Here is a 57143-nt window from a genome sequence, read left to right on the forward strand (position 1 = left end):
CCAAGTAAATCTGCAGCTGAGCGAGCCGTGACTTCTAGCACAAAAAATTCAAGTAATTTTCTCTGTATAGATTTCTTTAGTTTACAATGAGTTATCTTCATTTTTGTAGATTAGCATAGTACCTAATCTACGTCAGCCCCTAAATTATAATTTGCTAGTTGTTGATTAATATAAGGATAATTATTCTTAGCATTTGTTCCTTTAAAGGTGTCTAATTCCTTAACGGTAAAAGACTCTGCACTTTGATATTTATACCATCGGCGTAATCGAAATAATATGCTATTAATCACTTGTGCTAAGTTACCAATTTCTACATCGACTGCTTTTTCCCAATTTTCCACACATTCATAAATCGTTTTTTCATCTGCTTCTAATTCTCTTAAATGATAAGCCTTGAGCAGATCATAGGGTTCAAGTGATTTTCCTCTCGCATTTTGAGAATCAAAAAATTGGAAGGCTTCATCAATCGTTGTTAGTTGAATATAAACAAATTCACAAGTATCTAAAATATAGTCAGAAAATTCTTTTTTATCTTTTACTCTATCTTGAATAAATTGTTCTACCGCTCTTCTATTTTCTTTAAGATTATCTTCACTGATACTGTGATGAAGATTGCACTTTAATAATGAAAAAGAATCATCCCCAGTCAATAAATATACAATTAAACACAAGCTAATTAACCGCTGTTGTCCATCTACAATTTCCAATGTATTCTGACTATCATCATTATTATGATTGCTATTGTTACGATGGATAACGACAGTACCGATACGATAAACTTTTTTACCACCTTCAAAATTAGCATAAAGATCATTTAATAGTTGAGTAATATTTTTCATCGTCCATTTATAAGGTCTTTGATAGTCAGAAATAAATAAATTCTCTTTCAATAATACACATCGAATCTTTTTTTCTTTGGTAAGAACTTCTTTTTTATTTTCACTCATTTTATTTTCCTAATCTATTTAAAAACTCACAGTTTATGTATTTAAAAATTTCATTCTCAGTGGGTCTATAATCTGCTGTACTATTCAAAAAACTCATCAAATTCCGACCGCACTTTTAGCTAAAAATTAAGCGGTGTTCGCCGTGGTAAATGGTGGCGCGTCCTTCTCGGGCGAAGCCAATTAGGGTTAAATCGGTGTCTTGTGCCATTTTCACTGCTAGCTCAGTGCCAGCGGAAATGGCAGCCAGCATTTCTATTCCGCAGCTTGCAACTTTTTGCACCATTTCATAGCTGGCTCGGCTGGTGACTAGCACAAAACCTTGGGGATGATTTGCTTTGGCGTGCCAGCCAAGTAACTTGTCTAATGCCACGTGTCGCCCGACATCTTCGCGGATCGCCAATAATTCCCCGTTGAGATCAAAAAATGCGGCGGCGTGGGTGGAACCTGTTTCTTTACCCAATTTTTGGGCGTTATCAATTTTGCACAAACAATCATCTAATCGCTGTAAATCGAACTGCAAAGTGCGGTCAATTTTTGGTAATTTTTTGGTGACTTGTTCAAGTTGTTCTGAACCGCAAATTCCGCAGCCTGTTCTGCCTGTAAGCGTTCGGCGCAATGCTTTTAGGCGTACAAAACAGCGTGTGGCAAGCTCAATTTGCACTTCAATGCCCTGACAACTTTCCACTATATCTATGCCGTAAATATCATTAGGCTTGTCAATAATGCCTTCGGTTAAGGAAAAGCCCATAGCGAAATCTTCTAAGTCTGCGGGGGTGCACATCATCACCGTGTGCGAGATGCCGTTATAAACAAGGGCGACAGGGGTTTCGACAGCTAATGTTTCGGTTTTGCTTTGGTGTGTTGGCGTGGCTGATTTTTTAAAAAATACCACGGGGGAAGTAATATATTGGCTCAAAGTGCGGTCCTTTTGCTGTGAGTTTTGGCTGTAAATGCTGTGATGGTGGGTCATTGTAAAAATTATTATCTTGCCTTGCAATGTAAAATACTTTTCGTCAATTTAAGTAAAGAATATTAATTTCAATGTAGATAAGAATATTTCCTATTTGTTAAAAATTTGTAACAACAAACTGCAAAAAGTGTGACACAGATCAAACTTTTTCTTTAAATCCACAAGATTGGTTATGGATTTATCCGCCGAAAACAGCTATTCTATGTCCAACTAATCTAGGTGGGCTCTAATGTGGGCGCACTTTTGATTGAGTTCTACTCTATTTTTAATATAGAAGAAAATTGTTACTTACTTTTCCAGTTGGAATAAGGATTATCTATGCAGATCACAAGACGTAAGTTCTTTAAGGTCTGTGCAGGTGGGATGGCTGGCACATCAGTTGCTGCATTAGGCTTGATGCCTACTGAAGCATTGGCGGCGCCACGCGAATACAAATTATTACGTGCAAAAGAAACACGTCAATCCTGCACATATTGTGCCGTAGGTTGTGGAATGCTGATGTACAGCATGGGCGACGGCGCAATGAATTCAAAAAGAAAACTCATCCACGTTGAGGGCGACCCAGATCACCCAGTAAGTCGCGGTGCATTATGCCCGAAAGGCGCGGGGGTTTTAGATTTTGTTAACAGTCCTCACCGCTTACAATATCCAGAATATCGTGCGCCAGGTTCAGATAAATGGGAACGCATTAGTTGGCATGATGCAATTTCAAGAATTGCTAAATTATTAAAAGATGACCGCGATGCAAACTTCCAAACCGTTAATGATGCGGGCACACCAGTTAATCGCTGGATTACAACAGGTTTATTGACTGCTTCTGCGGCAAGTAACGAAACAGCATTGGTTACCCAAAAATGGGCGCGTGCTTTAGGTTTACTTGTCATGGACAACCAAGCGAGTACCTGACACGGACCAACGGTAGCAAGTCTTGCTCCATCATTTGGTCGCGGTGCCATGACAAATCACTGGGTTGACATTAAAAATGCGGATGTTGTGGTGGTAATGGGCGGTAATGCCGCTGAAGCTCACCCTGTTGGTTTCCGCTGGGCAATCGAAGCGAAAAAACAAAACGGTGCGAAGTTAATGGTGGTTGATCCACGTTTTAACCGTACTGCAGCTGTTGCTGATTTCTATTCTCCTATTCGTTCAGGTACAGATATCACTTTCCTATCAGGGGTGATTAAATATTTACTTGATAACGATAAAATTCAACACGAATACGTTAAACATTATACAAACGCAAGCTTCTTAATTCATGAAGGCTTTGGTTTTGAAGATGGTTTATTCACGGGTTATGATGCTGAAAAACGTCAATACGACAAATCAACATGGTCGTATCAATTAGACGAAAATGGTCAACCTAAACGTGATTTAACGCTTCAAGATCCGCGTTGTGTGATTAATCTTTTGAAAAAACACGTTGAACGTTATACACCAGAAATGGTTGAACGTATTTGTGGTACTAAACAAGCAGACTTCTTAGAATTTGCTGAAACTGTTGCATCTACTGCAACCCCTGAACGTACGACAACATTCTTGTATGCATTAGGTTGGACACAACATACTGTTGGTGCGCAAAATATCCGTACTATGGCGATGATTCAATTGCTTTTAGGTAATATCGGTATGTCTGGTGGCGGTGTAAACGCATTGCGTGGGCACTCGAATGTACAGGGTACAACAGATATGGGGCTATTCCCGTCTATGTTGCCAGGTTATATTTCGTTACCAACTGAAAATGACACAACCTTAGAAGCATTCTTAAATCGTATTACGCCAAAAACTCTCGTAGAAAACCAAGTAAACTACTGGCAAAACACACCAAAATTTATGGTGAGTATGCTTAAAACGTTCTATGGCGAGAATGCAACAAAAGACAATGAATGGGGATACCATTTCTTACCGAAACAGTTCCCGAAAAAACTGGATCATCTACAATACGTTGATTTAATGGATCAAGGCAAAGTCAATGGCTATATCTGTCAAGGTTATAACCCATTAGCGTCTTATCCAGATAAAAATAAAATTTCAAGCGCATTACGCAAATTGAAATTCTTAATCGTCTGCGATCCATTGGTGACAGATACTTCAGAATTCTGGCAAAAACACGGCGAATATAACGATGTAAATCCTGCTGATATTCAAACAGAGGTATTCCGTTTACCAACCGTCTGCTTTGCTGAAGAAGAAGGCTCAATTGCTAACTCAGGTCGTTGGTTACAATGGCACTGGAAAGCGGCTGAAGCACCAAAAGAAGCGAAACCAGATGTAGATATTTTATCTGAAATTCGTGCAGAAATGATCGAACTTTATCACAAAGAAGGTGGGGTTTCATTAGATACGCTTGAAGCGATGAATTGGAACTATGCAAATCCACTTGAACCAAAAGCTGATGAAGTTGCAAAAGAAGTCAATGGCTATGCACTTGACGATGTGAAAGATGCCAATGGCAATGTGATTGTGAAAAAAGGCGATTTGATTTCAAGCTTCGCACAATTGCGTGATGACGGTACAACTTCAGCAGGTTGCTGGATTTATACAGGTCAATGGACGCCGAAAGGTAACCAAATGGAAAACCGTGATAATTCAGATCCATCAGGTTTAGGTAATACATTAGGTTGGGCATTCGCATGGCCACTTAACCGCCGTATTATTTATAACCGTGCATCTGCTGATTTATCGGGCAAACCATGGAATCCAAAACGCCAACTTGTCAAATGGAATGGTAAAAACTGGAACTATGTTGATGTGGCAGACTTCGGTACTGCGCCACCAAATAGTGACGTCACTCCGTTCATTATGAACAACGAAGGTGTAAGCCGTTTATTCGCGTTAGATAAAATGGTAGAAGGTCCATTCCCAGAGCATTATGAACCGATTGAAACGCCAATTGGCACGAACCCACTTCATCCGAATGTGGTGTCAAACCCAGTAACGCGTATCCTTGAATCGGATAAAGCAAGTTTTGGTACTTCTGAGGAATTCCCTTATGTCGCATCGACTTATCGTTTAACTGAGCATTTCCACTGGTGGACTAAACAATCTGATCTTAATATGATTGCTCAGCCAGAGCCATTTATTGAAATTAGTGAAGAGTTAGCCGCTAAAAAAGGTATTGCGAAAGGCGATGTAGTCAAAATCACCTCTAAACGTGGTTATATTAGAGCGAAAGCCGTTGTTACTAAACGTATAAAATCTTTAGATGTTAACGGCAAACGTGTACATACAGTCGGCATTCCATTACACGGTGGTTTCACCACAGTAGGGCGTAAAAGCTTCCTTGTGAATACATTAACTAGCCGTGTCGGTGATGCCAACACCCAAACCCCTGAATACAAAACGTTCTTAGTGAACATTGAGAAAACAACGGAGGCGCTATAATGTCTGTACAAGAACAAAACATTATTAAACGTTCGGCGACCTCTGGCTTAACGCCGCCACCACAAGCCCGTGAGCATGTGGTGGAAGTGGCTAAGTTGATTGATGTCACCACTTGTATCGGTTGTAAAGCGTGTCAAGTAGGTTGTTCTGAATGGAATGACCTGCGTGCACCGCAAGGAGAATGCTTGGGTATTTACGACAACCCTATCGATCTTAATCCAAAACAATGGACTGTCATGAAGTTCAATGAAGTGGAAGAAAATGATCGTTTAGAATGGTTAATTCGTAAAGACGGTTGTATGCACTGTGCAGAGCCAGGCTGCTTGAAATCTTGCCCTGTACCAGGCGCGATTATTCAATATGCAAACGGCATTGTAGACTTCCAGTCTGATAAATGTATCGGCTGCGGTTATTGTATCGCAGGCTGTCCATTCAATGTTCCACGCATGAATGATGAAGACAACCGCGTATATAAATGCACCCTTTGTGTTGATCGCGTTAATGTAGGACAAGAACCAGCTTGTGTGAAAACCTGTCCAACAGGTGCAATTCGTTTCGGCTCGAAAGAAGAAATGCTACACTACGGCGAAACCCGTGTTGCAGAACTGAAAAAACGTGGCTATGAAAACGCAGGCATTTATAACCCTGAGGGTGTCGGCGGTACGCACGTTATGTATGTGTTACACCACGCGGATAAACCAGAGCTATATTCAGGTTTACCAAAAGATCCAAGCATCGATGTGACAGTCACATTATGGAAAGACGTCTTGAAACCAGTTGCTGCTGTTGCAATGGGCGGTTTGGCATTAGCTGAAATCGCACACTATGTTGCAGTAGGTGCAAACGAAGAAGAAGATGTTGAAGACCATAGCGCTGCATTTATAACTGAAGAAAAAGAACCTGAGGCTCGCAGTCAAAAAGGAGCGAATCATGAGTAAACAACCCAAACTCACTGAAATCACACAAGATACTCGCATCACTCGCCACAAATATGTTGCGCGTGTGAGCCATTGGTTTCTTGTTATCGCCTTCTTTATGACAATGTTCACAGGGGTGGCATTCTTCTTCCCTGATTTTGCATGGTTACATGAAATTTTAGGTACACCGCAATTAGCGCGTGCCATTCACCCATTCACGGGGATCATCATGTTCATCGCGTTCATTATTATGGCGTTTATCTACGCACATCATAATGTTCCCGAGAAAAATGATATCCGTTGGGCGAAAGGCATTGTCGAAGTATTAAAAGGCAACGAACACAGCGTTGCCTACAATGGCAAATATAACCTTGGTCAGAAAATGCTCTTCTGGACATTAATTCTTGCTATGGTCACCTTGCTTGTCACAGGTTTAATCATGTGGCGCAAATACTTCAGCGGCTATTTCAGCATCACCACATTGCGTATTGCCATTCTGTTGCACGCAACCAGTGCATTCGCTTTATTCACTGGTATCCTTGTGCATATTTATATGGCATTTTGGGTCAAAGGCTCAATCCGCGGAATGGTGGAAGGCTGGGTAACCGTTCGCTGGGCGAAAAAGCACCATCCGAAATGGTTCAATGAAGAAGTGCTGCCTAAATTGGAAAAAGAAATCGCTGAGAACAAAAAAGCAGCAGCGAAATCAGAAATCTAATTTTCTGATGTTATCAATGTTAAAGTGCGGTCAAAATTGGCCGCATTTTTTTCACGCGAAAACACTTCCCTGCTGAATTAAAATTGGTTAATGCGCTAGAGCGAAAATTAGCGTAAAATTGATCGCACTTTTTACTCTATATTGAGAGAATAATATGGCAATTCGTATCCTTCCTGAAAATGAAATTAAACAAATCGCAAATTCATTTCAAAGCCCCGCTTTGCTTTTCGCCAATCCGAAAAACTTATATGAACGCCGTGCTAAGCGTTTGCGTGAACTAGCGAAAAATCATCCCTTTGCGGATTATCTGAATTTTGCCGCCAATCTGGCTGATGCACAGTTAATCGCATTGGCTGAAAGCCCATTAACACAAAAAGAAACGCAGTTTAACGATATTCGCCCTCTTGATGTGAAAACTTGGCAACGTGATGGAAAATGGCGCGAATATTTGACCGCACTTTTAGCGGAAATAAAACCAAACGCCAATGAACAGATGCAAGCAACCATTGACTGGCTAGAAAAAGCCGCTAGCGATGAATTAGAACAGCTGGCAACGCAATTATTAGCGCAAAATTATGCCAATGTCGCCAGTGACAAAGCAGTCTTTATTTGGGCGGCACTTTCGCTTTATTGGATACAGCTTGCACACCAATTACCACGTGGCGCACAAATGGAAAGTGCAGAAGATTTGCATTTCTGCCCAGTTTGCGGCTCAGCACCAGTGGCAAGCGTTATTCAATTTGGCACAAGCCAAGGTTTGCGCTATTTACACTGCTCATTATGTGAAACCGAATGGAATATGGTTCGCGCCCAATGCTCAAATTGTGGACATGCCAAAGAATTGGATTATTGGTCAATTGATGACAACAATTCCTCGGTGAGAGCGGAAAGTTGTGGCGAATGCCATAGCTATTTGAAAGTGGTTTATCAAGAAAAAGATCCGCACGTAGAACCCGTTGCTGATGATCTCGCCAGCCTTTTCTTGGATATTGAAATGGAAGAAAAAGAATTCAGCCGCAGTGGTTTGAACCCATTTATGTTCCCTGCAGAATAAGGAAAAATTATGGCATATCAAGTAATCGCGTTTGATTTAGACGGAACTTTGCTCAATTCACAAGGAGCGATTTTAGCCGCCAATAAAAAAGCACTGAAACAGGCCCAAGAAAAGGGCGTTAAAGTGGTGCTGGTTTCTGGTCGTCATCACACCGCAATGAAACCTTATTACGCAGAGCTCGGGCTAGATACGCCAATCATTTGTTGTAATGGCACCTATATCTATCACCCCGCCACTAATGAAGTGCAATCTGCCAATCCGTTAAGCCGTGCGGCTTGTGAGCAAATGCTAAAGGTGGCAGAAAAATACGACATTGATTTATTGATGTATAGCCGTGATGCGATGAATTTCATCAAGCTCAATCCCCATATGCAAAAATTTACCCAATGGGCAAATAGCTGTGATGAATCTGTTCGCCCAGATGTGCGCCAAGTGGCTGATTTCTCAGATATTATTCACGATCCTAAAGAAACCATTTGGAAATTTGTCATCAGCTCACCTAATCGCCAAAATATGGAAAGTGCGGTCGCAGAATTGCCTGTTTCTGAATTTAGCTGTGAATGGTCTTGGGTGGATCGTGTTGACTGTGCCAAAAGTGGCAACAGCAAAGGCACGAAATTGCTAGAATTATTGCAAATGTGGCATATTGCCCCCGAAAATGTCATTGCCTTTGGCGATAATCATAACGACATTAGTATGCTCACTGCCGTGGGGTTAGGTGTGGCAATGGGCAATGCTGAAGAAGAAGTAAAAGCGCAAGCTAAACGCGTTATTGGCAACAATGATGAAGACAGCATTGCGCAACTGCTTTCACAATTACTTGCGGAGTAGCAAATGACAACAATAACAAAACTAGATCCCGATGCTGCCATTGATATCGCCTATGATATTTTCCTAGAAATGGCGCCTGAAAACCTAGATCCTGCGGATATTATGCTTTTCAATTTGCAATTTGAAGAGCGTGGCGCGGTAGAATTTGTGGAAACCGCCGACAATTGGGATGAAGAAATCGGCGTATTAATTGATCCAGAAGAATATGCAGAAGTTTGGATCGGTTTAGTGAATGATCAAGATGAAATGGACGATGTTTTTGCTAAATTCTTAATCTCTCATCGTGAAGAAGATCGTGAATATCATATCGTTTGGAAAGAATAAAGATGTCTAATTTAGTTTCACTGCACGTTGTAAGTGCATTTTTAAGTCTCGCCTTATTGCTTATTCGTGGGGGATTTCAACTTCTCGGAAAAGATTGGCGCGCGATAAAACTGTTAAAAATTTTACCGCACTTGTCTGATACCCTATTGCTTGTGAGCGGCGTGCTGATGATTTTCGTATTCGGTTTAGGGCTTGCGCCTTGGCTCATCGGCAAAATCGTCCTTTTAGTGATTTATACTATTTTCGCTGCCAAATATTTCAGCAAAAAAATCTCGCAACCCAATAGCTTGTTTTTAGTGCTAGCACTGCTCGCTTTCGTGGGCGCAATGCTGTTAGGTTATAACCACTAAAAACTTTGCAAAAATTGACCGCACTTTTAGTGCGGTTTTTCTTTTTCTAATTTATCACGATTGCTCACACGACTAAACTTGCTAGCTCTTTATATTCGCATTCACTATACTCGCATCCACGTCCCTGCAATTAGCCGCCAGCTAGTTTTACCGTATAGCCTTTTTGTTCTAATAATTGTTTTAACAAATCACGTTTTTCGCCTTGAATTTCAATATTACCCGCTTTAACCGAGCCGCCACAACCACAGCGTTTTTTCAGCTCCACCGCCAGTTTTTTTAGTTCCGCATCTTCTAAATCCAACCCCGTGATTAAACTCACGCCAGCGCCTTTACGCCCGCTAGTTTGTTTTTGAATGCGAATAATACCATCGCCTTTAGGGCGTTGCGGTTTCTGTTCCGTTGGCTTAATTCTGCCTAATTCCGTTGAATACACTAAATCATTCATTTTTTCCTCGTGATCTTTTTTGCGTGATCTTTATAGCGTGATTTTATACTGTAATAGCCATAAAAGTGCGGTCAATTTTGTTCAAATTTATACAAAAACCTGCTGCACTAAAAACATATATAAAAGTGTGCCCACCACCATAGACAGAAACATATTCTTTTTCCATAAATGCAAAAATAACGTTACCGCTCCTGCGATAAAATCAGGCAAACCGTGATAACCTTGCAGCAGATCCACATTTTTATACACATAAATCACCAACATCCCGAACATTGCTGCGGGCAGAACTTTGCCGAGATAGCGAATATATTCAGGAATTGGGCGGTTAGCGGGAAATAGCCAAAAGGGCACAATTCGACAAAAATGGACACCAATCACGCCCATGGCGATAGTAATAATTTGTTCACTTAATGTCATTTTGCCCACCCTCGGTCTGCGTTTTTGTGTTTATTGCGCTTTCAATGCGTTCTAGTTTGCTGGCTAATTTAGGGCGGCGTAAGGTTAATACTGCCCAAATGGCAAACAGGGTCGGCACAAGAAAGTTTTCTTTGCCTACGGTAATTAAGAAAAACAAGGCAATCATCAAGCCAATTAGTGAGCTTTCGTGGGATTTTTCTTTCATCCAGTTTTCTGCGAAGATAATGATGAACAACGCTGTCATCGCAAATTCCACGCCTTGCAAGCTAAATGGCAAAATATTACCAAATAAATTGCCAATCACCGCGCCAATAACCCAGTAAATTTGTAGAAATAAACTCACCCAAAAGTAATACCAGCCTTTATCTAAGTGCGGTGGAATTTTCGCCATATAATTGAGCGAGAAGGCTTCATCCACCAGCGAAGCAATTAAATACCAGCGTTTTTTTCCTGTATGTGCGCCATATTTTTCGAGCATAGAAATGCCATAAAATATTTGGCGAACACTCACCATTAAACACACTAATAAGGTAGTAATCGGCGCAAAAGGGGCAACAAGCGAGGCAGCAATGATAAATTCTACTGAGCCAGCATAAATCAATAAGGCGGCAAAAAAGGGATACCAAACATCAAAACCAAGCGCTTTCATATACACGCCATAAGAGATCCCTAAGAATAAAAAACCTGAAATCATTGGCGCAGAATAAGGAAAGGCAGCTTTGGCGGCAGCCAAAATCTGTTGTTTCGTTGCCAAGTTATAACTCCAACACAGATAAACCCGGCAAGGTTGAAAAACTCTGGGATTTTACCGTTTCATAGAAATCATCCATATAAGCACGCTGCGCATCTTCTTCACGGAATGCGCAATATAAATTACTTTGCAAGCCTTTATGCGTGATCTTGCGTGCCACCACATAGCCACGCTCCAAATAAGGCTGAGCCGCCCAAAATGGCAATGCCGCGACACCACGTTTGCTGGCAACCAACTGAATAATCGCAATGGTGAGTTCACTGGTGCGGCGTTCAGGATTCACCCCAGCGGGTTTTAAGACTTTACGCAATAAATCCAACATATCATCTGGCACAGGGTAGGTAATCCAAGTTTCATTGGCAAAATCCTCGGCCTCCCACACTTCTTTGGCTGCCAATGGATGATCTTTGGCGCAAAGCCCCACCATTTCATAAGAAAATAACGGTTTATGGATAATGCTATCGGTTTCTTCCACTTCAGAAACAATCGCCCAATCAGCGCGATCCGTGAGCAACAAACCAATCGTGTCAGTATGGAACCCCGACACAATATCCAGCTCGACCAAAGGCCAATGTTGGCGGAAATTATCCATCGCTGGCATTAACCAATCAAAGCAGGTATGACATTCCACCGCAATGCGCAACTGCCCTGCATCACCATCACGAACGCGAGATAAATCACGCTCCGCCTCGATCACTTTAGGCAAAATATCATTCGCCAGCTGAATTAAACGCTCGCCTGCCGCGGTAAAACGTAATGGGTTGCTTTTTCGCTCAAACAACGGCAAACCATATTGTTCTTCTAAGGCTTTTAATTGATGCGAAAGCGCAGATTGAGTGAGATAAACGTGCTGCGCCGCTTGCGAAAGCGATCCCGTATTTTTCAACGCAATCAAGGTGCGCAAGTGACGTAATTCAAGAAAAATTTGTTTCATTAGAAATATTCAATCAGAAAGGAAAAATGATGAAGCCAATTCTACCCTAAAATCGACCGCACTTTAAGTTGAAAAAGGGAAATTCTGCAAAGTGTGACAAGCTTCACGGTAATTTATTTTCAGCTCAAGTAAGATTAGGCAACTTTAGTCAATGAGGAATATCCTATGAAATTAAAATCTCTTTCTCTTGCTGTATCTACTGCTCTTTTAGGCACAGGACTTATTTTTTCAGCTCAGGCGGAAGCAAAAGGGCGCTTAACCGTTTATTGCTCCGCCACCAACGAAATGTGTGAAGCAGTAACCAAAACCTTCTCTGAAAAATATGATGTTAAAACAAAATTCATCCGCAATGGTTCAGGTTCAACCTTTGCCAAAGTCGAAGCAGAAAAAGGCAATCCGCAAGCGGATGTGTAGTATGGCGGCACCTTCGACCCTCAAGCACAGGCAGCAGAAATGGGGCTATTAGAACCATATCGCTCACCTAATATTGAGCAAATTGTTGAACGTTTCCAAGATCCCGCCAAAGTAAAAGGCAACTATGTGTCTGCGGTGTATATGGGGATCTTAGGTTTTGGGGTGAACACAGAGCGTTTAGCTAAATTAGGTATTAAAGAAGTGCCAAAATGTTGGAAAGATTTAACCAATCCAGTCTTTAAAAATGAAATCCAAATTGCTGACCCACAATCTTCGGGCACCGCTTATACGGCAATCGCCACCTTTGTGCAACTTTGGGGTGAAGATGCCACCTTCAAATTCTTTAAAGCATTACATCCAAATGTTGGGCAATACACCAAATCAGGCATCACGCCATCAAATAGCACCGCACGCGGTGAAGCCACTATTGGCATCGGTTTCTTACACGATTATGCTGTGCAAAAAGCCGCTGGAGCCCCTATTGAAATGGTGGTGCCTTGCGAAGGAACAGGCTATGAATTGGGTGGTTTAAGTATTATTAAAGGCGCGCGTAATTTAGATAACGCAAAATTATTTGTTGACTTTGTGCTATCAAAAGACGGGCAAGAAGTTGCGTGGCGTAAAGGGAACGCACACCAAATCTTAACCAATAAAACCGCCGAACAATCACCAACTGCTTTCGACCCAACCAAATTGAATTTGATCAACTATGATTTCGAAAAATATGGCGAGGCTGGAGAGCGTAAACGCCTAATCGAAAAATGGGTGCAAGAAGTGAAATTGGCACAATAAATTGAGCATCAAAAATATCTCTCACTTTGACCGCACTTATCCAAAGTGCGGTTAGATTTTACTGAGATTTGAAATATCTCAACGCACCTAAACCGCAAATAATTGGGCGAACCTTATTCGCCCTTATTGAAAATAATTTATTGCGAGATGTACTATGCAAGAACACAAATCTTTTTTGCAATCTTCAAATTTCTGGTTAATTCTCTCGTTGATTGCATTTTTAATTCTACCTTCTCAGGCGCTAGATTATGGGCTGCTCGAAAGCACCGCTGATGAATTTCTCGATGCGATGGGATGGTCTTCATTCAATTTAACCATTTTCTGGTTTTTGCCCTTAATCAGCTTTTTGATTTTGCCTTTATTAAAGTTACCCGTTCAAACCCAAGCAAAAGCGGAGCTTGGGCTTGTGGCGGCTATTAGTTTATTTACTTTTATCACTGCGACAATTTATAAAGTCTCAATGGGCTATTCGGTGATTATTTTAATCGCCACGTTGACCGCACTTGCGACTTTTGCGCTGGCAAAACTCAAAGTGATGCAAGGGGATAAATTCATCATTGCTTCATTGTTAGCCATTATTTTGCTGATTTTCTTCTTTATTGTGTATCCAACGGTCGCCATTCTCATCTCTATGTTTTATGACGGCGAGACCTTTGCCCCTCAACAAGTGATACGCATTTTAAGTCAAAACTATATTATCCGTGTAATTGCAAATTCTCTGGCATTATCTGGCTTTGTAGGCGTGGTTTCCACCATTTTCGGTTTAGCCTTTGCTTTATACACAACACGCATTGCCAGACGAACGGCATTTATTGGTAAAATTTTCTCAATTTTGCCCATCGTTACGCCACCATTTGTCGTGGGGCTAGGGGTAACATTAATGCTTGGGCGTTCAGGTTATGTGACAGAATTTTTAGACCATACCTTTGGTTTCGTCAATCATAACTGGTTATACGGTTTTAACGGCGTTGCCATTGCGCAAATCCTCGCTTTTGCGCCCATTTCTTTTATGATTTTAGACGGCGCTTTAAAATCTATTCATCCAAGTATTGAAGAAGCCTCCTATACTTTACGCGCTAACCGTTATCAAACCTTTTATCATATTATTTTCCCACTGCTTCGCCCTGCGTTGGCAAACTCATTTTTGATCGTGTTTGTGCAATCCTTAGCTGATTTCAGTAACCCTCTGGTTTTAGGCGGTAGTTTCGATGTGATCGCAACCCAAATCTATTTTTATATTGCGGGATCACAATTAGATTACGCCTCAGCGAGTACCTTAGGATCGATGTTATTAATCTTCTCTTTGCTTATTTTTATCGTGCAATATATGTGGATTGGCAACCGCTCTTATGTCACCGTTTCAGGCAAATCTTATCGTGGCGATGTGCAAGATTTACCAAATGGGTTGAAATGGACAATTATTACGATGCTCGCTTTTTGGGTGATTTTTAATCTCGCCTTATACGGTAGCATTTTCTATGGTAGCTTCACCGTGAACTGGGGCGTGGATTACACCTTAACCACAAAAAACTATGAATTAATGTTCGGGCAAGGTTTCAGCGATGGTGCTTGGCCATCATTGCTCAACACGATGCTATATGCGGGTATCGCCGCGCCATTGACCGCTCTGTTTGGTTTATTGATCGCCTACATTGTGGTGCGCAAAGATTTCCAAGGAAAAAAAACATTAGAATTCTTAACTATGCTCTGTTTTGCCGTGCCGGGCACAGTTGCGGGGGTATCTTACATTCTTGCTTTTAACAATGCACCAATGTACATCACCGGCACTGGGGCAATCATCATTATTTCTATGGTGATGCGAGATTTGCCTATTGGTATGCGTGCGGCAATCGCTGGTCTTGGACAGCTGGATAAATCCTTGGATGAAGCCTCTTTATCTCTAAAAGGCTCATCATTCAAAACCATTTGGTTTATTGTTCTTCCATTGCTAAAACCGGCATTACTCTCCGCATTAGTTACCAGCTTTGTTCGTGCAATGACCACTGTGAGTGCCATTATTTTCTTAGTCACCGCCGATACTCGTGTAGCAACCGCCTATATTTTAAACCGTGTGGAAGACGGCGAATATGGCGTGGCAATTGCTTATGGTTCCATTTTAATTGTGGTGATGATGGCGATTATTCTCCTTTTTGACTGGCTCGTGGGCGATACACGCATTGCGAAATCTAAAGCGAAAAAAGCCGATTAAGTGCGGTCAAAAAAGCAAAAATTTTGGTAGATGCGTTGGCAAGCGCATCAATGTTCACAATAACCAATTTAAACGTGCGTAAACTGGCGCACTTTATATAAGGCAGTACCAAATTATGACAACGAAAAATGACGATTTCTTAGTATTAAAAAATATCACTAAATCTTTCGGCAAAACGACCGTGATTGACAATTTAGACCTCAAGATTAAGCGGGGTACAATGGTGACATTGCTTGGTCCATCTGGGTGCGGTAAAACCACGGTTCTTCGTTTAGTCGCAGGCTTAGAAAGCCCCACATCAGGGCAAATTTTTATTGACGGCGAAGATGTCACCAAATCTTCTATTCAAAACCGTGATATTTGTATCGTATTCCAGTCTTATGCCCTTTTTCCTCATATGTCGATTGGTGACAACGTGGGGTATGGCTTGCGTATGCAAGGTGTCAGTGCAGAAGAACGCAAGCAACGTGTTAAAGAAGCGCTGGAATTAGTGGATCTTGCGGGCTTTGAAGAACGTTTTGTGGATCAAATTTCAGGCGGCCAACAACAGCGTGTCGCCTTGGCGCGTGCGCTCGTGTTAAAACCAAAAGTGCTCTTATTTGATGAGCCGCTCAGTAACTTAGATGCAAACTTGCGCCGTTCTATGCGTGAAAAAATTCGTGAACTGCAACAGCGTTTGGGCATCACCTCTCTTTATGTCACCCACGATCAAACAGAAGCCTTTGCCGTTTCCGATGAAGTGATCGTGATGCATAAGGGCAAAATTATGCAAAAAGCGCCCGCTAAATCCCTATATCTCAAACCAAACTCATTATTTTTGGCGAATTTTATGGGCGAAAGCAGTATTTTCAACGGTTCTGTGGCTCAAAATAATGTCACGATTAACGGTTATCAATTTACCTTACCAAATGCCGCGGAGTTTGGCGTTGCTGATGGCGAATGTTTTAGTCGGGATTCGCCCTGAAGCCATTGAGCTACGCACGCAAGGGGAAAACAGCCAGCTTTGCGAAATTAAATCCGCGGTGTATATGGGAAATCACTGGGAGATTGTCGCCAATTGGGGCGGGCAGGATTTATTGATTAATAGCAATCCTGAAGATTTTGATCCCGAAGCCAAGCAAGCCTATGTTCATTTAGCTGAGCACGGCGTGTTTTTGCTCAATAAAGAATGATTGATCGGCGCGATTTATCTTTAGAATTTATCTTTAGTAAACGCCTTAACATTAAGTGCGGTTAAAAATTATTAAATTTCTGACCGCACTTTCAGCATTAATTTCAGTGATAAGGAAATAAAAATGGCTCAAAAAATTATTTTAGACTGCGACCCGGGGCATGACGATGCCATTGCCATGATGTTAGCTTGGGGAAACCCGAATATTGATTTGCTGGCAGTAACAACCGTGGTGGGCAACCAAACACTAGAAAAAGTTTCGCGCAATGCTCTTGCCGTGGCTGAAATCGCCAACATTCGTGGTATTCCTATCGCGAAAGGCTCACCACGTCCTTTAGTGCGAGAAGTGGAAAATGCGGCAAGCATTCATGGCGATTCGGGTTTGGACGGTCCAACTTTGCCCGAGCCAACTATGCAATTTGCAAACAAACATGCCGTGAATTTGATCATTGATTTGATTATGTCTCATCCCGAAAAAACTATCACGTTGGTGCCAACAGGTGGGCTAACCAATATCGCCCTTGCCGCACGCTTAGAGCCGCGCATTATTGATCGTGTAAAAGAAGTGGTTTTAATGGGCGGCGGCTATCACACAGGTAACTGGAGTGCGGTGGCAGAGTTTAATATTAAAATAGATCCTGAAGCCGCCCATATTGTGTTTAGTGCAGGTTGGAAAGTCACGATGGTGGGGCTGGATCTGACGCACCAAGCGCTGGCTACGCCTGATGTGGTGGAACGTTTTGCCGCGTTAAATAGCAAGCCAGGGCAATTTGTGGTGGGGCTATTAGAATTTTTTGGAAAAATGTACAAACGAGCAGAAAATCTTGACGCACCGCCTGTGCACGATGCCTGCGCCGTTGCCTATGTGATTGATCCAAGTTTAATCGAAGTGCAACAAGTTCCTGTGAATATTGAATTAACAGGGACACATACGCTGGGAATGACCGTTGCGGATTTCCGCTATCCGCCAAAACCATGCAACACTTGGGTGGCGAAAAAACTAGATCGAGAACGCTTTTGGGATGTAGTGGTTGATGCGGTTAAAAATCTTTAAATATTAAAGCCAATATCCATTTAGTGAAAAATAATGCTAAAATTGGCGCGCAACTCGCTGTTGATTATTTTAATCAATAAAACATCATTGTTGCCGTTTAGTTTTTACTCAACGGCATTTTTAACCGGAGGATCCATGGATATCTTAAACAGCTTGTTTGGTATCTTCGTATTACTGTTAATTGCCTTTTTATTCTCAAATAATAGAAAAGCGATAAATTATCGTACCGTTCTCGGTGCGCTTGCCATTCAAATAGGTATTGGTGCATTAATTTTATATGTGCCTGCAGGGCGTAATGTGCTAATGGCGCTTGCCGATGGCGTGGCGAAAATCATTAGTTTTGGTGCTGAAGGTATGAACTTCCTATTTGGTGGTTTAGTCAGTGACAAAATGTTTGAAGTTTTTGGCGGTGGCGGTTTCGTTTTCGTATTCCGAGTATTGCCTCCCGTCATCTTCTTTGCCGCATTAATTTCGGTTCTCTATTATTTAGGCATTATGCAAATTATCATCAAAATAATTGGTGGTACATTGCAAAAACTTTTGGGAACCTCCAAAGCGGAATCCACGTCTGCTGCGGCAAATATTTTCGTTGGTCATACTGAAGCCCCATTATTGGTGAAACCTTTTATCCAACAAATGACACAATCTGAATTATTCGCGGTGATGGTGGGTGGCTTGGCATCCATTGCGGGCGCATCCCTTGCAGGTTATGCAGGAATGGGTATTCCATTGCCTTATTTAATTGCTGCGTCATTTATGGCAGCGCCAGGTGGTTTGTTATTTGCCAAACTGTTATTCCCACAAACAGAAAAACCCAATGATGATATTAACCTAGCGGACACTGAAGGAAAACCTGCGAATGTTATCGAAGCAGCAGCTTCTGGTGCGGCATCTGGTGCGCAATTAGCCATTAATATTGGTGCGATGTTGATTGCATTTATTGCATTAATTGCGATGTTAAACTGGATCATCTCCGCCATTGCGGCATTATTTGGTCAAGACGGCGTGACAATGCAATCGCTGCTCGGCCATCTGTTCCAGCCTCTTGCTTGGGCGGTGGGAGTGCCGTGGGAAGAAGCGCAGGTATCTGGTGCTTTAATTGGCGAAAAATTAATCTTAAATGAATTCGTGGCTTACGTTGATTTTGTGAAATATTTAAGCCCTGAAGCTGCCGTGCAATTAAGCCCGAAAACCGTTGCGATTATCGCCTTTGCCCTTTGTGGCTTTGCGAATTTGGGCTCTATCGCCATTTTAGTGGGCGGATTAGGCAGTATGGCACCAAATCGCCGTAGCGATATTGCTCGTATGGGCGTTCGTGCGGTTATTGCAGGATCTCTGTCAAACTTAATGAGTGGCGCCATTGCGGGCTTATTCATTGGTATTGGCGGTTCGGTGATGTAATCCCTTATTTTTATTTTCAAGTGCGGTCAAAAATTTCGTTATTTTTGACCGCACTTTTTTATCTACCTGTATTAATTTTATTCATATTAAATCTGAAAATAATGAGTTTGCATAATAATTTTTATTTAGGCATTCTGTTGACGAAACAAAAAACCGCTTAAACGACAAATTGAATGCAAGGAGTTTATTATGACAAAGTTACATGTTTTAGGTTTTCCACGAGTCGGCGCAAAGCGCGAGCTTAAATTCGCACAAGAACGCTATTGGCGCAATGAATTTAGCGAACAAGATCTATTAAAATTAGCTAAATTTTTGCGTGAAAAAAACTGGCAGCATCAAGCGGAAAATCAAGCTGATTTCGTAACCGTGGGGGATTTCACTTTTTACGATCATATTTTAGATCTGCAAGTGGCAACGGGCGCTATCCCTGCGCGTTTTGGATTTGATAGCCAAAATTTAACGTTAAACCAATATTTTCAATTAGCCCGTGGCAATCAACAGCAATTCGCCATTGAAATGACAAAATGGTTTGACACGAACTATCACTATCTGGTGCCTGAATTTACGCAAGATACTAAATTTAAAGCTAATCCAAGCCATTATGTCAATCAAGTGCGCGAAGCCAAAGCATTAGGCTTAACCCCGAAACCTGTGTTAGTTGGCCCATTAACCTTTTTATGGTTAGGAAAAGAAAAAGGTGCAGCCTTTGATCGCTTTAGCTTATTAGACCGTTTATTGCCAGTTTATCAAGAAATTTTGACCGCACTTGCTGCTGAAGGCGTGGAATGGATTCAAATTGATGAGCCCGCACTCGCATTAGACTTGCCACAACAATGGCTTGACGCTTTTGCCCCAGTTTATGCGCAGCTAAGCCAAGTCAACAGCAAAATTTTGCTCGCGACCTATTTCGGCTCGGTTGCCGCCCACGCTGATTGGCTTAAAACTTTGTCTGTCGATGGTTTGCATTTAGACTTAGTCCGTGCGCCTGAACAACTTGCCGCTTTTGAAGATTACCAAAAAGTGCTTTCCGCTGGTGTGATTGACGGGCGCAATATTTGGCGTGCTGATTTAAATGCGCAATTAGCCTATTTAGCACCGCTCAAAGCGAAATTCGGTGAGCGTTTATGGATTGCCTCTAGTTGCTCGCTACTCCATTGTCCGTTTGATTTAGCGGTGGAAACGCAGCTGAAAGAACAAAATCCAGATTTGTATTCTTGGCTCGCCTTTACCTTGCAAAAAGTGGAAGAATTGGCGGTGTTGAAACAAGCGCTTAATCAAGGCAAAGAAGCGGTAGAAAATATTCTTGCGGAAAATCAAGCGGCGCTGCAAGCCCGTGCCAATAGTCAGGTTATCCATAAAGCAGAAGTGGCGGAACGTTTAGCCAATTTACCTGCCGATGCCGACAAACGCAAATCGCCATTTAATGTGCGCATTGCGAAGCAAAATGCGTGGCTCAATCTGCCATTGTTGCCGACAACCACCATCGGTTCATTCCCACAAACCTTGCAAATTCGTCATGCACGCGCCAATTTCAGAAAAGGCGAAATTAGCTTTGCAGATTATGAAAATGCGATGAAAAAAGAAATCGAATTAGTGGTGCGCAAACAAGAAGAATTAGATCTTGATGTATTAGTACACGGCGAGCCTGAGCGCAATGATATGGTGGAATATTTTGGCGAATTACTTGATGGCTTTGCCTTCACGAAATTCGGTTGGGTGCAAAGTTATGGCTCACGCTGCGTTAAACCACCGATTATTTTTGGCGATGTCAGCCGCCCACAACCGATGACCGTACGCTGGTCGCAATATGCCCAAAGCCTCACTAAACGTGTGATGAAAGGGATGCTCACAGGCCCTGTTACCATTTTGCAATGGTCATTTGTGCGTAACGATATTCCGCGCGCCACGGTGTGTAAACAAATTGGTGTGGCGTTGTCTGATGAAGTGTTAGATTTAGAAAAAGCAGGCATTAAAGTGATTCAAATTGATGAACCTGCCATTCGTGAGGGCTTGCCACTCAAACGTGCGGATTGGGACGAATATTTACAATGGACGAGCGAAGCTTTTCGTTTAAGTTATATGGGCGTGGCGGATGATACACAAATTCATACTCACATGTGTTATTCCGAATTTAACGACATTTTGCCTGCCATTGCGGGGCTAGATGCCGATGTGATCACCATCGAAACTTCTCGTTCGGATATGGATTTGTTAGATGCCTTTGTGAAATTTAATTATCCTAATGATATTGGCCCAGGCGTGTATGACATTCACAGTCCGCGGGTGCCGACAGCAGCGGAAATTGAGCATTTATTGCGCAAAGCCCTAAATGTAATTCCGAAAGAACGCCTATGGGTAAACCCAGACTGCGGCTTGAAAACGCGCGGTTGGAGCGAAACCGTTGAACAGCTCAAAGTGATGGTTGATGTCACTAAAAAACTACGCGCTGAATTGGTTTAATATCAAGCTAAAAACTTTATGATTTTTGACCGCACTTTAACGCTCGCTTAAAGTGCGGTTATTTTTATTGCCTTTTTTCAGCTTATACCATACTATAACGCTCAACTATTAAATCCGTAAAAATCAACAAGGAATACGCTATGAATAATGAATTAATTTGCTATAAAAAAATGCCGGTGTGGACTAAAGACAGTTTGCCAAAAATGTTTCAAGAAAAGCACAACACGAAAGTCGGCACTTGGGGCAAAGTGACCGTCTTAAAAGGTGCGTTAAAATTTTATGTATTGACAGAAAATGGCGATATTGTCAGTGAACATATTTTCACTGCAACGGATGACACGCCTTTTGTCGAACCACAATTATGGCACCGTGTGGAAGCCCTTTCTGATGATCTTGAATGTTATTTAGAGTTTTATTGCAAAAAAGAAGATTACTTCAGCAAAAAATACAATATGACCGCCACCCATTCCGAAGTGAAAGCCGCCGCACAATTACTTACGCCGTGCAAAACTTTGGATCTCGGCTGTGGACAAGGGCGTAACTCGCTGTTCTTAAGTTTATTAGGCTATGACGTGACCTCTTGGGATCGCAATGAAAACAGCGTGAGCTTTTTGAATGAAGTGGCGCAGAAAGAAAATCTCAATATTTCCACCGCACTTTATGATATTAACAGCGCGAATATTCAAGAAAACTACGATTTCATCTTATCCACTGTCGTCTTTATGTTCTTAGATCGCCAAGCGGTGCCGAATATCATTCAAAATATGCAAAACCACACCAATACTGGTGGTTATAACTTAATCGTTGCCGCAATGGATACCGCGGACGTGCCTTGCCCGATGCCGTTTTCCTTCACGTTTAAAGAAAATGAATTGGCAACTTATTATCAAGACTGGGAATTGGTGAAATATCAAGAAGAAATGGGCGAATTACACAAAACCGATGAAAATGGCAATCGCATTAAAATGAAATTCGTGACTATGCTCGCGCGTAAAAAGTAAAGAATTGTCAGCTGAATTTCAGTTTTGTGAGTGATTGTAAATCTGGGTAAAAGCATTTGCCTTATGATTTCTCGCTGATTAAACTTGCGGCGCTTAAGCAAAGCAATAAAGGAAAATAAGGGAATTTTTAAGGGGTTAATTAAGGAAAAAAGTGCGGTTAAATTTTTATTTATTTAACCGCACTTTTCTTTTAAAGCTCATTATTTCGCTGTAAAACCGAATTTCTCGTACACCGCTTTCGCACTGTCTGATTTCAAATAATCGAAAAACGCTTTGGTTTCTGGATTATCGTGCCCTTTCACGATAGCCACAGGATATTCAATTGGTAAATGAGATTCCGCAGGGAAAGTTGCCACCACTTTCACATTTTTTCCTGCCGCTGCATCTGTTGCATACACCACGCCCAATGGGCTTTCTGCTTTTTCAACCAATAACAACGCTTTGCGCACATTATCCGCACGCGCTAATTTTTTCTCTACGGCATCCCATTGTTTTAAATAGGTGAATGCGGTTTTCGCATAAATACCTGCTGGCACGTGATCAGGATCGCCTACGGCTAAAAATGAACCCTCTAACAATTTTTGCCATTTATCATTAGTGAGATCAACGCTTTTAATTTTGCTCTCTTTCGGCGCAATCATCACTAATTTATTACCCACTAAATTAGAACGTGTTTCAGGCACAATCGCTTGTTTGTCTGCTAAAAAATTCATCCATTTTTGATCGGCAGATACAAATACATCGGCAGGCGCGCCTTCGGTGATTTGGCGAGCAAGCACAGAAGAAGAAGCAAATGAAAGCACAACTTCTTCATTTGGGTTGACTTTTTTGTATTGTTCAGTCACTTCTTCTAATGCGTTCGTCATAGAAGCCGCAGCAAAGACAGTAACTTTTGCTTCAGCAGCCAAGGTAACAAGGCTTAATCCTAACACGACTAACAATCGATTTAATTGATGCATATTTTTCTCCTGTATTTTGACATCATTATGTAAATAATTATATAACAGAAGCAAAAATAAAAGCTATATAAAATGATAATATTCCCGTAGAATATTGCACATTATTAGGCTATTTATTTTCATAATGACGATGCAAAACAATACTGAAATTCTGCTTACCATCAAATTACAGGAGCAACTTTTTGTTGATCCTAAACGTGTGCGTTTGCTGAAAGAAATTCAGCAATGCGGCTCGATAAACCAAGCGGCAAAAAATGCGAATGTCAGCTATAAAAGCGCATGGGATCATTTGGCGGCGATGAATGACATCAGCCCACTGCCCTTATTAGAGCGCAATATTGGCGGGAAAAATGGGGGGGGAACTAAGCTCACCTCCTATGCTGAACGCCTATTGCAGCTATATGATTTACTTGAACAAATCCAAGAAAAAGCCTTTAATATTTTGAAAGATGAAAGCGTGCCACTAGATAGCTTGCTTTCTGCAACCGCAAAATTTGCGTTGCAAAGTAGCGCGCGCAATCAATTTTTTGGCTCGGTAATTTCAACCCAACAAGAGGGCATTAACTGTTTAGTGCATATCCAAATTGATGGTTTGCCTCAGCCGCTAACCGCTTCGATTACCGCCTCAAGTGCGGTGCGTTTAGGCTTAGTTTCTGGCAGAGAAACAATGCTGATGATCAAAGCGCCTTGGGTTGAAATATATAATACGGAACCTGCTGTATCCCATAATCTTTTCCAAGCACAAGTGCGCTCGGTGTCGGATAATGATGAAAATAAAGAAGTCATTTTAGCCATTGGCGATATCGAGTTTTGTGCCACGGTGAACAAAACCCAAAATATTCTCGCCAACAGCACAGTATGGCTACATATTGAACCTGAACAAATCGTATTGGCAACATTATAATGAGTATTTGGAAACGACATTTAACCCTTGCCCAAATGAACGAATTAGGTAGCCGCTGCTCACTTGCTCATCTAGGCATTGAATTTATCGCCCAAGGCGAAGATTGGCTTGAAGCCACTATGCCTGTCGATCAGCGCACCAAACAGCCAATGGGATTACTCAACGGCGGCGTGTCGGTAGCATTGGCGGAAAGCGTTGGGTCCCTTGCCGGTTTTTTATGTGTTGAAGAGCCACAAGCGGTGGTTGGCACAGATATTAACGCTAGCCACTTACGCCCCGTGCGAGATGGTTTTGTCACTGCTCGCGCCACGCCTATTCGACTCGGCAAACGTGTGCAAGTTTGGCAAATTGACATTCGAGATCAACAAGATAAACTCTGTTGTTCGTCCCGTTTAACCCTTTCAGTGATCTAATTCTTAATGCGTAACAATCAAAAAATCGGTGTTATTTTAGCCAATTTAGGCACCCCTAGCGAACCAACGCCACCTGCTATCGCGCGTTATCTTAATGAATTTCTGTGCGATAAACGTGTCGTTGATTTACCCCGTTGGAAATGGCTGCCTTTGCTTAAAGGCATTATTTTGCCTTTGCGCTCTCGCAGAATCGCTGAAAACTACCGCTCCATTTGGACAGCGCAAGGCTCTCCGCTACTCGCCCATTCATTGGAACAAAAACAGGCATTGCAAGATTATTTATCTGCTCAACGATTAAATGCGCAAGTGGAAATTGCAATGACCTATGGCGAGCCAAGTATGCAAAGTGCGGTCAAAAATTTGCTAAATTCCCAAGTTGAACGCATTATTTTTCTGCCATTGTATCCCCAATATAGCAGCACCACGACCGCCGCGGCTTTTGATGCCTTTGCGAATGCGCACAAAACACAACGTGGCTTAGTGCCTTTTGAGATGATTCACTCTTATCACCTTGATGAACGCTACATTGACGCCCTTGCCGAAAGCATCAAAGTGCGGTTAAAAGAAGACGAGTTTTTGCTGTTTTCCTATCACGGCATCCCCTTAGACTATGAACAGCAAGGGGATTATTATCGTGAGCATTGCCGCCAAACCACCTTAGCGGTGGTCGATAAACTGGGATTAATGGAAACTCAATGGGCAATGACTTTCCAATCACGCTTTGGGCGTAAAGAATGGTTACAACCTTACACCGATAAATTTTTAGAGACCGCAGCTGAACAGGGCATCGAAAAAATCGCCGTAGTTTGCCCTGGTTTTGCCAGCGATTGTTTAGAAACCTTAGAAGAAATCGCCCAACAAAATCGAGATTATTTCCTTGCCCACGGTGGAAAACGCTATCACTATATCCCCGCACTGAATGCGACAACCAAGCATATTGAATGCTTAGGGCAACTTATATTTAAACAATTAGGAGAACATTATGAGTAATATCACAAGAGAACAATTATTAGAGATTTTTAACTTTCGTGCTGCCTGCCGTTATTACGATCCGTCAAAGAAAGTTAGCCGTGAAGATATGGATTGCATTCTGGAACTTGCACGTTTATCGCCAAGCTCTGTCGGGTCTGAACCTTGGAAATTTATCGTGCTACAAAATCAAGCGATTCGTGAAAAAATTCACCCCGTTGCTTGGGGAATTAAACACCCGATTGCCGAAGCCAGCCACATTGTAGTTTTGCTCGCTAAAAAAGGCGCACGCTACGACAGCGAATTTTTCCGTGAATCATTAGCAAAACGCGGCTTAACCCCAGAGCAAATGGACGCCACCTTAGCCCGCTATAAAAGCTTCCAAATGAATGATATGAAAATCTTAGAAAGTGAACGCACATTATTCGACTGGTGTAGCAAACAAACCTACATTGCACTCGGCAATATGATGACAGGCGCAGCCGCACTGGGCATTGACAGCTGCCCAATCGAAGGTTTTGACTATGATGAAGTGAACCGCATTTTAGCAGAAGAAGGCCTTTTCGATCCGAAAGAATATGGTGTATCTTGTATGGTTACCTTCGGTTATCGAGCCAAACCGATCACCAAAAAATACCGCAAACCTGCATAAGATGTGATTGAATGGGTGGAATAATTTAACTATCAAAAAATGCCAAAGTGCGGTCAAAAATTTAGAATTTTTTGACCGCACTTTTCGTTAGTTTCATCTTCGTTGATTTCGCTTTAAAGCAAAAATCTTAATTTCATCTTAAAGCAAGAATGTTGATTTTATCTTAAAGTAAGAACAATGCTGAACCCCATTTGATAATATCAAAGAAAAATCTATTATCATCTGTGGCAACACCAGAACTCTTGCCATCAGCTTTCACATCGTCCACCATGCCTGAAATATGTTGACCTTTCACCACAGCGAGATCTTGACGCGCTTTTAATTGCAACACTTTGCACTGCGCTTTATCTAAAGCTTCCACTGGCGATCTGGATTTATATTTTTTTAGCTGATAAGTGGCATAACCCATCGCTTTCTCATCGCCCTGAATCATTTTTACATTATCTTCGCCGATAATGTCTTCTAACGGATAGAAAAACACATATTGCGAATAAATATAACTATCTTCTTTTTGGAAATGCTCATACTGAATACGCGTCAAATTTGGATAAATACATTGCTCCACCTGCTTTGCCGCAAACGCCCATTTCTGCGCATTCTCATCAGACAATTCATAAGCCGCCCCCGCATATTCCGCAGGAATCGCAGACTGTTGAGCTCCAAATAAACTACAACCCGCCGCTGAAAACACAGCGATTGCTAACAATGCTTTTTTAAACACGATAAAATCCTTCATTCAAAAATATTTGGCTATTTTAGACAGAAAATCTTATTCGTCAATATCAGATTCAACAGAACACAAAAGTGCGGTCAAAAATCTTAAAATTTTGACCGCACTTGGTGAGAGATGTTATTGCAATACCGTGCGTAGGGCGGTGCCGATGTCGGCTAGGCTTTTCACGGTTATCACGCCAGCATCTTGTAATGCTTTGATTTTTTCATCTGCGGTGCCTTTGCCGCCGCTGATGATTGCGCCTGCGTGTCCCATTCGTTTGCCTTTTGGCGCGGTGATTCCTGCGATATAGCTGACGACGGGTTTCGTCACATTAGCTTTGATAAAGGCAGCGGCTTCTTCTTCGGCGGAGCCGCCGATTTCGCCGATCATCACGATGGCTTCGGTTTCTGGATCATTTTGGAAGCGTTCTAAAATATCAATAAAGCTAGAGCCTGGGATAGGATCGCCGCCGATGCCCACACAAGTGGATTGTCCAAAGCCTTCGTCTGTGGTTTGTTTAACGGCTTCGTAAGTGAGCGTGCCCGAACGGGAGACAATGCCGACTTTTCCTTTTTTATGAATATCTGCAGGCATAATGCCGATTTTGCATTCATCAGGGGTGATAATGCCAGGGCAATTCGGCCCAATCATCACTACGCCTGTTTCATTTAATTTTTGTTTCACTTGCAGCATATCCAAGGTTGGGATGCCTTCAGTGATGCACACAATCAGTTGAATGCCCGCGTCAATCGCTTCTAAAATAGCGTCTTTACAAAATGGCGCTGGCACATAAATCACGCTGGCCGTTGCACCTGTTGCTGCCACGGCTTCTTTTACCGTGTTAAAAACGGGCAAGCCTAAATGAGTGGTGCCGCCTTTGCCAGGGCTGGTTCCCCCAACAAGTTGTGTGCCGTAAGCGAGAGCCTGTTCGCTATGAAATGTGCCTTGTCCGCCAGTGAAACCTTGGCAAATCACTTTGGTGTTTTTGTCGATTAAAATTGACATTATTGTTTACTCCCTGCTGCGTTCACTACCTGCTCGGCAGCTGCTTTTAAACTGTTTGCGGCAATAATGTTTAAGCCACTTTTTACCAAAATTTCTCGTCCACGCTCGGCACTATTTCCTTCTAAACGCACCACCACTGGCACATTCACGCCAACTTCGTTGACCGCAGCGGTAATGCCTTCAGCGATTAAATCGCAACGCACAATGCCGCCGAAAATATTGACTAAAATGGCTTTCACATTTTCGTCCGATAAAATTAATTTGAATGCCGCCGCTACACGCTCTTTTGTTGCACCACCGCCCACATCAAGGAAATTAGCCGGCAGACCACCATAATGTTTGATAATGTCCATTGTACCCATTGCCAAGCCCGCACCATTCACTAGGCAGCCGATGTTTCCGTCCAATGCTACATAGTTTAAACCGAGTTCTTCCGCTTCGGCTTCACGAGCATCTTCTTGACTCAAATCTTGCATCGCTTTTAATTCGGGATGACGATATAACGCGTTATTATCCACCGAAATTTTTGCGTCTAAGCATAATAAATGCCCATCGTTGGTCACCACTAATGGATTGACTTCCACCAAGGCTAAATCTTTTTCCACAAATAATTTGGCTAAACGAACAAAAATTTGGCTAAATTGATTGACTTCCGCGCCTTTTAATCCCAATTTGAATGCGAGTTCTCGCCCTTGATATGGCTGCCCGCCGACAAGGGGATCGATGGCGACTTTATGAATTAATTCTGGTGTTTGCGCTGCCACATCCTCAATATTCATTCCACCAGCCGAGGATGCCATAAAGACAATGCGTTGTGAGGCGCGATCTACAATCGCACCAAGATAAAGTTCTCGTGCGATATGACAGGTTTCTTCAATATAAATGGTGTTGACAGGCTGTCCTTTTTCATCGGTTTGAAACGTCACTAAACGCTTGCCTAAAAACTGTTGCGCAAATGACCGCACTTCTGCTTCATTATGCACCAATTTCACGCCACCCGCCTTGCCACGCCCCCCTGCATGAACTTGGCATTTCGCCGCCCAAATATCGCCACTGAGTTTTTGAATGGCTTGAGCTGCTTCATCGGCAGAATGGCAGGCAATGCCGTTGCTCACAGGCAAATGATAATTTGCAAATAGTTGTTTTGCTTGATATTCGTGTAGATTCATGTTGCGTCCTTTCAATTTTTGATTGAGTTATTCTACACGCTAGGGGGGAATTTTTTAAGTAGGATTTTCAATAAGATGTGCTTTTTATTGCGATCAAATTTTCCACCACTTTTTTGTTGCAAAAATAAGCAAGAAAATCACCGCACTTTTGTGTGATGATTTGTTACAAGCTTACTTTTTAAACGGTATTGCGATACGAGCAATCATAAAAAAACACGCACCAAAAGATGCGTGTTATTCAGTCATTCAAGGTTAAGAGTTAAAATACCTAAAACCTAAATTTTCAGTTAAATTTCTAGTCACTAAATTTCCAATAAAAGCCGAGTTGGATCTTCTAATAGCTCTTTAATCGCCACCAAGAAACCAACGCTGTCTTTGCCGTCAATTAAGCGGTGATCATAAGATAACGCTAGGTACATCATCGGGCGAATCACCACTTGACCGTCAACCGCAACAGGGCGATCTTTGATGGCGTGCATTCCTAAAATGGCGCTTTGTGGCGGATTAATAATCGGAGTGGACATCAATGAACCAAACACGCCGCCGTTGGTGATCGTAAAGTTTCCGCCTGTTAGATCTTCCACGGTTAATTTGCCATCACGCCCTTTTTCGGCAAGCAGTTTAATTTGTTTTTCAATCTCAGCCATACTCATTTTATCGCAATCACGCAACACAGGCGTTACCAAGCCGCGCGGCGTGGAAACCGCGATACTGACATCAAAATAGTTGTGATACACAATGTCATCGCCATCAATCGAGGCATTAATCACAGGATAACGTTTTAAGGCTTCGACTACCGCTTTCACATAAAATGACATAAAACCTAGGCGAGTATCGTGTTGTTTCTCGAATTTTTCGCCATATTTTTTGCGTAATTGCATAATCGGTTGCATATCCACTTCATTGAATGTGGTCAGCATTGCAGTGGTATTTTTCACTTCGAGCAAACGCTCTGCCACACGTTTACGCAAACGGGTCATCGGCACACGCTGTTCGGTGCGTTCAGCCATCGAAGCTTGTATCGAAGCTTGTATAGAAACTTGGGAATTTTTCACCGCACTTTCTATCGTATTTTGCGCGTTAGGCTGCGTTTTTTCTGCCACGGCACGTTCCACATCCACGCGGGTAATGCGTCCGCCCACGCCAGAACCTTGAATTTCAGCAGGGTTTAAATTGTGTTCACCCACCAAACGGCGCGCCGCAGGCCCTAAGGTATCCGTATGGCTATCCGAATGATTTAAGGCGGATTGATGACGTTCCGTAGGCGAACTTTCAGCTTTCGGTTTTGGCTCAACAACCACTTCGCCAACGGCAACAGAACCTAATAATTGGTTGCTCACCACCGTGGCACCCTCGCCTTGAACGATGCTGTCTAGCACGCCACTTTCTAATGCGGGCACTTCCAATACCACTTTATCTGTTTCGATTTCCACCAAAATTTCATCACGCGCAACGCTATCGCCCACTGCTTTATGCCATTTCACCACCGCTGCATCGGCGACAGATTCGGGTAAAACTGGGGTTAAAATCTCTAATTTACTCATTGTGTTTCCTTTCTTATAAATGGGCTTGCTCGCCCTTATTTTTCTCATTAGCGTATATTTTGAGCTACGCCAATGTTTTCGTTTTAATTAGAAGTTTAAATCCAACGCATTGGATACTAATTCACGTTGTTGTTCATTGTGCAATGCCGTATATCCCACCGCAGGCGAGGCAGAAGCAGGGCGTCCAACATAGCGCAAATCAGCGCCTTTTGGTAATTCGACACGGAAATTATGTTGACTACAATACCACGCGCCTTGGTTGAGCGGTTCTTCTTGGCACCAAATAAAATCGGTGACATGAGAAAATTTTGCCAAAATTGACCGCACTTCTTCGTGGGGATAAGGATAAAGCTGTTCAATACGAATAATCGCTACATCGGTTTGCCCATTTTTGCGGCGTTGTTCCAATAAATCGTAATACACTTTACCCGCGCAAAGCACCACGCGTTTCACTTTTTGCGCATCCAATTCATCAATTTCATCAATGACATTGTGGAAGGTGCCATTCATTAACTCTTCCATACTGGATTGCACCAATGGATGACGCAATAAAGATTTTGGCGTAATCACAATTAATGGGCGGCGTTCTGAACAGAGCATTTGGCGGCGCAGTAAATGATAAATTTGCGCAGGAGTTGATGGCACGCAAACTTTCATATTTTGTTGCGCACAAAGTTGTAAATAGCGTTCTAGGCGAGCAGATGAATGCTCGGGACCTTGCCCTTCATAGCCGTGTGGCAACAGCATAACCAAGCCACACATTCTGCCCCATTTTTGTTCGCCTGAACTGATAAATTGGTCGATTACCACTTGCGCGCCATTGGCGAAATCGCCAAATTGTGCTTCCCAAATGGTGAGCGTTTTTGGATCGGTGGAGGCATAACCATATTCAAAGGCAAGCACCGCTTCTTCTGAAAGCACAGAATCCCACACTTCAAAACGCCCTTGGTTAGCGTGCAAATGGCACAATGGAATATAGGCTTTGCGTTGTTCTTGGTGGTGCAACACCGCTTGACGATGGAAGAAAGTGCCACGCCCTGAATCTTCGCCAGAAAGACGAATGGAATGTCCGTCATCTAGCAAGGTGGCATACGCCATCATTTCTGCCGCGCCCCAGTCGAATAATTTTTCGCCTTGCGCCATAAGCTTGCGATCGTTATACACTTTCTCTACGCGGGAATGAATAGGATGATCCGCAGGATATTCGCAGGCTTTTAAGGCTAATGCTTTAAAACGCGTTTGATCGAAATAACCTTGATAATCACAGGCTTCTTCGCCTAAATATTTATTCCATAACGCCTTGTTCGGATCACTTTCGCGCCATTCTTCCACAACGCAAGCCCCTTGATCTAAGGCATCACGGTATTGATTCATTAATTCCGTTGCGTGGGATTCTTCAATCACGCCATTTGCCACTAAACGATCTGCATAAACTTTGCGTGGTGTCGGGTGTTTTTTGATTAGTTTGTACATCACAGGCTGGGTCGCCAATGGCTCATCGGCTTCATTATGCCCGTGGCGACGATAGGAAACTAAATCAATGAAAATATCGCGTTTAAACTGGGTGCGGAATTCCACAGCCATTCGTGCAGCATAGGCAATCGCTTCGGGATCATCGCCGTTCACATGAATAACAGGCGCTTCAATCATTTTGGCAATGTCCGTGCAATATTCGGTAGAACGCGTATCTTTGGTATTCGAAGTGGTAAACCCAATTTGGTTATTAATCACCACACGGATTGTTCCACCAACGTTATAACCGCGCGTGCTTGCCATATTTAGGGTTTCTTGCACTACGCCTTGCCCAATCACCGCGCTGTCGCCATGCACAGTAATCGGCAAAACTTGTTTGCGCTCAACATCATTCAAACGTTTTTGGCGGGCGCGCACAGAGCCAATCACTACAGGGCTGACAATTTCTAAATGCGATGGGTTAAACGCCAAAGCTAAATGCACAATGCCATTCTCCGTCATAAAATCAGAAGAATAGCCTTGGTGATATTTCACATCGCCTGTGCGGTTGCCTGAATGTTTACCGGCAAATTCATCAAATAATTCCGCAGGTTTCTTGCCCAGCACATTCACTAACATATTCAAACGCCCACGGTGTGCCATGCCGAATACAATTTCTTTCACGCCATTTTTGCCCGAATGGCGAATGATCTCTTTCATTAGCACAATATAGCCGTCACTGCCTTCTAAAGAGAAACGTTTTGCCCCTGGGAATTTAGCCCCTAAATAACGTTCTAAGCCATCTGCGGCGGTTAATTCTTTCAAAAAGGTCAGCTGTTCATCACGATTAAATAAGGGTTTATTCAGTAAATTCTCGGCTTTGCTTTGCAACCAAGTGCGCGCTTCCAAATCATTTACATGCATAAACTCAAAACCAAGCGTGCCACAGTAGGTATTTTTTAAATTAAATTCTAACTCGCGCAAGGTGATTTTATCGCGGTTATACACATAACCACCAATATCAAACTCTTTGTCTAAATCCGCTTCGCTAAAGCCATAATGTTTATAATTTAAGGTTGGGGACGGCATACGTTCCCATAAGTTTAACGGGTCGAGATTGGCATCTAAGTGGCCGCGGTTGCGGTGCCCATTCACCCATTGCAACACTTTTACCAAACGTGCGCTCACTTGCGGATCAATCACATTGCTGCCAGCCTGAGAATGCTCACGGGCTAACTGTTTGAAATAATCACGAACCGTAGAATGCGGCTGCTCTGCAACAAGTGCGGTCAGTTTTGGTAAAGAATCAAAAATATCTCGCCAGCTTTGCTCTACTAAGGCTGGATCTCTCAAATAATCTTCATAAAGTGCTTCGATATAAGATTGGTTGGCGCCCCCTAAAGCGGTTTGCTCTAGCCAGCGTTCAAATGAGTTGTGCATAGAAATTTCCTGTTTTTTATCTATGACGAGCATTATACAAAATTTTTTCAAAATTTGACCGCACTTTTACGGGGAAATATTTTGACGAAAGTCACAGTTTCGTAAAATACTTGTTGTTTTTTTGTTACAAATAATTAATCTGTCGCTATGTTATGGCACAAATAAGGTAAGGAGTAGCCCATGGACATGACCCCAGAACTAAAAGAACATTGGACGCCTAAAGTCATTGTTTTTTGCCTCGATGTGGTGCTTTTCGCGCTGTTACTCAAATTTTTGCCCTTTGAAGCGCAGGCGAATAAAGGTTTGGCATTGCTCGCTTTTGTGGCAGTGCTTTGGCTCACCGAAGCGGTGCACGTCAGCGTGACAGCCATTCTCGTGCCGATTCTCGCCGCGGCTCTCGGACTGGTTGGAACCAAAGAAGCCTTGGTGTCATTTGCGGATCCCACCATTTTCCTTTTCTTTGGTGGCTTTGCATTAGCGACAGCCTTGCATATTCAAAAGCTCGATAGCCTGATTGCCAACCGCATTATGGCACTTGCGCGCGGCAATTTATTGGTCGCCGTACTGTATTTGTTTATCGTGACTGTCTTTTTGTCGATGTGGATTAGTAACACCGCCACCGCAGCGATGATGTTGCCACTGGCAATGGGCGTGTTAAGCAAATTAGATGCGGAGCACGAACATAATACTTACACCTTTGTGTTGCTAGGGATCGCTTATAGCGCTAGTATCGGCGGAATGGCAACCCTTGTGGGAAGCCCGCCTAATATGATTGTTGCCTCGCAATTACACTTAACCTTTGCCGATTGGCTAGGATATGGCTTGCCAATAATGTTTGTGCTTATGCCATTAATGGTGGGGACGCTGTTCATTATTTTTAAACCGCGTTTAAATTTCCGTTTCGACCAAAACTTTGAAAAAATTGAAATGAATTTCGCCCGCTGGAAAACCCTCGCGATTTTCATTTTCGTGGCATTTTGCTGGGTGTTTAGCGCAAAACTAAATCCAATTTTTAGTGAGTTTTTCGGGCTCAGCAAAAATATGGGCAGTTTTGATAGTTTAGTGGCGTTATTGGCTGCTGCGCTGGTGGCAATCACGGGCGTGGCTAGCTGGAAACAAATTCAAGATAACACAGAATGGGGCGTATTATTGCTGTTTGGCGGCGGCTTAACCCTCAGCGGTGTGTTAAAAAATTCAGGCGCAAGCCAAATTATGGCAGACGGTATTGTGTTCCTAATTGAGGGTGGGCACTTTTATATTATCGGCTTAATTGTTGCTGCATTTATCATCTTTTTAACAGAATTTACCAGCAACACGGCGAGCGCCGCTTTGCTTGTTCCTATTTTTATCTCTATCGCCGAAACACTTGGTATGCCAGAACTTGGCTTGGCGTTGATTATCGGCTTCGGGGCGAGTTGTGCCTTTATGCTGCCAGTGGCGACCCCGCCAAATGCAATCGTATTTGGCACTGGCTGCATCAAACAACGGGATATGATAAGAGCAGGGGTTATTCTGAACACAATGAGCGTCTTCGCTATTGCCACATTCGGCTATCTATTTTGGCTAAATTAACCAATTAAATCTGACCGCACTTTTTCAGATGCTCAAAGTGCGGTCAAAATTTGGATTATTTTTCAATCGGTCAAAAACTTTCATAAAATTAACCGCACTTTCGCCAATATCAACGCAAGTGCGGTTATTTTTTCAGATTTTTATTATGCTGTTTTCACAGGAATAGCTTTCGAGGCATCCCAAAAGTCCACGGGTGCATTGACCACAGGGGCGACAATGCCTGCACGAATGACAAAATCCCCAAACGCCTCATCTTGATGACGCTCTGTCGCCCAGCGTCCAATCAAGCGATCCAATTCAACGAGAATTTCAGGGATCGTTTTATTCTCTTGATATAAACGTGGAATGCGATAACCCGGGCGATCACCGCCGATGTGAAGATTGTAACGCCCAATTGCTTTGCCGACTAAGCCCACTTCCGACAACATCGCACGCCCACAACCGTTCGGGCAGCCTGTAATTCGAGTTATAATATAGTCATCGGCAACATTATGTTTTGCCAACAGTTTTTCTACTTCGGTCACAAAACTTGGCAATTCTCGTTCCGCTTCCGCCATAGCTAATGGGCAAGTTGGAAAGGAAACGCAAGACATTGAATATTCACGTTGTTTGCTGATTTTTTCCATTAAGCCGTATTTACGCGCAATGCTTTCAATTTCGGCTTTATCTTCTTCCGCAACCCCTGCCACGATCAAGTTTTGGTTTGCGGTAATGCGGAAATCACCTTTATGTACTTTGGCAAGTTCCAACACCCCTGTCATCAACGGTTTATTCGGATCATTGTCGGTTAAACGCCCACTTTCCACGAATAAAGTGAGATGCCATTTGTTATCAATGCCTTTTACCCAGCCAAGGCGATCGCCACGCTCGGTGAATTTATAAGGGCGAATGGCTTCAAATGGAAAGCCCATACGGCGTTCAACTTCCGCTTTGAACCCTTCAAAAGTCATATTTTGAATGGTATAACGGGTACGCGCATTTTTACGATCTGCACGGTTGCCAAAATCACGTTGAGTGGTCACAATCGCTTCTGCGGCTTGCAATATTTGATCCCGTGGAATATAACCAAATTCTAATGCCACATGGGGATAAGTCGCAGTGTTGCCGTGCTCCATTGAAAGCCCACCACCAATTAGCACATTAAATCCAGCGAGTTTGCCGTTTTCGTCTTTAATTGCCACAAAGTTCATATCGTTACCAAACACGTCTACGTCATTGAGCGGCGGAATGGAAACCGTGGTTTTATATTTACGCGGCAAATAGGTTTTACCTAAAATAGGTTCGTCTTCTTGCGCTAAAAAACTGTCTGAACTCTGCACTTTTTGCCCTGATACCCACACATCTAAATAGCCGTTGGTGCGTGGCAATAAATGCTCAGAAATTTTCTTCGCCCATTCGTAAGCCTCTTGATGCAATTCGCTCTCAATAGGGTTGGACGTGCATAAAACATTACGGTTCATATCCGATGCGGTGGCAATCGAATCTAAGCCGATTTTATGCAACAGGCGATGCATATCTTGCAATTTGGTTTTCGGCACGCCGTGATATTGGAAAGTCTGACGATTTGTTAAACGGATCGAACGGTAATAACAGTTTTCACGCGCAAATTTATCAATTTCAAGCCATTGCGCAGGTTTGATGATCCCGCCCGGCAAACGGCAACGCAACAGCATAAATTTGCGCGGTTCAAGTTTTTCGTCTAAACGTTCTGCACGAATATCGCGGTCATCTTGCTCATACATTCCGTGGAAACGAATTAATTGGAAGTTATCGCCTCTAAAACCGCCAGTTAAACCGTCTTTTAAGTCATCTAAAATTGTGCCTCGTAAGAAGTTACCTTCAGCCTTCAAACGTTCATTATCTGAAAGCGGTTGCTGCTGCCATTCCAGCCCTTTTTTATTTTTTGTGTCTGTCATCATTGTTCACTCCGTGAATTGGCGCTTGGTAATTTTGTCGAACCATTAACCAATTCAATTAAAATTTTCATTTTTTTGACCGCACTTTTGCTAAATTTTTGCGGCGGAATTTTGTTTATGCATTATTAATAAACATCGCGCTGATAGCGGCGATCTTCACGCAAGTTGTCCAAATATTCTTCGGCGTCTTCTGCGGATAATTTTCCGTGTTCCGCAATGGCATCAATCAGTGCTTGCTCCACGTCTTTCGCCATACGGCTCGCATCGCCACACACATAAATATACGCACCATCTTGTAGCCATTGCCACAGTTCGCTGCCCTGCTCACGAATTTTGTCTTGCACATAGATTTTTTCCGCCTGATCGCGAGACCAAGCAAAACTGTATCTATGCAAGAAACCGTCTTTGGCGAATTGTTGCCATTCTGTTTGATATAAGAAATCTAACGCAAAATGTTGATTGCCGAAAATCAGCCAGTTTTTGCCCTCGGCACTCTCTGCAGCACGTTGCTGTACAAATGAACGGAACGGGGCAATGCCTGTGCCAGAACCAATCATAATAATCGGTTTAGTATTATCTTGCGGCAATTTGAAGTTATCATTGTGTTCAACAAACACTCGCACCGTGCCGTCTTCTTCTACACGGTCTGCCAAATAACTTGACGCGCCGCCTGAACGCACTTTGCCCTTATGCTCAAAGCGCACCACGCCCACGCTGAGATGCACTTCTTCGCCCACTTCGTCTGCACTGGAAGAAATGGAATATAAACGTGGCGTGATCGGGCGCAGTAGGCTGACAAAGTCTGCCGCAGCAAGCGTTGCTGGGAAGCTATTGATCACATCTACAATTGGCGTATTTTGCACAAATTGCTGTAATTGCTCGCTATCTGCCACGATCACATCTAAGGCGGCATTATTCGCCAATGCCGCATAGCCTTTCACAAATGCTGAGGTGTTTTGAGTGAGTTCAAATTCGGTTTGCAGTGCGCTGGAAATAGTCAATAATTTTCCGTTTACGTTCACTTCTTCATCAGCGTTTACGCCAATCGCGGTTAAAATTTCAGCCACGAGTGCAGGATCATTTTCAAAATACACACCTAATACATCGCCTGATTGATAGCTTAAATCCGAGCCGGATAGATCAAACTCTAAATGGCGCACATCTTTTTCTGCCGAGCGATCTGTAATTCGTTGATTAGTCAACAACGTGGCTGGAAACGGATTTTCTTTGTTATATTGCGATGTTTTTGCAGCCTGCCCTGCTTTAGGCGCAGAAAGTGCAGCTGACGCTTGTGAGCTTACTGATAACGCTGCGGCATTTTTTGCTTTTACAATATCCACAACATCATTTATCCATTGCTCTGCCGTTGCTTGGAAATCTAAATCGGCAACGCCCACTTCTAATAAACGTGTGCCGCCAAGTTCTGCAAAGCGTTTGTCAAAATCTTTGCCCGCTTGGCAGAAATTAGGATAAGAAGAATCCCCTAAGCCCAACACTGCGAACTGCAAATTATCCAGTTTTGGTGCTTTTTTACCGTTTAATAGTTTGAGCAACAACATTCCTTCCTCAGGCGGCTCGCCCTCGCCTTGGGTTGAAGTCACCAACAATACAAGGCTTTCATCGGCAATATTTTTCGCTTTGTAATCTTTCAATTGTGAGCGGTTCACATTCACGCCTTCCGCCTTTAAACGATCGGCTAATTTATCGGCAACCCCTTTGGCATTGCCTGTTTGCGAACCTGAAAGCACGGTCACGTTTAATGGTTCCGCCGCTGAAGTTAAAACTGGCGCAAAACCGACCGCACTTTCGGCTCCCACGCCTTGCGATTTCGCCCACGCATAGCCTGAAAGCCAGGCAAGCTGGGTTGGCGTTAAATCTGAAAGCGTTTGCAACGCTTCAGGGGTTAAGGGTAATGTTGTGTTTGGCATATTGTTGTTTTCCCCACAAATTATGTTTTGATTGCAAAATCTTTGTTATCCGAATCAGCGTTCGCTAGTCATCAATTTGTCTAGCCTTATTGGGCTTTATCCGACATAGCAAAGTGCGGTCAATTTTTGGTTAATTTTCTAAGATCATTCCTGCTGCGACCGTGTGATAGGTGGCTTCATCAATTAAAATGAATGAACCCGATGCTTGGTTTTTCTCATAGGTCGTGGCGGTGATTGGTTTTTGTAAACTGATTCGCACCTGTGCGATATCGTTCATTTTCACCTGCTCTGCATCAGAAAGATTGAACAAGGTTTTAATGTCTAAAATTTGTTCAATTTCGCTCACTTTCGCAAAAACAGTTTGTGTGCCGTGTTTGAGCAAATATTTGCGCGCAGGGTTCAATGGGCGTTGATCGAACCAACAAATGGTTGCCACTAATTGTTTGCTGGAATAGGTGTCGCTGTCGGCTGCCACAAAAGTATCGCCGCGCGAAATATCAATGTCATCGGCTAGGCGAAGCGTGACTTGCTCACCCACTTTTGCTGATTGCACTAGACCATTTGGCGAATAAATTTCCGTGATGGTGCTTTCAATGCCGTTAGGTTCAATGCGAATTTTGTCATTCACGCTGATTTGTCCTGCTTCAATACGCCCTTGATAACCACGGAAATCATCGGCTTTGTCTTGGTCTAAACGCACCACTAATTGCACGGGAAAATGGAAATCTTTTGCCGCGGTTAATTGGTTATCATCGGTCGGCAAGTTTTCCAAAATGGTTAATAATGGCTCACCTGTATACCACAAAGTGCGGTCACTTTTATGCACAATATTATCGCCTTGCAAGGCTGAAACAGGCACGAATTTCACATTTTGCAAGCCCAGCTGTGCTGCCAATTTATTGTACGCCGTGGTAATGGCATTGAATTTTTCCACATCAAAATCCAATAAATCCATTTTATTAACCGCCACAATGACGTGCGGTGTGCGTAAATGTTTTAAGATTGCGGAATGGCGTTTGGTTTGTGGTAATAATTCCACTTCTGCTTGCTGAAAATCTAATTGCGAAGCATCAATCAACACCACCGCCGCGTGCGCGGTGGAAGCCCCTGTGACCATATTGCGGGTATATTGTTCGTGCCCAGGGGTGTCTGCAATAATGAATTTGCGTTTTGCCGTAGAGAAATAGCGATATGCTACATCAATGGTAATCCCTTGCTCACGTTCTGCTTCTAAGCCGTCTGTGAGAATGGAGAAATCAATCACTTCGCCCGCATTTTTAGATTTATTCAAACTTAATAACTGGTCGCTCAATAAGGCTTTGCTATCATAAAGTAAACGCCCGATTAAAGTGCTTTTGCCGTCATCTACGCTGCCTGCGGTAATAAAACGAAGTGGTGCATATTGGTTCAAGTTGCTCATAATTTATTTGTCCTTACATTCCGAACACATCGTGTGTTTTCTTAGAAATAGCCTTGTTTTTTACGTTGTTCCATTGCCGCTTCGCTGGCTCGGTCGTCCATTCGTGTGGCGGAGCGTTCAGAGATTTCAGCGACTGCCGTTTCTTTAATAATATCCGCCGGCGTAGCAGCGGTGCTGGCTACAGGGCAAGTACAGCTAATATCGCCAACGGTACGGAAACGCACCGAAACCACTTTGCTTTCTTCATTCGCTTGTTTTGGCGTAAGCGGTGTTACAGGAACAAGCAAGCCATTGCGTTCGACCACTTCACGTTGGTGTGCATAATAAATTGGCGGCAATTCTAGCTTTTCACGTTCGATATATTGCCAAATGTCTAATTCTGTCCAGTTTGAAATTGGGAAGACACGCATATTTTCGCCTTTATGCAATTTAGCGTTATACAGCGACCATAATTCTGGGCGTTGTGCTTTGGGATCCCATTGTCCAAATTCATCACGGAAAGAGAAAATGCGTTCTTTGGCACGCGCTTTTTCTTCATCTCGTCTTGCCCCCCCCATTAATGCATCAAAGCCGTTTGCTTCAATGGTTTCTAGGAGGGTTACCGCTTGTGCCGCATTGCGAGAATCGGTTTCTTTGCGCAACACCACGGTGCCTTTGGCAATAGAATCTTCAACGTGACCAACCACTAATCTTGCGTTTAATTTTTTCACTTGTTCATCGCGGAATTGGATCACTTCTGGATAGTTATGCCCCGTATCAATATGCACTAAAGGGAATGGCAAGACTAAATCACGGCCTTCCAGTTGGAATGCTTTGCGAGCCAGAGCCAATAACACGACGGAGTCTTTACCGCCAGAAAACAGCAACGCTGGATTGCTACATTCCGCCACCACTTCACGAATGATGTAAATTGATTCGGCCTCAAGCCAATCTAAATGCCCATTTTCAATATTATTTTGCGTTGTCATATTTATACTTCCCATATTGATGCTTGATTTGGAGTATGCGTTCGTTCACGCACTCAATTATTTTTAACCGTTGTCAGCCTAATCCTTTATCAGACTAATCGTTGTTTGCTGTTTAAGAATTTATTTATGTAATCCACATTCTTTACTGTCTTTATTTTCCCACCACCAACGGCCTGCACGAATATCTTCACCCGCTTTAACAGGGCGGGTGCAAGGCTCGCAGCCAATACTTGGAAAACCTTGTTTATACAATTCGTTATAAGGAATTTGATGTTTCAAAATATATGCCCACACTTCTAATTCAGACCAATCAAAAATCGGGTTATATTTATCAATGCCTCGGCTCGTATCTTGTTCGTGCAAGGCAAGTTCTGTGCGGGTTACCGATTGTTCTCGGCGCTGCCCAGTGAGCCATGCATCTGCATCTTGCAAAGCGCGGTTCAGCGGTTCGATTTTACGAATAAAGCAACATTCACGGCGTAGCTCAATACTTTCATAAAAAGCGAATTTGCCCTTTTGTTGTTCATATTCCGCGGCTTTTTGTGCATCGGGAAAATAAAGCTGAAAATTCAAATTCGGATAATTTGTTTTCACTTTATCGATCAACGCTAAGGTTTCCTGATTTAAACGCCCTGTTTCTAAAGTAAACACGCTAATGTCCGCTTGGATTTTGGCAATAACGTCAGTGATAAGCATATCTTCTACCGCCAAGCTACTGGCAAATTTCGCATTGCGATGATTCGCGGCAATTTGTTCGATCCGCGCGTAAAGTGCGGTCTCTTTTTCCTCTAATTTCGTAAAATCAGCCTCTGTCGGCTGCGGAATACTCCAAAGGGTTGGTTTAATGATCATTTTTGCTTTTCCCACAATTCGTTAACACTATGCAACACGCTCAATGCGTAAACTATCTAAGGTAAAGTGCGGTCGTTTTTGCACTAATTTATCTGTACCTTTATCTTCACCAAACCAAGCTAATTTATCGTGCAAGGCGACCACTTCACCAACCACAATAAGAGCAGGCGTTGGCGCTTTTTCTGCAAGCTCGGCTAAATTAGCCAAAGTGCCAATTTGTGTTTTTTGCGTGATCTGCGTGCCCTGTGAAATGACCGCAACTGGCGTTGAACTTGCGCGGCCAAATTCTTGTAATTGGGTAGCAATATCTTTCGCTTTTAATGTGCCCATATAAATCACAAGGGTTTGATTTGAGCGCGCCAAAGTTTGCCATTCAATATCGGCAGAATCGGCTTTGCGGTGGCCTGTGACAAAAATCGCACTTTGCGCATAATCACGGTGAGTTAAGGGAATGCCAGCGTAGGCTGTTGCGCCAATGGCGGCGGTGATTCCCGGCACGACCGAAAAAGGAATTTGTTGCGCTGCCAAGGTTTCCAATTCTTCCCCGCCACGCCCAAATACGAAAGGATCGCCCCCTTTCAAGCGCACCACACGTTTTCCTTGTTTAGCATATTTCACTAATAATTGATTGGTGCTTTCCTGTGCCACCTGTTTGCCTTGCGCACGTTTGCCCACAAAAACCAATTCGGCATCGCGTCGTACTAGCTCTAAAATTTCTTCCGATACCAAAGCGTCATACAACACCACATCTGCCTGTTGAATTTCTTGCAAACCTTTTAAGGTTAATAAACCTGCATCGCCAGGCCCTGCGCCCACAAGAGAAACCGATCCCCCTTGATAATCTTCATTTAATTGCAATGCTAATTCTTTTTCTGCTTGGTTAATTTGACGATTCTTGACTAATTGTGAAAAGCGACCATCAAACAAGCTTTCCCAAAAGCGGCGGCGTTCTGTCATGGTTTTTAATTTGCTTTTCACTTTGCGACGCCAAACACCCGAAATTTCTGCCATTGCACCTAAATGTTGCGGTAATAAGGCTTCTAATTTTTCGCGTAACAAACGGGCTAATACAGGCGCAGAGCCACCACTGGAAATCGCCACTTGAATTGGGCTGCGATCAATGATTGACGGGAAGATAAAACTGCAATGCGGCTGATCATCCACCACATTCACTAACTTGTGCTGGCTTTCTGCCACAAGAAACACACGGTGATTTAGCTGTTCATCATCGGTTGCCGCAATCACAAAGAAAACTGAGCGCACTTGTTCTGCGTGAAATGCTTTACTCAGCCAAATTACACGTTCTTGTTGCCAAAGTGCGGTCAATTCTGGATTTAATTTTTGTGCCACAATACGCACTTCTGCATTGGCTTTCAGCAATAAACTCACTTTGCGCGCAGCCACAGCACCGCCGCCCACCACAAGCACAGGGCGATGTTTTAAATCTGCAAATAAAGGAAAATAGTTCATTAATGTTGTCCTTGTGCTTGAATATAAAGTTGGTCAAATAATGCATTGTCGGCAAAATGCGTTTGGTTAATGGTCTTCCAGTCCCCAAATTTTTCATTGACATCAAAGCTGTTCACCTGCGGAAAAAGTGCGGTGAATTTTGCTAATATTTTTTTATTAGTTGGACGAAAATGATTTTTCGCTGCCAATTCTTGCGCCGATTCTGTCCATAAACCTTGCAAATAAGTTTGAACAATCTGATGTGAGCCATTCATCGCCGTATTTTTTGTCACTTCCGCCACGAGCACAGGCGTGTATGCAGTAAAACTCGGGTAAACGACTTCAAACTTATCCGCGCCCAAGGCTTGGGTGGCTAATGCGGCTTCATTTTCTGGGGTAATTAACACATCGCCCAAATTACGTTGGGTAAACACAATCGTTGCCGCCCGCGCGCCTGCTTCAAGCACTGGCACATTAGCTAAGATTTTTTTTATAAATGCGAATTGCTGCGCTTGATTATCGAATGCTTGTTCGGCATAACCCAAGGCACTCAAATAAGCGAAACGCCCATTGGCAGAGGTTTTAGGGTTAGCAAAAATGGTGCGCACATCATCTCGCGCTAAATCTTGCCAATCTAAAATCTGTTTTGGGTTGCCTTTTTTCACCAAAAACACCATTACCGATCCAAAAGGCGTGGCATTATTGGGTAAATCTCGCTGCCAAGTTGTCGCCACTAATCCTTTTTTGACCAACATTTCAATATCATTGGCTTGGGTGAGCGTAACCATATCCGCAGGCAATCCGCTCGCAACGTTTAATGCCTGTTTGCTTGCGCCGCCATGGGATTGCGAAACTACCACATCAGGATGCTGCAAGCGAAAATCTGCGTTGTATTCTTTATAAAAATCCCGAATCACATCGTATGCCACGTGCAACAGCACTTGTTTTTCAGGTTTTTCGTTAGTATTTGCCACTGTGGTAATCAGCGCACTAATCAGAGCAAAAACACAAAGAAAAGATACTGCAATTTTCTTCATTTAATTTCCTCCCAAATCGCTCGACAAATCCCTTGAAATCGACATGATGAATTTATAAAGCAAAAGTTTACGAGAATAAAATAACCTTTTTTTATTTTTTATTCTAAAAAGAAATATAGAAAGCAAACTAAAGCCTTTAAATATTCAATTCAGTTATAACAAATAAATTTTTGTTCTTTGCATTCGCCAAAAAGTGCGGTTATTTTTTCTGATGTTTTATAGGAGTACGAAAACGATGCGCACTGTTTTACCCTTTTTTAAACGCGGCATAACCATTACGATCCTGTGGCTAACATCCATGATCTTGCTGCCATTAATCTTACTGATTGCCACAGCGCTGCAATTAAGTGCTAGCGATATTTGGGCGATTATGAGTAGCGAACGTGTGGTGGCGTCTATTTGGCTCTCGTTCAAAATGGCATTTTTTGCAACCATTGTGAACGTGATTTTCGGCTTTCTATTAGCGTGGGTTTTGGTGCGTTACCATTTTGGGGGCAAAGGACTCATCAATGCGTTTATCGACTTACCCTTTGCCTTGCCCACAGCGGTGGCTGGCATTGCCCTTGCCTCACTTTATGCGCCAACAGGGTTTATCGGTTCATTCTTAGAAAGCATCGGAATCCATATTGCCTATACACCAAGCGGCATCACCGTTGCCTTGATTTTTGTCAGCTTACCCTTTGTGGTGCGCGCGATTCAGCCAGTCTTGGCAAATTTAGATCCCAGCTATGAAGAAGCGGCAAACATTCTCGGCGCGAGCCAATGGACAACATTAACCCGCGTGATTATTCCCTCGCTTCTCCCTGCGATTATTGGTGGCGCAGGAATGGGATTTGCCCGTTCATTAGGGGAATATGGCTCAGTGATTTTTATCGCAGGCAATGTGCCCTTAGTGTCTGAAATTGCGCCGCTGATCATTATGTCAAAACTGGATCTCTACGATGTTCAAGGCGCTTCGGTGGTGGCGTTATTGATGATTAGCATTTCCTTTATTTTGATTTTCTGCATTAACGCCTTGCAGTGGAAAGTGGGCAACAAAATGACACAGGTGAAATAATGAAACAGACAAATTCTTGGCAAAAATGGACGCTAATTGCGATCGCCTTATTATTTTTCAGCGTGGTTTTACTCGCTCCGTTGCTTACGGTGTTTTACTATGCTTTTGAACAAGGCATCCGCCTTTTTATTCAAGCGATCAGCGATGAAGAAGCCCTTGCTGCCATTTGGCTCACGGTTAAAGTCGCGTTAATCGTATTGCCTATAAATATTATTATTGGCGTGATAATGGCGTGGACCATCGCCTACTTCAATTTCAAAGGTAAGGCAATTTTGACCGCACTTTTAGACTTGCCGTTTTCCATTTCGCCTGTGGTGGTTGGCTTGATGTTCTTATTATTGTTTGGCTTAGACGGTTTAGTGGGAAAATGGTTTATCGATCACGGTTTTCGTATTGTGTTCGCAATGCCAAGCATTGTGATCGTCACCTTATTTGTCACTTTCCCTTTGATTGTAAAATCCTTAATCCCCACAATGACCGCTCAAGGCAATAGCGAAGAACAAGCCGCGCTCATTCTCGGCGCAAGTCCATGGACATTATTCTGGAAAGTCACATTGCCGAAGATTAAATGGGCGTTAATTTATGGCGTTATTTTAAGCAACGCCCGAGCGATGGGCGAATTTGGCGCGGTGAGCGTGGTATCTGGGCATATCCGCGGTTTAACCAACACCGTTCCGCTGTATGTGGAAATTAGTTACAACGAATATCAATTTCTCGCCGCCTTTGCCTGCGCCAGTTTATTAGCCTTATTAGCCATTTTTACCCTTGGCTTGCAAAATATTATTGGCTGGCAGCAACAGCGTAAAATTGAAAAATCACTACACAGCCGCAGTGCATAATAGGATTAGCTATGTCGATTAAAATTGAAAATTTAGAAAAACACTTCGGCGCTTTCCACGCCTTAAAAAATATTAATTTGCAGTTTAGCCGCAATCAGCTCACCGCCCTTTTAGGCCCCAGTGGCTGCGGAAAAACAACATTGTTACGCACCATTGCAGGCTTAGAATTTGCAGACAGCGGCAAAATTTTCTTTGAACAGCAAGACGTGACCCATTTATCCGCCAAAGAACGAGGCGTGGGCTTTGTATTCCAACATTATGCCTTATTTCAAAATATGACGGTTTTTGACAATGTGGCATTCGGTTTGCAAGTGAAACCACGCAAAACGCGCCCAACAAAACAAGAAATTTCTGAAAAAGTGACCGCACTTTTGCGTTTAGTCAAGTTAGAACATCTTGCCCAATCCTACCCGAATCAGCTTTCGGGCGGGCAACGTCAGCGCATTGCCTTAGCACGTTCCCTTGCGGTTCAGCCCAAAGTGTTATTATTAGACGAACCCTTTGGCGCGCTAGATGCGCAAGTGCGTAAAGAATTGCGCCGTTGGTTGCGTGATTTGCACCAAGAATTAAATGTCACCAGTATTTTCGTTACTCACGATCAAGATGAAGCACTCGATGTTTCTGATCGCATTGTGGTGATGAATAAGGGGCAAATTGAGCAAATAGACGAGCCGAACCAAATTTATCACGCGCCGCAAACGCCATTCGTGACCCAATTTGTCGGCGATGTGAATGTGTTTCATGGGCATATTGATCAGGGGAAACTTGTTGTCGGCGAATTTGCGCATAATATCAATGCGCATACCAATGTCGCCAACCCTGTTGAAAATCAATCGGCAACGGCCTATATCCGCCCCTATGAACTTACGATTTCACGCTTAGCAGAAAACGCACTCGCCACAGGAAAAATTACGCATATTAACGCGATTGGTTTTATTGTGCGCATTGAAATTGAAAGCAATCAAAGCGAGCAACCGATTGAAGTGATTCTGACTAAAAGTGCTTATAACGAAGCGCAGTATCACGTCAATGAACAAGTTTATCTCGTGCCAGATAAACTCAATTTATTCCAACAAATGAATATCTAGCGATAAAAAGGCAAAATAAAACCTATGTTATAAGACTGAATAACATAGGTTTTTAGAACATGTTTTTTATAACATAGGTTTTGGCGTTAAGATTAACCTTCTCGACACTCCAACCAAGGGACACGAGTGCCATTGATATTTTTGTAATAGGTCGAACTAAGCTCTCGTGCAATCAAATCCACATAAGCACCGTTAATCTGCTGATAAGAACGATAAATCACTTCAAAACGAGAGCCCTGCGCATTTAACGGCACATTAGCGATATGGTCAAAAGGCTCGGCTTTGCCACCGTCTAACTGAAAATAGATACCAAAATTTTCTTTCATACGGCTTTCACGAGAAAGGGGAAAATAGGTTGATAGATAAGAATCGCTGCCCGTTTCATAGTTTGAGCAACTGTAATAATAACGTTTGTACAACGTTGGATTTTGCAATTCAGCAGAACTAATATCCGTTTTCAAATAGCCTAATTTCTTGTTTGCCGTCTTTTGGCTGGTGCAAGCAAATAACTTGGAAGCGATTGCAACGACAATCAGCAGTTTTAATTTATTCATAATAAAATTCCGAAAAAACGTCAAAATTTGACCGCACTATGATAGCTCAAATGAATGGGAGTGCAAGAAGAGAAATGAAATGTTAGGGGCGACTAAATAGGTTGTATAGACTGGATAGCTTAAAATTTAACGCTTATTTGTTAAGCTAAAAACAAAAACTCATCATTATTACAAAGAAAAAGTGCGGTCAATTTGCTCACTATTTTTTATAGAATAGTTGCAAACACCACACTTTTATCAAGTTCAATTGAAATAACAATTATCTACAAGATTTGTTATTTTCCCCAAACTTCTTCTACAATACCGCGAATAAAGTCAAGTTTTGCCCATTGTTGTTCTTCGGTCAAAATATTGCCTTCTTCGGTTGAAGCGAAACCACATTGTGGGCTTAAGCAAAGTTGGTTGATATCCACATATTGTGCTGCTTCTTTAATGCGTGCAATGATGTCATCACGGTTTTCAAGGGTGCCATCTTTTGAGGTGACTAATCCCAATACCACTTGTTGATCTTTGATAAAGCGTAATGGTTTAAAATCGCCTGCACGGTCGCTGTCGTATTCCAAGAAGAAACCGTCTACACGGCAAGTGCCGAATAAAATTTCCGCCACAGGCTCATAACCACCCGCAGAGAACCAAGTTGAACGGAAATTACCGCGGCAAATATGCATAGTGATCGCAATGTCTGGTGCAGGTTTTGCATCCACGATTTTGTTCAACATATACACATAATCTCTTGCCACTTGGTCTAAATCAACACCACGATCTTGATAAGCCTTGCGTTTATCTTCAGCACAGAATTCGCCCCAGCTTGTGTCATCTAATTGTAGATTGCGACAGCCTAATTTATAGAACACATTCATCGCTTTGATATAGGCATCGGCGATGTCATCTAATAACAGCTGATTGTTATTTTCATAACGTGGGATTGGCTGATAATTTTGCTCACGTAAAGAACAAATAATATGCAACATTGACGGCGAAGGAATAGTAAATTTCACTTCTTTATCGCCAGCAATTTGTTGTAATGAACGATAATGTTCGACAAATGGATGGCTTTCAGAAAAATCCACTTTGTCCACGATTTTCACTGTTTTTGGACGCACGCTATGATGTTTAAATTGCACAGGGAATTTTTCTGGTTCAAATTCTTGCACTCCATCTAAACCTGCCAAGAAGTCTAAATGCCAGAAAGTACGGCGAAATTCGCCATCAGTAACAGCGTGTAACCCCACCGCTTTTTGATGTTCTACCAATTTTGCAATTTCAGCGTCTTCAACTTGAGTTAAATCTGCGCAAGAAATATCGCCACAAGAACAGGCTGCGCGTGCGTTTTTAATCGCATCAGAACGTAAAAAACTACCTACAATATCAAAACGGTAAGGTGCGGAGGTACGTTGTGTTGCATTTGGAAATAATTGAGACATAGACATTCCTTATATTTATTGTTTTTGAAGTGTTGTTAGTCTATCAAAATTCTTCCCTTTGCGTAGTGAAAAAAATTCCATCCCTTTATGAAAATTATTCATACGCTGATAGTTATGCATTAAGTGCGGTCAAAATTTCGCAAATTTTCACCGCACTTCTGGGATTTTTGTGATCTTTATTCCAAATTCTGTTCTCTGAAATTGCTTAATACCTGCCAATTATGCCAATAATTCTGCACTAAACTAAAAGGACAGGATTATGCACACTCGTTTTTTCACAGCAATATTATTTTTATTCAATTTATTGTGCCTGCAAAGTGCGGTCGGAAATCCGCCAGATTTAATGTTATTACAACACTACGAAAAGCAAGATGTAACAGGTTGGGTAATCAGCGAAAAACTTGATGGCATTCGTGGGTATTGGGACGGTTCGCAACTTTATACGCGGCAAAATCAAATTCTCACACCGCCACATTATTTTCTGCGAGATTTTCCCCCTTTTGCTATTGATGGTGAACTCTTTTCACAACGTGGGCAATTTGAAAAAATTTCTAGCATTGTGCGTTCGCAAAAAGACAAAGGCTGGGAAAGCTTAGCATTACACGTTTTTGATGTGCCTACGGCAAAGGGCAATTTATTTGAACGATTAGCCGTTTTAGAAGATTATCTCAAAACGCACCCTACGCCTTATATTAAAATCATCAAACAAACGCCAATCCAAAGCCCACAACATATTCAGCAGTTTCTCAAGGAAATAGAAGGTTTAAACGGGGAAGGTGTCGTCATTCGCAATCCCAATGCGCCTTATGAATTTGGCAAACGTAGCACGCAAATTTTGAAATTAAAGACCGCACTTGATGAAGAATGTACGGTTATTGAACACCATAAAGGCAAAGGGCAATTCGCCAATGTTCTCGGTTCACTCACCTGTGAAAATCAACGTGGACGCTTCAAAATCGGCTCTGGATTTACCCTAAAACAGCGAACCAATCCGCCCCCAATCGGAAGCGTCATCACTTACAAATACCGCGGTTTAACAAATTCGGGCAAACCCCGCTTTGCCACTTATTGGCGAGAGAAAAAATAGTGCGGACAGATTTAGCTGTGTTTTATATAAAAAATAAACCTACGAAAAATCGTAGGTTTATTATGATTATATAGTATGTCTAATTAAACATATTAGAATTGGTATCCAACAGCTCCACCGACAATATAATTTTTACGCGTATCAGCCGATGCACCAAGCTTAACAACCCATTTTTCGTTGTCAGAAACACGAGATGCCCCTAAAGCCATCGCACTTTGATCTCGATAAGTTGATCCACTAAGAGAAATCATTGATTTACCTGCTCGCGTAGGCTGCGCCTGCATGCCTAATGCAGCGGCTCCAGCAATACCAGCACGTAAATCTTTGTTCATTTTATGCATATCTTGACCAATATTGTTAATCACACGATGTGTATCATAAAGCTGGCTGCCATTAACTGCATCAGTACTATTTTTTGAAACAACACCAGGAGCAACGTTTTGGATTTGACGTGTTTCATTTGCATTACCAACAGAAACCACACCTTTCACATTATTGCCTCCAGCGACATTCGCATCATTTGCTCCTGCATAGGTATAACTTCCACCATTTGCAGTTGTATGCACTCCATTAGATGAAGCGTTATCACCTAAGAATACAGAATTATCAGTAGTTTTCGTAATATTGCTACCCAAAGCATAAGTGCTATTTGTAGTAATTTTATTATTATTACCCACTGCATAGCTACTATTTCCGCTAACAGTATTTGGATTACCTACTGCTCCAGAATTTTCACCTGATACAACATTACTGGTACCAATAGCAATACTATTTTTACCTGTTGCTTTAGATGCATTCCCCATTGCAATCGCATTTTCTCCTTCCGCACTAGCTTGATAGCCCACTGCAGTAGATTTTACTCCAGAAGCACTCGCATCTTCAGTATTTGTTCTAGTACCTGTAACTGCTTGCCCACCATTCACGTGGAAATATTTAGTACCCTGTTCTTTTACTTGAACAATAGACTCAATGATAGAGTTATTTTCTCTTTCTTTTTGTCCAGAAACTTCATAGGTAACTAAGGCTTCTTTACCTTTATCGGTCAATTTACCAGTTTCATCAACATAGTCTTTACCTAAAGTCTGTTGATAGTTACTGGTTACATTAGTCACATTATTTTGTACAGCTAATAAATCACCAATATTTGCGGCATTTGTTTTTTCATCTGCTGAAAGAGTACCATTGGCGATTGCTTGTTTAATCTCAGCTTCTGTTTTATTACCAAAACCACTTGCAACATTCGTTATTTTATTTCCACCCACGCTTAATCCATTGCTTGAGCTGGTTAAAGTGGTTGCATTATTGCCACTACCAATTGTCACACTATTTAAATCTTTTAAATCTTGTGCCATTTTAATCACAACCGCATCGTTTTCCACATCAACACGGATATTAGTCGCTGCTGCGTTAGCATTGCTATCAAGTCCACCTTTTACAATCACAGTTTCACCTAGATTTTTCTTCACAGCGTTGCCATTCACATCTTGTAAACCAAAACCGCCACCGTTTTGTGATTGTGTAATGCTATTGACCGCATTTTTTAAGTCACCCACATTCACTGCGTTAGTTAACACGTTACCTATCGCATTTTCTAATGTGGTGTTACCTAAACCACTCGCAACATTAGTGATTTGATTACCACCATTGTTTAAACCTAAAGAAGTAACACTGACAATTTTGTTAGGATCGATATTATTAATTTTGAAACCATCTGTATTAATTACTGTGTTGCCAGTGGTAACACTACCATCATCGCCAAGATTGATGTTTTTAGCTAATTTTACAGTGATTGAGCCATCTGCATTTCCTACCGTACCAATATTGTTATCGGATAATTTATCTGCATCAGCACCACCTTTAATCGATAAAGTTTCTGCTGGTTTACGTTTTACAGTTACATCACTATTATCACCTGCAAATTGTGAAGTTGTGTTGGTAACCACATTATTAATCACATTTGCTACATTTTCGGCAGTGGCAAAACTATTCCCAGTTTCATTTGCTGTAACTTTGCCATCACTATCTGTTGAAAGTGCGGTCGTTTTTACATTAATTTTGACTGTTGAGGTTTTACCGTCTGTATTTTCAACTGATGCCGTTGTTCCTGTACCGTCAGCAAAATTCACCGTATCATACGGTTTCACAAAATCCACTGCACTGCCATTACCTTGCAAATTCCAACCTGCGTTTAACACATCACCAACGGTTGCCGCATTATTTTTAATACCATCCGTATTAGTTGGTGCCTCAGCATTAGTTGTGGGAGCTGTAGTACCTGCTTTTGCCCCCTCTAAATTACCGGCCACATTAGCAAGTGTAGTTGGCGTAGTTGTTGAGCCAGTTGCGCTTTGCACAGAAGCTACGATATTAGCTACTGGTGCAGCTCCACTATTTGGACTTCCATCTGCTCCAACATCACTTGGAGAATAATATTGTCCATCATTAGCTTTAACTAATTTATTGCCTTCGGCATCAGTATAAACAACTGGAATGTTATTAAATTCGTTTGCCACAGCATAAAGTTGGGAACCATTAATTGCATCAGTTGAAGTTGATGAAATTGCTCCTGCGGCAACATTTTTAATTTGGCGCTCATTGCCTACTGAACCTACAGATACTTGCATGCCCGTACCTGAAACTGTTCCTGCAAAGCCACCATAGATGATATTGCCAACCTTACCTTGAGTAACAGTTTGAGCACTAGTATCTGTTGTGCTATCTCTTCCCAACGCAACAGCAGATTGTTTGCTCGCATTAGCATTCCAACCTAAAGCCACTGCACCTTGTGCAGATGCGCGTGATGATGAACCAATAGTCAAACTTTGTGCACCACTTGCTTGGGCATCATAACCACCTGCAAATGCCTGTGCACCTGTACTTTGAGCCATCTGACCTAGCGCAACTGAACTATTTTTAGTGGCAGTTGCATCTTGCCCTAATGCAATAGCACTAACACCTGTGGCAGATGAATTAGCACCTTGCGCAATAGCATAGCTACCCGATGCTTGAGCTGCATCCCCTTGAGCAATTGCACTATTACCTGTAGCTTGCGCACCTTTACCCAAAGCAACTGAGCTATCTCCTGATGCGGTTGCTGATGAACCTTGCGCAATAGCATCCCCACCGCTTGCCTTGCTACTTGTACCAAGTGCGATATTGTCGCTAGTCATGAGAGGTTCATCATAGCTAAATTTATTTGCTTCAAAACCTAAGGCAATGTTTCGGTTAGATTTATTGGTAGCGTTAGAAAAGACAACAGCATTGTTTTCTAATTTGGCATCCATCTGTCCAATATGCTGACCTGCATTTGTTCCCATAGATAAGTTGTCATTACCGTTAACCCATTGCCCAGCAACAGCACTATTATCACCAGAGGTTAATGTGCCTCTTGTTCCTCTACCATAGGAATAGTTGTTATTACCATTCACAATCGCTCCAGTTGCATAACCAAAAGCAGTATTTTGACTTCCTTTAACATAACGACCAGCCTCAATACCAAACGAATAGTCATCAGCGCCATCTACATATTGTCCTGTATTAGCACCCATAGAGTAGTTAGTATTACCTCGATTATACGTACCAGCTCCCCCACCTATTGCTACTGAACCCGTACCAGATTGCCAATTTGCCCCTGCACCCAAACCAATAGCGATACCATTAGTATTAGAACTTATTGAAGAACCTGCACCATTACCAATAGCAATCATATTTATCGCTGGAGCGTTTGAACCAATCCCGATTGATACTGCCCCACTACCTGAAGCAGTTGCTTTAAAACCAGCTGCGACACCACCGTAATTGGCTAAGGAAGCTGCCCCAATAGCAACGTTATCTGCTCGAGCTTGAGCTGGAATAGCTATCCAACCAGTATTTGAAGCTTGCGCCCCTGCACCAATTGCCATTGCATTACGCCCTGTTGCGCTTGCTCCTGCGCCGATAGCCAATGCTGCAGATGCTGTTTCAGTTTTAACCGTGCCGTTGTTATATACTCCACGATTACTGTTAGTTGTACCATCTGCTTTTGCACCTGTCCCAATTGCCATATCGCCTATTGCAGTAGAAATGGTATTTTGCCCCACAGCAATGGATTGATCTGCACTAGCATGAGCATTAAAACCACATGCAACTTCACCTGTATTATTATTAACAACTGTTTCTCCATCAGCCCCACAAACTGCATCTTGTGCTGCAAAAGCATTCCCCGTTCCTGCTAATACTGCAACAGAAAGTGCGGTGAGAAAAAATGAAATATTTTTGAATTTATTGTTTGAAACTGTTTCACTGCTGCCTTTGCTTGATTTGCTTTTTCCACGCGTGATTTCTGAGACAACAACGAATGTGTTTAATGCTTGACTATAAATAACTTTGTAAATACTGTTCACTATTTAATTACCCCTAGATTTAGTATTATTGCTCCCCTGTTCTACACATTCTGTAAAACATGACGCCCATAAAAATAAGTGCGTTTTAAGCACCTTAAAATTAAGAGCGCGGATTATACTTAGGAAAATTACGCTTGTCGATTTTTTAACAATACAATTTACATATTTAAATAAGAGGCAATGCCTATTGAACCCCCTAGTGGCATAAACATCTTTTGGTATTTACAAATCACTTTCTCGCTAAAACCGATCTTTCGCTTTGCGCCATTCGATAAATTGAGGCAGATTGTCGGCGATTAAAAATGGGTTGATATGTTTTTCTAATGCCATTGTGGTGGGCAAGCTGGGTTGTTTTTTTTCGCGCTGTTGTGTTATCAAAATTTGTTGATTTTTGACCGCACTTTTGTTGTTTAATACGCTTTGCGCAAAGGCTAAGTTGGCTAAGGTGTATTCGTGGGCGGGGCAGACAATTGTGCTATCTGGCAAGGATTTTAGGCGTTGTAAACTTTCAAACATTTGTTGATAATCCCCTGTAAACACCCGTCCGCAGCCTGCGGAAAATAAGGCATCGCCGCAAAATAGGTGTTCGTCCACAAGATAACTCAAATGCTGTTCTGTGTGTCCGCCCGTTGGGATAATTTGAATATGATAATGGGGCGTGCGAATTTCGCCTGTGTGGACGATATGAGTTGCGTTGACGGCACATTCTTTTGGCCCATAAATCGGCACATTGGGAAAATGCTGTTTAAATGCTGGCACGCCAGCAACGTGGTCAACGTGGTTATGGGTGAGCAATACTGCTTCTGGCAATAAATTGTGTTGTTGTAAAAAAGGGATTAAGCGGTTTATTTCTGGGAGATCGATCACAATGGCAGAACAATTTTCTCGTGCGTAAACCCAAATATAGTTATCATTGAGTGCAGGAATTGGCGTTAACATAGAAGATCCTTGGAGTGAGTTTGATGAAATTACAATGGCGAGCAAAATATCCCCATTCTTTGAGCCTGCCCACCAGCTGGCAACAACTGCCAAATGGTGTGGCTTATTCTACCCTACTCTCTGCCTATTTTGAAAATTGGTTTCCCCGAATTTTAGGGCGGCGTTTGCTTAAATTTGGTGGACTGAGTGCGGAAATTCGCTGTGAAACCGACTGTCAGCAAGTTTTGATCACGCCAGAAACGCACGGAATTTTGACCGCACTTTGCCAACAGCAAGGAATGATTCTGATTGAAGACAGTTTGCAAGAATTGTCTTTTGGCGATGGCACGGTGGACGCTTGCTTGCTGGCTCAAACCTTGAATTTCAGCCAAGATCCCCATCAACTATTGCGCGAAGTGGCGCGTGTGTTAAGTGATGACGGCTATCTTTTCCTTTCGCTTTTTAGCCCTTGCAGCAAATTGATCTTTAAACGGCATTTAAATCATTTTGCTTATCGCCAATTTTGCCAATGGCGTGTGTTAGATTGGTTGGAATTGTTGGGGTTTGAGATTTTAGCGGTGCAACCGCTTCCACTGCGCCACGAAGTGAAATGGTTTGCTTCGCAATATGCGATTGTGGCACAAAAACGCACGCTGCCACTTTCTTTGCAGCCACAAAAAGTACGGTTCAAAAATGAAGAAATTTTTAACCCTGCGCAAGCCTTTAAAGCGCCTAGCAGCTTAAAATAAGGGGCTGACGTAGATTAGGTACTATGCTAATCTACAAAAATGAAGATAACTCATTGTAAACTAAAGAAATCTATACAGAGAAAATTACTTGAATTTTTTGTGCTAGAAGTCACGGCTCGCTCAGCTGCAGATTTACTTGG

At 42.5% G+C, this 57143-nt stretch carries 45 protein-coding genes and 4 pseudogenes; 25 read left to right on the forward strand and 24 right to left on the reverse strand.

Annotated features, from left to right (window positions below; genetic code table 11):
• From C8D76_RS07370 to fdhD, 3 genes and pseudogenes are all read right to left on the reverse strand, one after another.
• Positions 1-101 (reverse strand): annotated as a pseudogene (locus C8D76_RS07370) (IS1595 family transposase); the annotation flags it as partial.
• Between the two features lie 21 nt (positions 102-122).
• Positions 123-947, reverse strand: coding sequence for a DUF262 domain-containing protein (locus tag C8D76_RS07375; protein ID WP_116632149.1), 825 nt, complete (start codon positions 945-947; stop codon positions 123-125).
• A gap of 115 nt (positions 948-1062) precedes the next feature.
• Entirely contained in the window at positions 1063-1851 is a 789-nt protein-coding gene (fdhD, locus tag C8D76_RS07380; RefSeq protein WP_243405831.1) for a formate dehydrogenase accessory sulfurtransferase FdhD, read from the reverse strand.
• A 384-nt stretch (positions 1852-2235) separates the two neighbouring features.
• Here fdhD and fdnG point away from each other — a divergent pair, with 384 nt between their 5' ends.
• The 7 genes from fdnG (at position 2236) to C8D76_RS07420 (ending at position 9492) form a co-directional block, all read left to right on the forward strand.
• A complete protein-coding gene (gene fdnG / locus C8D76_RS07390) occupies positions 2236-5298 on the forward strand; it encodes a formate dehydrogenase-N subunit alpha (protein ID WP_165814356.1) in 3063 nt (1020 codons plus the stop codon).
• Positions 5295-6236, forward strand: a complete 942-nt coding sequence (fdxH, locus tag C8D76_RS07395) for a formate dehydrogenase subunit beta (protein ID WP_116632153.1) — start codon at positions 5295-5297, stop codon at positions 6234-6236. Before fdnG ends, fdxH begins: the two co-directional genes overlap by 4 nt.
• The gene (locus C8D76_RS07400) at positions 6229-6933 is read left to right on the forward strand and encodes a formate dehydrogenase subunit gamma (RefSeq protein ID WP_116632154.1); all 705 of its coding nucleotides are present in this window, start codon (positions 6229-6231) and stop codon (positions 6931-6933) included. The genes fdxH and C8D76_RS07400 overlap by 8 nt, the downstream gene beginning before the upstream one ends.
• A 154-nt stretch (positions 6934-7087) precedes the next feature.
• Positions 7088-7987 (forward strand): formate dehydrogenase accessory protein FdhE, encoded by a 900-nt coding sequence (fdhE, locus tag C8D76_RS07405; protein ID WP_116632155.1) that lies wholly within the window; start codon positions 7088-7090, stop codon positions 7985-7987.
• A 9-nt stretch (positions 7988-7996) separates the two neighbouring features.
• Positions 7997-8818: a pyridoxal phosphatase gene (locus tag C8D76_RS07410; protein ID WP_116632156.1), complete on the forward strand. Its 822-nt coding sequence runs from the start codon at positions 7997-7999 to the stop codon at positions 8816-8818.
• Between the two features lie 3 nt (positions 8819-8821).
• Positions 8822-9142, forward strand: a complete 321-nt coding sequence (locus tag C8D76_RS07415; RefSeq protein ID WP_116632157.1) for an HI1450 family dsDNA-mimic protein — start codon at positions 8822-8824, stop codon at positions 9140-9142.
• Between the two features lie 2 nt (positions 9143-9144).
• Positions 9145-9492: a SirB2 family protein gene (locus C8D76_RS07420; RefSeq protein WP_116632158.1), complete on the forward strand. Its 348-nt coding sequence runs from the start codon at positions 9145-9147 to the stop codon at positions 9490-9492.
• A 130-nt stretch (positions 9493-9622) separates the two neighbouring features.
• On the opposite strand, the gene yciH is transcribed toward C8D76_RS07420, so the two are convergent.
• The 4 genes from yciH to C8D76_RS07440 all read right to left on the reverse strand — a co-directional run bounded on the left by yciH (position 9623) and on the right by C8D76_RS07440 (position 12039).
• Positions 9623-9937 carry a stress response translation initiation inhibitor YciH gene (gene yciH, locus C8D76_RS07425; protein WP_116632159.1) on the reverse strand — a complete coding sequence of 105 codons (315 nt, stop codon included), beginning with the start codon at positions 9935-9937 and terminating at the stop codon, positions 9623-9625.
• Positions 9938-10024: 87 nt separating this feature from the next.
• Complete coding sequence (locus tag C8D76_RS07430) at positions 10025-10354, reverse strand: branched-chain amino acid transporter permease (protein WP_116632160.1); 330 nt, start codon at positions 10352-10354, stop codon at positions 10025-10027.
• Positions 10341-11048, reverse strand: coding sequence for an AzlC family ABC transporter permease (locus C8D76_RS07435; RefSeq protein WP_116632191.1), 708 nt, complete (start codon positions 11046-11048; stop codon positions 10341-10343). Before C8D76_RS07435 ends, C8D76_RS07430 begins: the two co-directional genes overlap by 14 nt.
• Before the next feature lie 61 nt (positions 11049-11109).
• A complete protein-coding gene (locus C8D76_RS07440; RefSeq protein WP_116632161.1) occupies positions 11110-12039 on the reverse strand; it encodes a LysR family transcriptional regulator in 930 nt (309 codons plus the stop codon).
• A gap of 165 nt (positions 12040-12204) precedes the next feature.
• On the opposite strand from C8D76_RS07440, the pseudogene C8D76_RS07445 reads away from it, so the two are divergent.
• The 7 genes and pseudogenes from C8D76_RS07445 (at position 12205) to tehB (ending at position 22541) form a co-directional block, all read left to right on the forward strand.
• A pseudogene (locus tag C8D76_RS07445) lies at positions 12205-13245 on the forward strand (ABC transporter substrate-binding protein).
• Positions 13246-13399: 154 nt separating this feature from the next.
• Complete coding sequence (locus C8D76_RS07450; protein ID WP_116632162.1) at positions 13400-15454, forward strand: ABC transporter permease; 2055 nt, start codon at positions 13400-13402, stop codon at positions 15452-15454.
• Positions 15455-15569: 115 nt separating this feature from the next.
• Positions 15570-16626, forward strand: a pseudogene (gene fbpC, locus C8D76_RS07455) (ferric ABC transporter ATP-binding protein).
• 123 nt (positions 16627-16749) lie between these two features.
• Positions 16750-17679, forward strand: coding sequence for a uridine-preferring nucleoside hydrolase UriH (uriH, locus tag C8D76_RS07460; RefSeq protein WP_116632163.1), 930 nt, complete (start codon positions 16750-16752; stop codon positions 17677-17679).
• A 135-nt stretch (positions 17680-17814) separates the two neighbouring features.
• On the forward strand, positions 17815-19080 hold the full coding sequence (locus C8D76_RS07470; RefSeq protein ID WP_116632192.1) for a NupC/NupG family nucleoside CNT transporter: 1266 nt from the start codon (positions 17815-17817) through the stop codon (positions 19078-19080).
• Between the two features lie 189 nt (positions 19081-19269).
• On the forward strand, positions 19270-21540 hold the full coding sequence (gene metE / locus C8D76_RS07475; RefSeq protein ID WP_116632164.1) for a 5-methyltetrahydropteroyltriglutamate--homocysteine S-methyltransferase: 2271 nt from the start codon (positions 19270-19272) through the stop codon (positions 21538-21540).
• A 140-nt stretch (positions 21541-21680) separates the two neighbouring features.
• A complete protein-coding gene (tehB, locus tag C8D76_RS07480) occupies positions 21681-22541 on the forward strand; it encodes an SAM-dependent methyltransferase TehB (RefSeq protein ID WP_116632165.1) in 861 nt (286 codons plus the stop codon).
• A gap of 200 nt (positions 22542-22741) precedes the next feature.
• Here tehB and modA read toward each other — a convergent pair whose 3' ends face one another.
• Positions 22742-23500: a molybdate ABC transporter substrate-binding protein gene (gene modA / locus C8D76_RS07485; RefSeq protein ID WP_116632166.1), complete on the reverse strand. Its 759-nt coding sequence runs from the start codon at positions 23498-23500 to the stop codon at positions 22742-22744.
• Between the two features lie 130 nt (positions 23501-23630).
• On the opposite strand from modA, the gene C8D76_RS07490 reads away from it, so the two are divergent.
• The 4 genes from C8D76_RS07490 to C8D76_RS07505 are packed head-to-tail and all read left to right on the forward strand — an operon-like array spanning position 23631 to position 26438.
• Positions 23631-24404: a TOBE domain-containing protein gene (locus C8D76_RS07490; protein ID WP_116632193.1), complete on the forward strand. Its 774-nt coding sequence runs from the start codon at positions 23631-23633 to the stop codon at positions 24402-24404.
• Positions 24404-24817 carry a hotdog fold thioesterase gene (locus tag C8D76_RS07495; RefSeq protein ID WP_116632167.1) on the forward strand — a complete coding sequence of 138 codons (414 nt, stop codon included), beginning with the start codon at positions 24404-24406 and terminating at the stop codon, positions 24815-24817. Before C8D76_RS07490 ends, C8D76_RS07495 begins: the two co-directional genes overlap by 1 nt.
• 6 nt (positions 24818-24823) lie before the next feature.
• Positions 24824-25807 (forward strand): ferrochelatase, encoded by a 984-nt coding sequence (gene hemH, locus C8D76_RS07500; RefSeq protein ID WP_116632168.1) that lies wholly within the window; start codon positions 24824-24826, stop codon positions 25805-25807.
• Positions 25800-26438: an NAD(P)H-dependent oxidoreductase gene (locus C8D76_RS07505; protein ID WP_116632169.1), complete on the forward strand. Its 639-nt coding sequence runs from the start codon at positions 25800-25802 to the stop codon at positions 26436-26438. Before hemH ends, C8D76_RS07505 begins: the two co-directional genes overlap by 8 nt.
• A 163-nt stretch (positions 26439-26601) precedes the next feature.
• Here C8D76_RS07505 and C8D76_RS07510 read toward each other — a convergent pair whose 3' ends face one another.
• From C8D76_RS07510 to sucA, 5 genes are all read right to left on the reverse strand, one after another.
• On the reverse strand, positions 26602-27174 hold the full coding sequence (locus tag C8D76_RS07510; protein ID WP_165814358.1) for a DUF5358 domain-containing protein: 573 nt from the start codon (positions 27172-27174) through the stop codon (positions 26602-26604).
• A 114-nt stretch (positions 27175-27288) separates the two neighbouring features.
• Positions 27289-28158 carry a succinate--CoA ligase subunit alpha gene (gene sucD / locus C8D76_RS07515; RefSeq protein ID WP_116632171.1) on the reverse strand — a complete coding sequence of 290 codons (870 nt, stop codon included), beginning with the start codon at positions 28156-28158 and terminating at the stop codon, positions 27289-27291.
• Positions 28158-29327 (reverse strand): ADP-forming succinate--CoA ligase subunit beta, encoded by a 1170-nt coding sequence (gene sucC, locus C8D76_RS07520; RefSeq protein WP_116632172.1) that lies wholly within the window; start codon positions 29325-29327, stop codon positions 28158-28160. The genes sucD and sucC overlap by 1 nt, the downstream gene beginning before the upstream one ends.
• A gap of 302 nt (positions 29328-29629) precedes the next feature.
• Positions 29630-30871, reverse strand: a complete 1242-nt coding sequence (gene odhB, locus C8D76_RS07525) for a 2-oxoglutarate dehydrogenase complex dihydrolipoyllysine-residue succinyltransferase (RefSeq protein ID WP_116632173.1) — start codon at positions 30869-30871, stop codon at positions 29630-29632.
• Positions 30872-30958: 87 nt separating this feature from the next.
• Positions 30959-33763, reverse strand: coding sequence for a 2-oxoglutarate dehydrogenase E1 component (sucA, locus tag C8D76_RS07530; RefSeq protein ID WP_116632174.1), 2805 nt, complete (start codon positions 33761-33763; stop codon positions 30959-30961).
• A 180-nt stretch (positions 33764-33943) separates the two neighbouring features.
• On the opposite strand from sucA, the gene C8D76_RS07540 reads away from it, so the two are divergent.
• Positions 33944-35335: a DASS family sodium-coupled anion symporter gene (locus C8D76_RS07540; RefSeq protein WP_116632175.1), complete on the forward strand. Its 1392-nt coding sequence runs from the start codon at positions 33944-33946 to the stop codon at positions 35333-35335.
• A gap of 143 nt (positions 35336-35478) precedes the next feature.
• On the opposite strand, the gene cysI is transcribed toward C8D76_RS07540, so the two are convergent.
• From cysI to C8D76_RS07575, 7 genes are all read right to left on the reverse strand, one after another.
• Positions 35479-37251 carry an assimilatory sulfite reductase (NADPH) hemoprotein subunit gene (gene cysI / locus C8D76_RS07545; RefSeq protein ID WP_116632195.1) on the reverse strand — a complete coding sequence of 591 codons (1773 nt, stop codon included), beginning with the start codon at positions 37249-37251 and terminating at the stop codon, positions 35479-35481.
• A gap of 125 nt (positions 37252-37376) precedes the next feature.
• On the reverse strand, positions 37377-39179 hold the full coding sequence (locus C8D76_RS07550) for an assimilatory sulfite reductase (NADPH) flavoprotein subunit (protein ID WP_116632176.1): 1803 nt from the start codon (positions 39177-39179) through the stop codon (positions 37377-37379).
• Between the two features lie 130 nt (positions 39180-39309).
• Positions 39310-40599, reverse strand: a complete 1290-nt coding sequence (locus C8D76_RS07555; RefSeq protein WP_116632177.1) for a sulfate adenylyltransferase subunit 1 — start codon at positions 40597-40599, stop codon at positions 39310-39312.
• Between the two features lie 41 nt (positions 40600-40640).
• Positions 40641-41567: a sulfate adenylyltransferase subunit CysD gene (gene cysD / locus C8D76_RS07560; RefSeq protein WP_116632178.1), complete on the reverse strand. Its 927-nt coding sequence runs from the start codon at positions 41565-41567 to the stop codon at positions 40641-40643.
• A gap of 120 nt (positions 41568-41687) precedes the next feature.
• Entirely contained in the window at positions 41688-42419 is a 732-nt protein-coding gene (locus C8D76_RS07565) for a phosphoadenylyl-sulfate reductase (protein WP_116632179.1), read from the reverse strand.
• Positions 42420-42446: 27 nt separating this feature from the next.
• Positions 42447-43889, reverse strand: coding sequence for a siroheme synthase CysG (cysG, locus tag C8D76_RS07570; RefSeq protein ID WP_116632180.1), 1443 nt, complete (start codon positions 43887-43889; stop codon positions 42447-42449).
• Positions 43889-44905 (reverse strand): sulfate ABC transporter substrate-binding protein, encoded by a 1017-nt coding sequence (locus C8D76_RS07575; protein ID WP_116632181.1) that lies wholly within the window; start codon positions 44903-44905, stop codon positions 43889-43891. The genes cysG and C8D76_RS07575 overlap by 1 nt, the downstream gene beginning before the upstream one ends.
• 235 nt (positions 44906-45140) lie before the next feature.
• Between C8D76_RS07575 and cysT the strand changes: the two genes are divergently transcribed.
• Genes cysT through C8D76_RS07590 form a run of 3 tightly spaced genes read left to right on the forward strand, consistent with a single transcriptional unit; the run spans position 45141 to position 47889 of the window.
• Positions 45141-45962: a sulfate ABC transporter permease subunit CysT gene (cysT, locus tag C8D76_RS07580; RefSeq protein WP_116632182.1), complete on the forward strand. Its 822-nt coding sequence runs from the start codon at positions 45141-45143 to the stop codon at positions 45960-45962.
• Entirely contained in the window at positions 45962-46801 is an 840-nt protein-coding gene (gene cysW, locus C8D76_RS07585) for a sulfate ABC transporter permease subunit CysW (RefSeq protein WP_116632183.1), read from the forward strand. The genes cysT and cysW overlap by 1 nt, the downstream gene beginning before the upstream one ends.
• Before the next feature lie 11 nt (positions 46802-46812).
• The gene (locus tag C8D76_RS07590) at positions 46813-47889 is read left to right on the forward strand and encodes a sulfate/molybdate ABC transporter ATP-binding protein (RefSeq protein WP_116632184.1); all 1077 of its coding nucleotides are present in this window, start codon (positions 46813-46815) and stop codon (positions 47887-47889) included.
• Between the two features lie 92 nt (positions 47890-47981).
• Here C8D76_RS07590 and C8D76_RS07595 read toward each other — a convergent pair whose 3' ends face one another.
• Both C8D76_RS07595 and C8D76_RS07600 read right to left on the reverse strand, forming a co-directional pair.
• Positions 47982-48443, reverse strand: coding sequence for a hypothetical protein (locus tag C8D76_RS07595; protein WP_116632185.1), 462 nt, complete (start codon positions 48441-48443; stop codon positions 47982-47984).
• Between the two features lie 275 nt (positions 48444-48718).
• On the reverse strand, positions 48719-49867 hold the full coding sequence (locus C8D76_RS07600) for a 5-methyltetrahydropteroyltriglutamate--homocysteine S-methyltransferase (RefSeq protein ID WP_116632186.1): 1149 nt from the start codon (positions 49865-49867) through the stop codon (positions 48719-48721).
• A 259-nt stretch (positions 49868-50126) separates the two neighbouring features.
• Here C8D76_RS07600 and C8D76_RS07605 point away from each other — a divergent pair, with 259 nt between their 5' ends.
• A complete protein-coding gene (locus C8D76_RS07605) occupies positions 50127-50954 on the forward strand; it encodes a DNA ligase (RefSeq protein ID WP_116632187.1) in 828 nt (275 codons plus the stop codon).
• A 92-nt stretch (positions 50955-51046) separates the two neighbouring features.
• On the opposite strand, the gene C8D76_RS07610 is transcribed toward C8D76_RS07605, so the two are convergent.
• Positions 51047-55336, reverse strand: coding sequence for a YadA-like family protein (locus tag C8D76_RS07610; RefSeq protein ID WP_116632188.1), 4290 nt, complete (start codon positions 55334-55336; stop codon positions 51047-51049).
• A gap of 240 nt (positions 55337-55576) precedes the next feature.
• The gene (gloB, locus tag C8D76_RS07615) at positions 55577-56275 is read right to left on the reverse strand and encodes a hydroxyacylglutathione hydrolase (RefSeq protein WP_116632189.1); all 699 of its coding nucleotides are present in this window, start codon (positions 56273-56275) and stop codon (positions 55577-55579) included.
• 23 nt (positions 56276-56298) lie between these two features.
• On the opposite strand from gloB, the gene C8D76_RS07620 reads away from it, so the two are divergent.
• Positions 56299-57003 carry a methyltransferase domain-containing protein gene (locus tag C8D76_RS07620; protein ID WP_116632190.1) on the forward strand — a complete coding sequence of 235 codons (705 nt, stop codon included), beginning with the start codon at positions 56299-56301 and terminating at the stop codon, positions 57001-57003.
• A gap of 39 nt (positions 57004-57042) precedes the next feature.
• A pseudogene (locus C8D76_RS07625) lies at positions 57043-57143 on the forward strand (IS1595 family transposase); the annotation flags it as partial.

Origin of the sequence: Alitibacter langaaensis DSM 22999 (genome assembly GCF_003096995.1) — a bacterium.
In the GTDB taxonomy this organism is placed as follows: Bacteria; Pseudomonadota; Gammaproteobacteria; order Enterobacterales; family Pasteurellaceae; genus Exercitatus; species Exercitatus langaaensis.

Bases quoted from the DNA above. Each gene is read 5' to 3' on its own strand.
- C8D76_RS07375 (WP_116632149.1), bottom strand. From the start codon at position 947: ATGAGTGAAAATAAAAAAGAAGTTCTTACCAAAGAAAAAAAGATTCGA.
- C8D76_RS07400 (WP_116632154.1), top strand. From the start codon at position 6,229: ATGAGTAAACAACCCAAACTCACTGAAATCACACAAGATACTCGCATC.
- fdhE (WP_116632155.1), top strand. From the start codon at position 7,088: ATGGCAATTCGTATCCTTCCTGAAAATGAAATTAAACAAATCGCAAAT.
- C8D76_RS07410 (WP_116632156.1), top strand. From the start codon at position 7,997: ATGGCATATCAAGTAATCGCGTTTGATTTAGACGGAACTTTGCTCAAT.
- C8D76_RS07415 (WP_116632157.1), top strand. From the start codon at position 8,822: ATGACAACAATAACAAAACTAGATCCCGATGCTGCCATTGATATCGCC.
- C8D76_RS07420 (WP_116632158.1), top strand. From the start codon at position 9,145: ATGTCTAATTTAGTTTCACTGCACGTTGTAAGTGCATTTTTAAGTCTC.
- yciH (WP_116632159.1), bottom strand. From the start codon at position 9,937: ATGAATGATTTAGTGTATTCAACGGAATTAGGCAGAATTAAGCCAACG.
- C8D76_RS07430 (WP_116632160.1), bottom strand. From the start codon at position 10,354: ATGACATTAAGTGAACAAATTATTACTATCGCCATGGGCGTGATTGGT.
- C8D76_RS07435 (WP_116632191.1), bottom strand. From the start codon at position 11,048: ATGATTTCAGGTTTTTTATTCTTAGGGATCTCTTATGGCGTGTATATG.
- C8D76_RS07440 (WP_116632161.1), bottom strand. From the start codon at position 12,039: ATGAAACAAATTTTTCTTGAATTACGTCACTTGCGCACCTTGATTGCG.
- C8D76_RS07450 (WP_116632162.1), top strand. From the start codon at position 13,400: ATGCAAGAACACAAATCTTTTTTGCAATCTTCAAATTTCTGGTTAATT.
- uriH (WP_116632163.1), top strand. From the start codon at position 16,750: ATGGCTCAAAAAATTATTTTAGACTGCGACCCGGGGCATGACGATGCC.
- C8D76_RS07470 (WP_116632192.1), top strand. From the start codon at position 17,815: ATGGATATCTTAAACAGCTTGTTTGGTATCTTCGTATTACTGTTAATT.
- metE (WP_116632164.1), top strand. From the start codon at position 19,270: ATGACAAAGTTACATGTTTTAGGTTTTCCACGAGTCGGCGCAAAGCGC.
- tehB (WP_116632165.1), top strand. From the start codon at position 21,681: ATGAATAATGAATTAATTTGCTATAAAAAAATGCCGGTGTGGACTAAA.
- modA (WP_116632166.1), bottom strand. From the start codon at position 23,500: ATGCATCAATTAAATCGATTGTTAGTCGTGTTAGGATTAAGCCTTGTT.
- C8D76_RS07490 (WP_116632193.1), top strand. From the start codon at position 23,631: ATGCAAAACAATACTGAAATTCTGCTTACCATCAAATTACAGGAGCAA.
- C8D76_RS07495 (WP_116632167.1), top strand. From the start codon at position 24,404: ATGAGTATTTGGAAACGACATTTAACCCTTGCCCAAATGAACGAATTA.
- hemH (WP_116632168.1), top strand. From the start codon at position 24,824: ATGCGTAACAATCAAAAAATCGGTGTTATTTTAGCCAATTTAGGCACC.
- C8D76_RS07505 (WP_116632169.1), top strand. From the start codon at position 25,800: ATGAGTAATATCACAAGAGAACAATTATTAGAGATTTTTAACTTTCGT.
- C8D76_RS07510 (WP_165814358.1), bottom strand. From the start codon at position 27,174: ATGAAGGATTTTATCGTGTTTAAAAAAGCATTGTTAGCAATCGCTGTG.
- sucD (WP_116632171.1), bottom strand. From the start codon at position 28,158: ATGTCAATTTTAATCGACAAAAACACCAAAGTGATTTGCCAAGGTTTC.
- sucC (WP_116632172.1), bottom strand. From the start codon at position 29,327: ATGAATCTACACGAATATCAAGCAAAACAACTATTTGCAAATTATCAT.
- odhB (WP_116632173.1), bottom strand. From the start codon at position 30,871: ATGAGTAAATTAGAGATTTTAACCCCAGTTTTACCCGAATCTGTCGCC.
- sucA (WP_116632174.1), bottom strand. From the start codon at position 33,763: ATGCACAACTCATTTGAACGCTGGCTAGAGCAAACCGCTTTAGGGGGC.
- C8D76_RS07540 (WP_116632175.1), top strand. From the start codon at position 33,944: ATGGACATGACCCCAGAACTAAAAGAACATTGGACGCCTAAAGTCATT.
- cysI (WP_116632195.1), bottom strand. From the start codon at position 37,251: ATGACAGACACAAAAAATAAAAAAGGGCTGGAATGGCAGCAGCAACCG.
- C8D76_RS07550 (WP_116632176.1), bottom strand. From the start codon at position 39,179: ATGCCAAACACAACATTACCCTTAACCCCTGAAGCGTTGCAAACGCTT.
- C8D76_RS07555 (WP_116632177.1), bottom strand. From the start codon at position 40,599: ATGAGCAACTTGAACCAATATGCACCACTTCGTTTTATTACCGCAGGC.
- cysD (WP_116632178.1), bottom strand. From the start codon at position 41,567: ATGACAACGCAAAATAATATTGAAAATGGGCATTTAGATTGGCTTGAG.
- C8D76_RS07565 (WP_116632179.1), bottom strand. From the start codon at position 42,419: ATGATCATTAAACCAACCCTTTGGAGTATTCCGCAGCCGACAGAGGCT.
- cysG (WP_116632180.1), bottom strand. From the start codon at position 43,889: ATGAACTATTTTCCTTTATTTGCAGATTTAAAACATCGCCCTGTGCTT.
- C8D76_RS07575 (WP_116632181.1), bottom strand. From the start codon at position 44,905: ATGAAGAAAATTGCAGTATCTTTTCTTTGTGTTTTTGCTCTGATTAGT.
- cysT (WP_116632182.1), top strand. From the start codon at position 45,141: ATGCGCACTGTTTTACCCTTTTTTAAACGCGGCATAACCATTACGATC.
- cysW (WP_116632183.1), top strand. From the start codon at position 45,962: ATGAAACAGACAAATTCTTGGCAAAAATGGACGCTAATTGCGATCGCC.
- C8D76_RS07590 (WP_116632184.1), top strand. From the start codon at position 46,813: ATGTCGATTAAAATTGAAAATTTAGAAAAACACTTCGGCGCTTTCCAC.
- C8D76_RS07595 (WP_116632185.1), bottom strand. From the start codon at position 48,443: ATGAATAAATTAAAACTGCTGATTGTCGTTGCAATCGCTTCCAAGTTA.
- C8D76_RS07600 (WP_116632186.1), bottom strand. From the start codon at position 49,867: ATGTCTCAATTATTTCCAAATGCAACACAACGTACCTCCGCACCTTAC.
- C8D76_RS07605 (WP_116632187.1), top strand. From the start codon at position 50,127: ATGCACACTCGTTTTTTCACAGCAATATTATTTTTATTCAATTTATTG.
- gloB (WP_116632189.1), bottom strand. From the start codon at position 56,275: ATGTTAACGCCAATTCCTGCACTCAATGATAACTATATTTGGGTTTAC.
- C8D76_RS07620 (WP_116632190.1), top strand. From the start codon at position 56,299: ATGAAATTACAATGGCGAGCAAAATATCCCCATTCTTTGAGCCTGCCC.